A 55095-nucleotide genomic window follows, 5' to 3' on the forward strand; every position below is an offset into this window, starting at 1 on the left:
CAACCCGGTGCGGTCTGTACGTTCTGGGCAGTCTGAGTGGTCATCAGCGGGCCTCCCCCAACTCGATCGGCACGCCCACGAGCGAGCCGTATTCGGTCCACGAACCGTCGTAGTTCTTCACGTTCGCCTGGTCGAGCAGCTCGTGCAGGACGAACCAGGTGTGCGCGGAACGCTCGCCGATGCGGCAGTAGGCGATCGTGTCCTTGTCGAAGTTGACCCCCGCCTCGCCGTAGAGCGTGCGCAGGTCGTCGTCGGTCTTGAACGTGCCGTCGTCGTTGGCCGCCTTGGACCACGGGATGCTGCGAGCGGTGGGCACGTGGCCCGCGCGCTGCGCCTGCTCCTGCGGCAGGTGGGCCGGGGCGAGCAGCTTGCCGGTGAACTCGTCGGGAGAGCGGACGTCGACCAGGTTGAGCTTGCCGATCGCGGCGACCACGTCGTCGCGGAAGGCGCGGATGGACGTGTCCTGCTCCTGGGCCACGTAGGAGGTCTTGGCGCGCTGCGGCACGTCCTTGACCAGCTCGCGCGAGTCGAGCTCCCACTTCTTACGCCCACCGTCGAGCAGCTTGACGTTGTCGTGGCCGTAGAGCTTGAAGTACCAGTAGGCGTAGGCGGCGAACCAGTTGTTGTTTCCGCCATAGAGCACGATGGTGTCGTCGTTGGAGATGCCGCGCTCGGACAGCAGTGTCTCGAAGCCGGTCTTGTCCACGAAGTCACGGCGGACCGGGTCCTGAAGGTCCTTCTGCCAATCGACCTTCACGGCGCCACGGATGTGGCCCTTGTCATAGGCGCTGGCGTCTTCGTCAACCTCGACGAGAACGACGCCGGGGGTGTCGAGGTTGGCCTCGACCCATTCGGCATCCACCAGGACGGCGGAGCGGCTCATTGGGGAACCTCCAATTTGGCGGCGGGCAGTAGTCGGCGAATCAGCAGGTACGTTTCGCAGCCGAGGCAGAATCCGAAGGCTGCGTTGAGGAAGGCGGCGAGGAGTGCCGCGGCCGTGGCCACGAGGGCGAGCGGCGTGATCCCGGTGAGGTATCCGACCAGACCCACGACCGCGAAGCCGAGCCCGACACCCTGCGCGAAGCGGGGTGGGCGGGCGTCCTCCGTCTCCCTGGGAGCGCTCTTGACGAGCGCCTTGAAGAGCACCACGTAAGGCGAGCGCCCTGCCACGCCGAGTGCGAACACCAGCGCCTGGGCGGCCAGCAGCACTAGGGCAGCCGTCAGCCAGGCGCTCCCCGTCACCAGGACGATGGCGAGGATCGCAGTCGTGATGGCCGCGCTGAAACGCAACGCTCTAGGGTCGGCACGCATCGAAGGATGCTCCTGAAGGGGGTCGGGTTGGGGCGGATCGGAAGTCCGCGCGAGACCGTCCTCAGGCAGCGCGACAGAGCGCGGTGGCTACGCGGCAGAAATCAACCGCGCGCCGCTTCGTCAGCAGCTCTGTCGATGGGTTCATGGCAAGGACACTACTCGCCGTCTCGGCATCTGTCACATCTCGTCCGCGTTCTGAGACGAAACGTGGGACACTGCCCCCGCCAAAGCAGCGAGGACGTCCGCTTTGCGCGGCTGGCCAGACGCCTTTTTCACGATATTTCCGGCGCTGTCGAGGATCAGGACCGTTGGCGTGCGCATGATGTCGAGCCGCCGGACGAGATCAAGCCGCGACTCGGCGTCGATCTCGACATGCGCCACCCCAGGCACGAGCCCACTGACGTCGGCCAGCACCCGCCGGGTCGCCCGGCACGGCTGGCAGAAGGCGGTCGAGAACTGTACGAGCGTCGCCCGTTCGCCCAGGTCGGCACCCAGGTCGGCGGTGGCCAGGCGGTCGTCCGCCCGAGCCGTGTCGCGCACCCTTCCGTCGCGGCGCAGTCGTACCACCCCGATCACCGAGCCGAGCGCCAGCGTCGCCAGCGCCACCCACAGTCCTGTCATCTCGTGGTGCAACCCCGGAGGGGACGCTTTACTTCCCCCTCGGGGCCGGGATCTTGACGAGCACCTTGCCGCCCGAGTCGACGACCTCGAACCTGGCGATGTCGTTCATCGGGATCCGGGTCTGGCGCGGGAAGACGGCCTTGTTCTCGTAGGTCTCCCGGCTGACCTTCCAGCTCGCGGTGGAGTCGGACACGCCGTCCTTGGCGAACACCACCAGCCGGCACGTCGTACCGATCGGCAGGCCACTGACGCGCACCGACAGTTTCGTCACGTCGCCGCCGGGGAAGGCCGTCACGCTCGCGTGATAGCCCTTGGCGGCGTTCTCGCCGGGGAACTCGCGGCCGGGCGCCGTCTGGCTCGCCGAGGGCCGCGGAGTCGGCCGCGCCTCGGACTTCTTGAGCCGCGCGTCGTTCGGCGCGGTGTCCTCTGCGGCGTACGGCGCGACCGCCTTGGACTCGACCTCCCCGGAGACGGCGGCGGGCTGGGCGGCGGACTGGGTGTGGTTCGCCTGCTGGGAGCCCATCCACACCGTGACGCCGACCGCCATCACCGCGACGGAGGCGGCCACGGTCAGCAGCGCGCGTCCCCTCCGGTGGCGCCGGGCGCGGGCGTTCAGCAGCCGGTCGAGCACCTGACGCGGGGGGCTGGAGACCAGGTCGACGTCGCGCTCCGACACCTTGCCGAGGAACGACGCGACGCCCTCCAGGTCGAGCAGCTCGGCACCGCACGCCTCGCAGGTCGCCAGGTGGGTGTCGATCTCCATCGCCTCGTCGGGGTCCAGCGCGCCGAGCGCGTGCGCGCCCAGTGCCAGCCGTACCTCCTCACACGTCATCACGGCGCCAGCCCTCGCTCCTCGAGCGCGAGCCGGAGCGCGCGCAGCGCGTAGTAGGTGCGTGACTTGACCGTGCCCGGCGGGATGCCCAGCGTGGCCGACGCCTCCTTCACCGATCTCCCCCGGTAGTAGACCTCCATCAGCACCTCACGGTGCTCGGGCCGCAGCGCGGCCAGCGCCTCGGCCACGGCCCATGACTCGACCGCCCGCTCCAGCTCGTCGTCCGCCGGCAGCACGGCGAGCGCCTCGTCGCCGGTCTCCGGCGGGCGCGCCTTGCGGGCGCGGTGCTGGTCCACGACGAGATTACGGGCGACGGTGAACAGCCAGGCACGTATCGGGCGGCCGGTGAGGGCGTCAGGATGCCGCCAAGCCCGCAGCAGCGTTTCCTGCACGACGTCCTCCGCCTGTCCCGTGTCGCCCGTGAGTCGCAGCACGTATCCGTAGAGTGGCCCAGCGTGCTCGTCGAAGAGGGTCTTGACCAGTTCCTCGTCGGCGGTGTCGGCTGCAGTCACACCCTCATCACGTACGGCGGGACCGACCGGTTCGATGTCATCCACGGAGTGGCACGTCAGACGCTTCGGCCGCGATCTCCAACCCGTCGGCCACGCTCTTCACTCCGGTCACCTTCACATCGAACGGGAGCTTCCCCTTGAACGGGATCGGGAAGGTCACGAACTTCGCGAGCGCGTCGGGCACACCTTGGATCTTCTCCGCCTGGAGCTTGATGCCGCCGTCGGTCACCTGGACACGCATCTCCGCGTTGAACTTCACCTTGTTCACCCCTACCGTCACCTCACCCGACGCGACGAGCCGCTGGCCGTTCCCGGAGATCTTGACGCCCTGCGGTGCGTACTTGTCGATCGTCGCCCTGGTCAGAGTGCCGTGGACGGTCAGGCGCCCGGCCCGGACGTTGGCTCTGTTCTGGAGCACGTCGGCCAGCGGGGCGGTCACGTCATAGGCGACGCCTTGCAGGTCCTTCACCGGAACTCCCCCGTAGGTGAGAGTGCCGAGATTGAACCGTACCTCTGGATAGCGGCCGGAGACCGCCTGTGTGAGAAATGGGATGCCCTCGATGGTCACCGTCGGCTGGGAGTCGAGGTCGGCCGCGGCGGCGATCCTGTTGGCCAGGTCGCGCTGCACTCCGGTGACCGCCACCCGGTCGACGACAGCGAGGAGAACGACCAGCACGATCAGGAAAACGATCAGTTTGCGCATCGGACATCCTGTCTCGCGGGGGATCATGAGCTTATCGACTGGAATGCCTCATGCCCTGGCCGAGCGCTCGATCACCCCCCGGCGAAGGGCGGCAGCACCTCGACCGTCGCTCCGTCGCCGAGGATCACCTCCTCGTGTGCCCGTTTGCCCACCGGCGAGCCGTCGACCAGGAACGACGAGCGGCTGACCACGCGAGCCAGTTCGGCACGATTTTGTGTGATTTTCGTCATGAGTTCACCAAGTGTGACCGCGTCGAACGGCTCCTCGGCGACTCCGGCCGCCTCTTTCGCGGCGGCCCAATAACGTACCTTTCCCGTGGCCATGGCCACCTCACATTCTTCTCGGCTCCATTGTGCGACCGCGTTAACGTCGGCGTTGCAGGGTTTGCGCTGTTCATCTGGTGGACGCGCAATGGACGCAAGCTTCGCGTGAGATATCCTCGCTTACAGGACCTGGGCGATGAAGCCCCCGGGTCCTTGTGTGTTTGAGGAGGCCGATATGAGCAACCTGCTCCTGCTGACCAACGCCCTCGAGCCATCGGCCGAGGTGCTGCCGGCCCTGGGGTTGCTGCTCCACTCGGTCCGCGTCTCGCCCGCCGAGGCGTCCGCGCTGATCGACACGCCGCCCGCCGACGCCGTTCTGGTCGACGCCCGAAAGGAGTTGGTGCAGGCCAAAAGCCTGTGCCGGCTGATCCGCACGACGGGGATCGACTGCCCGCTGCTGGTGGTCGTCACCGAGGGTGGGCTGGCGGCCATGACCGCCGAGTGGGGGGTCGACGACGTGCTGCTGGAGAGCGCGGGGCCGGCCGAGGTGGAGGCGCGGCTGCGGATGGCCGTCGGCCGTACGACTCAGGCCGAGGATGTTCCGGACGAGATTCGCAGTGGTGATCTGTCCATTGATGAGGCGACATATACGGCGCGGCTGCGGGGGCGGGTGCTCGACCTGACGTTCAAGGAGTTCGAGCTGCTGAAATACCTCGCGCAGCATCCGGGCCGCGTGTTCACCCGCGCCCAGCTGCTGCAGGAGGTGTGGGGTTACGACTACTTCGGGGGCACCCGGACCGTCGACGTGCACGTCCGGCGGCTGCGCGCGAAGCTGGGCACCGAGTACGAGTCGCTGATCGGCACGGTCCGCAACGTGGGCTACCGCTTCGTCCCCGACCGCACCGACCCGGCCCACGTCTGATCCCGCACAGTTGACATGTGACGGCCCCAAGGTTCCACTGATGTGACAGGGCGGCCCTCGGCCGTCGTGTCGCTGTCATGTCGTGTGGGCTGTTTCGGTCGTGGACACCGCCGTCCCGAGAGGGGTGGTGTCGGGGTGGGGATCTTCCGGTCGCTGGTCGAAGAAGGCGCGCGGCCCCGAATCTTTCGGCGTAACGAGAGCATTTGTTCTGCATTTCGGCCGAGCAACCGAGTATTTGTGATCGATTATGGCTATGCGCGGGAGTATTTAGCGGGCGGCGAGCGCGACGGCATTCACGATCTGCGGGCCGACGGCGATCTCGTCGGGGAATTGGCGTTCTGGAGTCCGGGCGAACGGGTGCGGATCGACGCGCTGACCGAGGTACGCGCCTGGTCCATCGACGTACGGACATTGCGCGAGCACGCCGCGGCCAATACGGCGGTGGCCATGGCCCTGGTGCAGGAACTGTTCGCCAGAGACGTCGCCGCTCGCCGCCACGAGGCGCTGGCCCGGGCGCCCGTCGCCGCGCGGCTGGCCGTGTGGCTGCTGCACCTGGACGAGCGTTACGGGCTCGCCGGCGAGTCGGCGCCGCCCCTGTCCATGGAGACGCTGGCCGACCTGGTGGGCAGCGCGCCCGATGTGGTGCAGCGGCAGCTCACCCGATGGGTACGGCAGGGCTGGCTGGTCAGGCCCGGCTACCGGCGGCTGCGGATCGCCGACGCGGCGGCGTTGCGGGGCGTCGCCGGGGCCTGGGAGCACTTGTCCGCTCCCTGGGAGGGGCGGGTCACACCGTTCCTGACCCGGCCGGGTGCGCCGGCCGGGCCGCTGCCCGCCGGGGAGGTGCCCCGGCCCGCTCAGCTGCCCGCCGACGTGTCCGACTTCACCGGGCGGCAGCAGAGCCTCGATCTGCTCACCTCGTGGCTGGACCGGACGCGCCGCCCGAACACGATGGTCGTACAGGGGCTTCCCGGCGTGGGGAAGACGGCGCTCGTGACGCGCTGGGCGCACCAGCAGGCGGCCCGCTTCCCCGACGGGCAGATCGTGATCGACCTGCGCGGGCAGTCCCCCAGTCAGCCACCCATGACCCCGGCCGAGGCACTCGGGCAGATCCTGCGCTCGCTCGGCGTCGGCGAGCACATGCCCGCCGCCGACGAGGCCGAGTTGATGCTGCTCTATCGCAGCCGGCTGGCGGGGCGGAAGCTGCTGCTCATCCTGGACAACGCCGCCGACCCGGCCCAGGTACGGGCGCTGCTGCCCGGCAGCAAGGACTGCGCGGTGCTGGTGACCAGCAGGACCAGGATGGCCCCGCTGCGCGCGACCGGCCACGCCGACCTGATGGACCTGTCCGTCCTCGATCCGGGCAACGCCGTCGCGCTGCTGGTCGCGGTGCTCGGCGAGGAGTCGCCTCGGGCCGCCGACCGCGACGCGCTGGCCGAGCTGGCCAGGGTCTGCTCCTACCATCCGTTCGCGCTGCGCATCTCGGCGGCCAAGCTCGCCGAGGACCCCGGGCTGAGCGTCGAGTCGCGCGTACACGAGCTGCGCGGGCCCGACCAGCGGCAACCGCTGTCCGGCGATCCGGAGGACGCCTTCCGGTCCGCGCTCGACCTGGCCTACGAGTCGCTGTCTCCGCCGCAGCGGCGCGCGTTCCGGCACGTCGGGCTGCTGCCCGGCCGGGACTTCACGCCCGAGGTGCTGGCCGCCGCGCTCGGCGGCTCCGTCAGCGAAGCGGTGATCGCGGTCGAGGGGCTGCACCGGGCGTACCTGGTGGAGCCGATGGCCGAGACCCGCTATCGCGTGCACGACCTGGTCAAGCGGCTGGCCAGGGAGCTGGGCCGGCACGCGGAGGCGGGCGTGCGCGAGGCCAGGGTCCGGCTGCTCGACCACTACCTGGGCATGGCGACCGATCCGGGCACGCCGCGCGCGTGGTTCGAGGCCGAGCGCCGTTCGCTGGTCTCGGTCGTACGGCTGGCGGAGGAGACCGGCGCGCACCACGCCGCCTGGCGGCTGGCCGAGGCGGTGTTCGAGCCGTTCAGGCGGCTGCGCTACTACCAGAACGACCTGGAGATCCAGCAGATCGGGCTCGACTCGGCGGCGCGGATCGGCGACCGGCGGGCGATCGCGCTGATGCGCAGCCATCTCGGCTCGATCTACCGCGACATCGGCCCCTCCACGCAGGCCGCCCGCCACATCGGCGAGGCGCTGTCCGACTTCACCTCGCTCGGTGACCGCGAGGGCCGGGCCCGCGCCCTGAACGACCTGGCCGAGGTACACGGCATCGCCGGCAACAGCGGCGCCGCGCTCAAGTGCGCGGACGAGGCCCTGGAGCTCTACCAGGAGATCGGCGACCTGGCCGGGGTCGCCGACTGCCTGCACTCGCTGTCGCGGCTGCACCTGTCCCAGGAACGGCACGAGCTCGCGCTGCACCACGCCGGGCAGGCGCTGGAGGTACGCGAGCAGCTCGGCGACCCGCACGGCACCGCGCAGAGCCTGATCATCCTGGCCCGCGTACAGCACCACCTGGGCGAGCCGAACGCGGCCCTGTCGGAGGGGCTGGAGGCGCTGGCGATCTGCCACGACCTGGGCGACGAGCACAGCGAGGCCGAGACGCTGCTCTGTCTGGCCGAGATCTACGACTCGCTCCGGCTGCCGGACGACGCGCAGCGCGACGCCGAGCGGGCCCTGGCCGGGTACACGGCCACCGGCGACCAGCACGGCTGCGGCCGGGCCCTGTGCACGCTGGGGCGCATCGCGCGCAACGGCTCCCGATACGACGAGGCCCTCGAACACTACGAGCAAGCACTTGCCGTACAGCGGGAGCTCCATCACGAGCAGGGACGGGCGGAGACGCTCGGCGACATCGGGCTGGTGCACTGGCGGCTGGCCGACTACCTGCGCGCCGACGACTACCTCAACCAGGCGCTCGCGATCAGCCGGGAGATCCACGACCTGCCGGTCGAGGCACGGATGCTCAACCGGCTGGCGCGGGTACGGCGGCGTCAGGGGTTGCCGCAGGTGGGGTTCGTGCACGCGCTGGAGGCGCTGGACCTGGTCCAGGGCATGGGCAACCGCCGGGCCGAGGCCGACGTCCAGGAGACGCTGGCCTACACGTACCTGTCGCTCGACCGGCACCAGGACGCGCTGCGCGCCGCCAAGGCGTCGCTGGCGATCAGGGAGGAGCTGCGCGACAACAAGGCCAGCTCGCTGCTGTCGATCGCGCAGGCCATGCTCGTCGCGGGCAAGCCGGCCGCCGCGCTCGGGTACGCCAGGGAGACGGTCGAGTTGCAGAACGAGAGCGGCACCAGGGACCGCTGGGCGGCGGCGCTCACCACGCTGGCCATGATCCTGCTGGACCTGGACCGGCCCGTGGAGGCGCTGACGTTCGCGTCGCAGGCCAGGGACGTGCATATCGTCTCCGGCACCCGGCGCGACCTGGGCTGCGCGCTGCGGGCCATCGGCCTGATCGCCCACCGGGTCGGGGACCGCGCGGAAGCCGTGGCCCACCTGAGGGAGGCGGTACGCATCCTGGAAGAGGTGGGCGACGTCTTCGAGCTCAAGAAGGCCACCGCAGAACTCCGCCAAATGTCGTAAATTTCGCGACCTGAGGTCGCAGATCTTGACCGGCTCCCTGCCGTTAGCTGGTGCTACCAGCTACTCCAACGGAGGTGAACCGGATGCTCAGAAACCAGCCGCGTCGAGACCTGCGCTGGCTCAGTCGGGACCTGCACTGGCTCAAGCGACAAGGACGTAAAGACCGGCGGATCACGCTCTCCGTGCTCGCCGGAGTGCTCGCCGCCTGGATCCGCCAACTCTCCCCCACCGACCCGATGCCCGGATCGGGCCCCCTGCTGGCCATCTCGCTGGGGCTGGTGACCGCGTCGGGGGCGGCCTGGCTGGTGTCGGCGGGCTTCCTCGCCATCACGGCTCGGCCGCGGCGGGAGCCGGCCGAGGCGTTGCGGTGGGTGTCGCATATCGCGCGGGCCAAGGAGTGGGCGTTCTGCTCGCTCAGCGCCTATGTGGCGTGGCACCTGCTGCAGTTCGTCACCGCACTGTTGGTGAGGTAACCGCCAGGGGTATTGGGCCGCTCGGCCGGGGGCCGCGCGCTGGCGCCCACCGCAGAGTGCGGCCGACTCCAACGCGTCGAGCCCCACCTCAGAGTGCGGCCGACTCCAACGCGTCGAGCCCCACCTCAGAGTGCGGCCGACTCCAACGCGTCGAGCCGCACTCCGGTCCCTGTGAGGACGGCCTGGACGATCTCGGCCACGGTGAGCTCCGCGAGGCCGATCGGCAGGTCGGCCCGCTCGTCGCACCACCCGACGATCGCCTCGGCCGTCGTCACGGACACGGGCTCGGCGAAGTGGACGAGGCTGACGTACCAGCGATCACGCACCCGGCCACGCTCGAAGTCGCGCACCCCACGAGCGGCCAGCCCGTGCGCGAACCGCTTCTGGAGGGTGACCAGCGCGTCGTCGACCGGATAACCGCAGGCGAGCACCCCGCCCGCATGGGGACTCACGCCCCGCAGCAGCACCCGGACCGGTGGCAACCCCTCGGCGGCCTCCCGCAGGGCGTCGGCCCAGGCAAGCCGTAGCGGATCGTCCACAGGGATGACGGACCGGTAGGGCTCCAGGGAACGCAGCGTGAGGTGCAGGCAGTCCGCGCCGTGTGCCCAGTGTCCGGGTCCGGCGACCGTACCCACGTCCTGGGCCAGCTCAGCGAGCCGTTCGAGCACCGGACCGACGGGCCGCAGGATCGCGGCGGCTCCCCAGCGAGCGGCCCCCTCCACCATCGGCCGGTCGTGGGTGGCCCGCCCTGACAGAAGGGCGTCGCGGCCGGCGGCGAAGAAGGTGGTGAAGTCGGACATCCGGGCAGTATGCCAGGGTCCCTGGTATGCAGTGATCTGTGGATGTGCGTGCGTGGTGTGAGCGGTGGCTCGGCTCGACGCCGGTCCGTGAGCTGTTCCGTACAGGTCACCTGTCCGTGGTGCTGGGCGTCGAGTTGGCGGATGGCCGCGCCGTGGTGCTCAAGCGGCGTCCTGCCTCGGCTCGTCTCCAGGGATGTGTGGAGGTGCAGCGGCACCTGTCCCGCGCGGGCTTCCCATGCCCTTCTCCACTCACGGACGCCGCGCCACTCGTCCCCCGCACGGCCACCGCTGAGACCCCGGCCCCGTCCGGCCATTGGACGGTCACCGCCGAGACCTATCTCCCCGGCGGGGCGCAATTGGACCGGGATGCCGATCGGTCCCGGCTGTTCGCGGAGGCTCTGGCGCGGTTCATACGCCTGGCGCCCTCCCCTGACGCCGTCCCCTCCGTCGCCCCGGCGCCGCCGTGGGTCGGCTGGGCGCATGGGTCGGCGAGCGTCTGGCCGTGGCCGGACGACATGGACGTCGATCTCAACACCCGTCCCGGTCCCGCCTGGCTGGACGACCTCGGTCGCCGCGTCCGCGACCGCCTGCTGGCCGTACGGCACGCACCGGTGATCGGCCACGGAGACTGGGAGTCGCAGAATCTCCGCTGGCAGGGCCGCCAACTGCACGCCGTGCACGACTGGGACAGCGTGGTGTCCCTGCCCGAGCCCGCCATAGCGGGAGCGGCGGCGGCCGTGTTCACGGAGACGGGCGAGCCGTTCGAGGCCGCGACGATCGAGGAGACGGACCGCTTCCTGGAGGCGTACGCAGAAGGACTCGGCTGGGGGGCGGAGGAGCACGAGGTCGCCTGGGCGGCGGGGTTGTGGGTGAGGGCGTTCAACGCCAAGAAGGCCTCTGTGACGGCAGACGGGTCGCGAGTCCTGGACCGGTTAGCGCACGAGGCGGAGCCGCGCCTGCAACGCGCGGGCATCTGACCTCGGCGGGCGCGTCTCAGCCAGCGGGCGTGGGGCGGGCGGTGAGTTGGGCTTCGAGGCCGTCGAGGATGGTCTTGAGGCCGATTTCAAAGCTCTGGTCGGGGGGTGCGGCGGAGTCGGCGTCCTCCCATGCTTCGATGCGGGCGCGCAGGCGCGGAAAGCGCATCGCGATCTCGCCCGCCTGGGTCATGGCCTCCCGCATCTGCGCCTCCTCGTCGCCGCCATTACGGCGTAGCCGCGCCCTCCAGGCCGCATCGGCCACCTCGCTGAGCGCCGTGCCGAGCACGTAGGTGAGGACCGTCTGGCTCGCGTTGTCCGCCTCCACACCGACGAACCCGGCTGTTTCGAAGACTGCGAGGCAATGGTCGTCGCGGCGCGCCTTGCCAGGGCCGTACATGAGATGGGTGCTCATGGCCGTCACGAGCCACGGGTGCCTGGTGATCATCCCGCGGGTGTCGTGGGCCATGGTCGTGGCCGCCGTCCGCCAGCCGACCTCACCGGGGTCGGGGAGCTCGACCTCGCCCCACACCTCGTCGCCGGCGAGCACGACGAGATTCTCCTTGCTCTTGACGTGCCAGTAGACCGCCGTCGCGGCGGAACCGAGCCGGGTGCCCAGGCGCCGCATGCTCAGGCCCTCCACGCCCTCGGCATCGAGGATCTCGATGGCGGCCCGGACGATCTGCTCACGGGTCAGTGTGTCACGCGGCATGTTCCCAGGATAGGGGAGGTCTTGCACACTGTTCGAGTGCTACTTGCACAGTGTTCAAGTACGGCTCTACGCTCCTTCTTGTACATCGTTCAAGTTGGGAGTGAAAAGATGACTGATCCAGTCCCGCCCGGTAGGGCTCCCGTCCAGGAGAGGCGCCGTCCGCGCAGCGTCGTCCTCGCGGCGGCGCTGCAATTACTGGCCGCCGTGCCGTTCCTGGTCGGCTCCGCCGTCGTTCTCTTCTATGGCGCGGGCGCTCAGGCGGCGGCCGAGGCCGAGGTCTCGCGGCAGGGCCTTCCCCCCGCCGTCCTGGCCGACCATGGCATCAGCTTCGGGTCGAACCTCGCGGATCTACCACTCGCCCTCGGGATCGCCGTGATCCTGGTGACTCTGGCCCTGCTCAACCTGAGAGGGAACCGGCCCGGCCGGCTGCTGTCCTGGGTTCTGCAGCCGATCCTCTTCGTCGCCGGCAGCGTGATCGTGCCCAGCCAGGTGTTCACCGCTCAGGTCCTCGAATCCTCTTTCAAGAACTCCGGCGACCCGGTGCTTGAGCGGATCGACGTGCCCGCCATGGTCGACGCGGCCGCGCACGTCATGCCCGGCGGGCTCCTTTACGTGAACATCGGCAAGCTCGCCCTGACGACCCTGGGCTCACTGCTGATCGTCACCCTGCTCGCGACTTCCTCGGCGAGAGCATATTTTCGCAGGTAGAAGCCCTATTTGGCGTCGGGCAGCAGGTGCGGGGCCTCCATCTTGACCGCCTCCAGCAGCTGGTCCTTCGACGGGTTCACCATCGTCTTCCCGGCTACTGTCACGGTCGGCACGGTCTCGTTCCCGTTCGCCACCGAGCGGACGAACGCCGCCGCCTCAGGGTCCTGCCAGATGTTCACCTCGGCGTGCCACAACCGCGTGAAGCGCAGACGCGTGCGCAGCCTCATGCAGTACTTGCAGCCGGGCCGCCAGTAGAGGACCACGCCCGTGTGATCCGCCAGCGCGTGCGACGTCGCCCGGTCTCGGCGGGGCAGGTTCCCGATGATCATCCACGCCGCATAGAGGACGAGGTAGGAGATCGCGATCACGGTAGCCGCACTGGAGATCACGGAGAACATATAGGAAGTATCTCAAGGACTCCCCGAGTCCGGCGATGACAGTGGCGGGCGGGACGCTGACAGAGATCTGGCAGTACGGACCGGCATGGTCGCCCCATGACCGAGAAGACGAACGTACTCATCGTCGGCGGCGGCCCGACCGGGCTCACTCTCGCCGTGGATCTGGCCAGGCGCGGCGTCGACTGCCGCATCGTGGAGCAGGCACCGGAGCCCTTGGGCGGCTCCAAGGGCAAGGGGCTGCAGCCCCGTACGCAGGAGGTCTTCGATGATATGGGGGTGATCGACCGGGTTCTGGCGACTACGACGCTCTATCCGCCGCTTCGGGCACGGATCGGCAGGGTGCCGGTGTACCAGGGCCGCATGCACAAGCTCGTCACCCCCACCGACGCGGTGCCGTACCCCATGGTGATGATGCACCCGCAGTGGCGTACCGAGGCGGTGCTGCGCGAGCGGCTCACCGAGCTGGGCGGAAAGGTGGAGCAGGGCACCGGGCTGACCGGTTTCGAGCAGGACGCGCGCGGAGTGACGGCCAGGCTGAGCACGGGGGCGACCCTGCGGGCGGACTACCTGGTCGCGGCGGACGGCGGCAAGAGCTTCGTACGCAAGGCGCTCGGCATCGGTTTCGCCGGGGAGACCCGCGAGGAGGAGCGGATGGCCCTCGGCGACGTACGGGTCGAGGGGCTCGGCCGGGACCGCATCCATGTCTGGTACCGGCCGGGAAAGGGAATGGTGGTGCTCTTCCCGATGGCCGGCACCGACACCTTCCAGATGCTCGCCCCGCTGAAGCCGGGTGTCGTGCCGGACCAGACGCTCGCCGGCTTCCAGCGGATCTTCGGCGAACGGTCGATGCTGAGCGGGGTTCGGATCACCGAGCTGCTGTGGTCGTCCCTGTACCGGGTGAACATCCGCCTGGCCGACAGCTACCGGAACGGCCGGATCTTCCTCGCCGGGGACGCCGCCCACGTGCACTCGCCGGCCGGCGGACAGGGGCTCAACACCGGCGTACAGGACGCCTACAACCTGGGCTGGAAGCTCGCCCGGGTGCTGGCCGACGCGCCGGAATCGCTGCTCGACACGTACGAGGAGGAGCGGCGGCCCGTCGCCGCCCGCGTACTCGGCCTCAGCACCGACCTGCTCGACAAGAAGACCCACAAACGCGACGAGGAGACCCACCAGCTGATGGTGAGCTATCGGGGCGGCTCGCTGGCCCGGCGGGGCGGGGACCGCGTGCCGGACGGTCGGGTGCGGCTGGCCGACGGGTCTCAGGTCCGGATGTTCGACCTGTTGCGGGGCACGCACTTCACGCTGCTGTCGCCCGATCCGGCCCCGCGCGTGGTCGGCGGGCCGGAGGTGCGGGCTTACGAGCCGGCAGAGCCGTACGGTGCCGAGCGCCACACGCTGGTCCGACCGGATGGATATGTCGGGATCTCGACCTCGTCGGCGGAGGAACTCGCCGCTTATCTGGCCATGGTGTGACTCAGCCTTGTCGTGATCAGCGCGACGAGGCGCTTGGCGGCCGGCTGGCCCAGCAGGATGCCGGAGAGCACCAGGACCAGCCCGCAGACCTGTTGCGCGGTGAGCGTCTCGCCGGCGATCGCGGTGCCGAGCAGTACGCCGGTCACCGGGTTGAGCAGCCCGATCAGGCCCACCGTCGCGGCGCTCAGGTGCCGCAGCCCCGCGAACCAGGCGGCGAAGGCCAGCGCGGTCGCGACGACCGTGACATAGCCGAAGCCGAGCAGCGCCGGGCCGTCCAGCGACGGCGGCGCGCCCTCCACGGCGACGGCGACGGGTAGCACGGCGATCCCTCCGGCGATGAGCTGCCAGGAGGTCAGCGAGAAGACGTCTACCTGCGCGCTCCACCGTTTGGCCAGCACATAGCCGGCCGACGACATGACCATGGCCAGGACGGAGGCCAGCACGCCGGAGGCGTCGACCGACGCCGTGCCGTCGAGCAGCAGCAGGCAGACGCCCGCGATCCCGATCCCGGCCCCGGTCACGTGCGCCACCCTCGGGCGCTCGGCGAGCGCCGCCCAGGCGAACAGCATCATCATCACCGGGGAGGTCGCCATGATCGTCGATGCCATGCTCGTCGGCAGCTTCTGGGCGGCCAGGTAGACCAGCGCGAAGAACGCCCCCATGTTGAGCGTGCCGAGCACCAGCGAACGCCACCACCACGCCCCCCGGGGGGAGCTTCCGAGCGAGAAGCAGGAGGAGTAACCCGGCCGGCAGTGCCCGGATCACCGCCCCGTACAACGGATGATCGGGCGGCAGGAATCGGTGGGTGACCAGATACGTGGAGCCCCAGGCGATCGGCGCGAGCGCGGTCACGGCCGCCCACCGAAAAGTACCTTCCATGGAAGCAATATAGCTTCCATGGAAGCTATATTGGAATCGTGACGAACGACTTCGACCACGTCGCCCGCATCCAGCAGGCGTGGGCCCGCGAGCGGCCGGACCTGGACGTGAGCCCGCTGGGCGTGATCGGACGGCTGCACCGCCTCGCCGGTCACCTGACCGAGCGGCTGTGCGTCGTGTATCGCCAATACGGGCTGGGCGAGGGAGACTTCGACGTACTCGCCGCCCTACGGCGCGCCGGAGCGCCTTACGAACGCGCGCCCGGCCAGCTGGCCGCGCACACCATGGTCACCACGGGCGCCATGACCAAGCGCGTCGACCGGCTCGAACACGCCGGCCTGGTCACCCGCCGGCGCAGCGCGAGCGACGGGCGCGGGCGGGTCGTCGCGCTCACGCGAGCCGGCCGGCAACTGTTCGACCAGGCGTTCACCGAGCACGTGGCGAACGAGCGCCGCCTGCTCGACGGCCTGACGCCCGAGCAGGCGGCCCAACTGGAGTCGCTGCTCACCACCTGGCTCGCCTGCTTCGAGGCGCCGCGGCCCGCGAAGCTCGATGATCGAGGCCGGTTCCTACCCTGATCTCACCTGACCGGCCGATACGCGCGACCAGCCGCCTCGATGTGCGCCTTGGCCGCGCGCCGGGCGGTCTCCGGGTCTCCGGCACGGATTCCGGCGACGATGGCGCGGTGCTGTTCGGTGATCGCACCGGCCCAGTGGGGGTCATCCAGGTTCGCCACGGTGGTGACCGCGATTCGGTCCCACACCCGGTGCAGGGCGTCTTCGAGGAAAGCGTTGCCCGCCGCGGCTCCGATGGCGCGGTGCAAGGCCAGGTTGGCCTGCGCGGAAGCGCGCGCGTCCTGCGCCTTCACCGCGATCTCGACCTGGTCCACGGCTCGATCGAGGGCGTCGACCTCTACGGGGGCGAGCTCGCCCTGCGCCTGCCGCTTGGCCGCCAACTCCGCGGCCAGCGCCTCGAGATCGGCGCGCAGGACGAACAGCTGCTCCGCCTCTCTTGAGGTCAGCGCCGCGACGGCGACCCCTCGCGCCGCCGGGATGACCAGCCCTTCGGCCAGCAACCTGCCGATCGCCTCGCGTACCGGCGTCCGGCTGACCCCCAGGTCCGCGGCCAAAGCGGTCTCGGTGAGCCGCTGACCAGGCGCGAATTCGCCATCTGAGAATCTGTGGCGCAGTGCGACGTACACCGCGTGGGCGCTGCCGGGCTGGGAGTCCGAGGAGATCGCCATTCGCTCAGTATACGCTGCATGCAAATCATCCTGTGAACGTCGAGTGAATCCTTGACATGCATTGCATGCAGTGGATACTTAGTACCCAGACATTCGAGACAAGGAGCGCCGTGCTGGACCCCCTGCGATTGACCGTTCTCGCCGTTGCGGGCTTCCTGGCCGGTGCCGTGAACGGGGTCGCCGGCGGCGGCTCGTTGATCTCGTTTCCCACACTGCTGGCCATGGGCTACTCGCCCGTGGCGGCCAACGTCACCAGCGCGCTGGCCACCCTGCCTGGGTATGTGGGCGGGCTGGTCGGATACCGTGACGAACTGGGCACGGTCGGCCCGAAGGTCCGGCAACTCGCCGCGGTGAGCGTCGCCGGCGCGGCGTGCGGATCGGCGATCCTGCTCTGCGCGCCGGCTGAGCAGTTCCGATCCATCGTCCCGGTTCTGGTCCTCGTGTCGGTCATCGCCCTGGCCTTGCAGGGCATGGTGGCGGGACGTCTCGGCAAAGCGAGAGCCGCCGGCGGTGGGCGCGGGCTGCTGATCGGCCAGTTCGCGGTCTCGATGTACGGCGGCTACTTCGCCGCGGGGCTCGGCGTGATGATGCTCGCCGTCCTCGGCGCCTTCGTGGCCGCGGACCTGCACCGGCTCAACGCCCTCAAGGGCGCCCTGTCACTGCTCGTCGGCTCGGTCTCCGCACTGTGCTTCACCGCGTTCGGGCCGGTGGAATGGATCCCGGTGGCCGTCATGTCGCTCACCGGGCTCGCCGGTGGCCGAAGCGGAGTGGTCCTCGCCCGGCGCGTGCCACCCCGATACCTTCGCTGGCTCATCGTCGGCGCCGGTCTCGTCCTGTCCGTCGCACTCTTCATAAGGTAACCATGCGTCAACGACACAACCTGCTCATCTCGGGCACGCACGTGATCTCCATGGATCCCGCCATCGGGGACATCCCATCCGCCGACATCCTCATCCGCGCCGGTCAGATCATCGACGTCGCCCCGCACGACCCGGACCGCGAGGCCGGCGACGCGCAGATCATCGACGCGGCCGGAACAGTGACCCTTCCCGGCTTCGTCGACACCCACTGGCACCTGTGGAACTCGCTCCTGCGCGGCACGGTCGGCGACCGGCCCGGAACGGACTACTTCACGGTCAAGCGTGCGCTCGCACCGCATTTCGAGCTGGACGACTTCTACTGGGCGGCCCGTCTCGGGCTGGCCGAGGCGACCAGCGGCGGCATCACCACGGTGCACAATTTCGACCACAACGTACGCGGGCCTGGCGACGCCGACGCCAACATCCAGGCGCATCTGGACTCCGGCCTGCGCGGACGCTTCTCCTACGGTCCCCCCGACTCGGCCGCCCCAAGCAGCACGAACGACCTGGACGACCTGGCCGCGCTGCGGGCGCGCTGGCCCAGAGACCGTCTCGACGGCCGGCTGGACTTCGGCGTCGCCCTGCGTGGCCCTTACCGCACCCCTCCGGAGGTGTACGAGCGCGAGTGGGCGGCGGCGCGGTCACTCGGCATGCCGATCACCATGCACTGCGATCGATGCCTGCGTGAGGAGGGCTGCCGTAGCTGTGGCCTGGCCCGCCTCGAAGAGCTCGGCCTCCTGGGTGAGGACGTGCAGATCGTCCACGCCGTCCATGCCAGCGAGCAGGACATCCACGCGCTGGCCCGTACGCGGACCCGGGTGTCGCTGAGCCCGATGACGGAGATGCGGACCATGGGGTTCCCGTTGCTCACGGAACTCCTCGAAGCCGGCGTGCGGGTTTCACTCTCCCTGGACACGCTCGCCATGCCGACCAGCGCCGACATACTCGGGCACCTGCGCACCATCATGTCGGTCGAAACCGCACGTACCGGCTCCGGCACGGTCACGCCGCGCAAGCTGCTCCAGTTCGCGACGATCGACGGCGCCAAGGATCTCGGACTGCAGGAGCAGGTCGGCTCGGTCACCCCCGGCAAGCGCGCCGACCTCGTGATCCTGCGCTCGTCCGACATCAACCTGGTCCCGTCCGGCGACCCGGTCGAGGCGCTGGTCTACACGGGCCAGGTCGACAACATCGACACCGTCATCGCCGATGGCCGGATTCTCAAGCGACACGGACGGCTTGAGCCTGCCGACGACGCGGACAACCCCGTCCTCGTGGCCGCGACCCGCCGCGACGCATTGCTGCGCAGGGCCGCGGCGGCCGGCGACTGGCCGGTCCAGCCCATCTCGGATCCCCCAACGGCTGCGGATGAAGGAAGACCATGATGAGCGCCACCCCCCACCCCATCCTGCCCGCGCCAAGGGAAACCCTGGCTCCCAGAGCCGCGGTCGCGATGTTCGGCCTGCTGCTGCTGGCCTACGCCGTCAACGCCATGGACCGCATGGTCTTTCCGATCCTGCTCGTCGAGGTGCGTGGCGAGTACGGCTTCAGTCTCGAGGCGGCCGGGTTGCAGGCCACCGTGTTCGCCATCGGGATGGGGCTGGCGGGCCTGCCCGCCGGACGGCTCCAGCGAACGCTCGGCCGCAAACGGACGATCGTGGCCGGCACCGTCGTGTTCTCGCTCGCGACCGCCCTGACCACGGTGTCGATCGGGTTCACGGACATGGTGCTGTGGCGCGTGCTGTCCGGAGTCGGTGAGGCGCTGCAACTCGCGTTGATCATCGCCGTGGCTTCGAGCGCGTTCCCGGCCCGTCGCGGCGTGGCCATCGGCAGCGTCAACGTGGCCTTCGCCGCCGGGTCGGTCATCGGCCCGTCACTCGGCAGCGGCCTGCTCGAGAGTCACGGCACCTGGCGAGCGCCGATGCTCGTGTTCGCCGTCATCGGAATCGCCCTCGCGCTGGCCATCGTGGTGCTGGTGTCGCCACGATTCACGGAGGTCGACTCGTCGGCGAGCCGGTCCCCGCACATCGGTGGCGCGGACACGCTCCTCTCGCGCAACCCGCTCGTACTCGCCGTCATCGTCGCGCTCTTCGGTCTCGCCGATTTCGCGTTCATCGGCCTTTACGCCAGCTATCTCCGTGAGCGACTGGACTTCACCCCCGGCGGGGCCGGGTTCGTCATCGGGCTGTCCGGGCTGGCGGCGTTCGCCTCACCGCTCGGCGGCCATCTGGTCGACCGGTGGAGTCCGCGGATCGTGCTGCCGGCGCTCAACCTCGGTGTCGCGGCGTCCGGATGCGCCCTGTTCCTCGGGCCCGGCTCAACGTCCTGGCAGGCGACCTTCTCGTTCCTGTTCGGGCTCTTCGCGAGCAGCGGCGTGTACGTGGCCGCGGCCGGCTACCTCATCAAGTCCGTCAACAGCGAGAACGTCAGCCGCGCGGCCGGACTGTTCGTCACCTGTATCTATGTCGCCGCCGGCGTCGCCGGTCTGCTGTTCAGCCGCCTGGTCTCGGCCACCGACTGGATCACGGCGGGCATGGTGCAAATCGTCGGCTTCTCGGTGCTCGGCGCCGTCCTCGCTCTCACCCTGCACCCGCACCTGTTCAGCAGAACCACTACGACTCAGGATCACTGACCCATGACCGCACCCGTGCTCTGGCAACTCGCCCAGACCGCCCTGCCCGTCGCCGGAAGGCCGGAGTCCTTCCCCGTCCGTCGCGTCTACTGTGTCGGGCGCAACTATCTCGACCACATCCAGGAGATGCGGGAGGGCAGCGAACGCGACGACCCGTTCTTCTTCCAGAAGCCGCCGGACGCTGTCGTACCCGACGGCTCCGCCATCCCCTACCCGCCGCAAACGGAGGATCTTCAGTTCGAAGGGGAATTGGTCGTCGCCATCGGCGCGGCCGGGTCCGGCCTCAGTCCGCAGGACGCGCCGGGGCACATCTTCGGCCTCGCCGCCGGCATCGACCTGACCCGGCGCGACCGGCAGCGTGACTGCCGCGATATGGCCCGTCCCTGGGAGGCCGGCAAGTCCTTCGACCACTCAGCCCCCTGCGGCGACATCCTGCCCGTCGAGCAGGCCGTCTCGACCCTGTCCGGGGAACTGCGGCTGAGCGTCAACGACCGCCAGCGGCAGCACACCAGCCTGGGCCTGATGATCTGGAACGTTCCGGAGATCATCAGCCAGCTGTCCCACTCCTACCGCCTGATGCCCGGCGACCTGATCTACACCGGAACTCCCGCCGGTGTCGCCGCCGTACGCCCCGGTGACCAGATTCGCGTCGAGATCACCGGCCTGCCCGCCCTGACCGTGACCATCAGCGAAGGAGACGCCCATGCGGCCCAGTGAACGGCTCGAGTACGACCCCATCGAAGGCCGCTCCGCACTCACCTTGCCCGATGGCAAGCGCATGGTGGTCTGGGTCATCGTCAACGTCGAGACCTGGTCCGACACCGATCCCATGCCCCGGACCGTCCTGACCCCTCCGGCCGGGGGCATCCCGGCACCGGACGTACCCAACTGGGCCTGGCACGAGTACGGCAACCGGGTCGGCTTCTGGCGCATGCTCCGGTCGCTGGACCGCCAAGGCGTACGAGCGTCCTTGGCGATCAACGGCCAGTCCGTCGAGGACTACCCGCAGATCGCGCAGGCGGCGCTAGAGCGTGGATGGGAGTTTCTCGGTCACGGCTTCACCCAGAAGAACATGCAGAAGGTAGAGGACGAGCGCGCGGACATCCGGGCCACCACCTGGGCGATCGAATCCATGACCGGCGCCCGGCCACGGGGCTGGCTGGGCCCCGGACTGACCGAGACCTGGGAGACGCCGGACATCCTGGTCGAGGAGGGATATGAGTACGTATGCGACTGGGTGCTGGACGACCAACCCGTGGAACTGGCCACCCGGACCTCGCCCATCGTCAACATTCCCTACACCCAGGAGTGCAACGACGTCGCGATGATGCTGATCCAGCACCATCCGGCTCGTGAGTACTTCCAGCGGGCGGTCGACCAGTTCGACCAGCTGTACAAGGACTCTGCCGAGTCCGCCCGGGTCATGGCCCTGGTCGTGCACCCGTACATTATGGGCGTACCGCACCGCCTGAGGTACTTCGAGCAGGCCCTGCAGCACATCCGCGCCCACCGGGACGTCGAGTTCTGGACCGGTGGGCAGATTCTCGACTGGTACCGCCAAACCCGCGCCACCCCACGGCCATCACCGGAGCGCGAGTCCTTGGTCGCGCGCTAGCAAGCCTCATTGTCAGAGGCCGAAGGCGCCACCTTGGACGAGGATGAGCAGGCCGATCCCGATCAGGACGATGGGCAGGAGAATGTGCCCCCATCGGCTGAGCGCCTTGGCGATGACAGGCCGGGTGGCGAAGAACCTGCCCGCCAGGCACCAGACGGCGACCAGAACGAGGAAGACGACGGCGTAGACGCTCATGCCACCGATGCCGGCGGTGGCGAAGACAGGGACGTAGACGCCGATGTTGTCGCCGCCGTTGGCGAAGGTGACCGCGGCGACCTCCAACGCCTTGGGTCCACCCGTCGCGGCCTGCTCACCGTCGGCGTCCTCGCCGTTGACGTGGTCGCGCCACGCCTGCCAGCCGGCCTTGAGGCCCAAGGCCAGCGGCAGCAGGCCGAGGTACGGGATGACGGGCTCGGGCAGGAAGGTAGCGCCGAAAGCGGCGGCGATGGCGACGACGAGGAGGGCGGCGAACCCGAGGTATTGCCCCAGGATGATCCGCGAGGTGGCGCCGCGGTGCCCGGCCCCCTGGGCGAAGAACAGCGCCAGGATCACGATGTCGTCGATGTTGGTGACGGCGAACAGACCTGCGGCTTGCCCGAAGATGCCGACGTTCACGAGGGGCGTGGTTCCTCTCCAAGAGGCGGGGGTACCTGAGGAACGTATCGGGCTTGATCTCAGGCCGCCTGCTCAGCGTCTACCGTGAAGCCCGCGAGTATGCCGCCGCCGGGAGTCCTCACGTGAGCCGATCCAGCAAGGTCCTCTACATCATCGTGTGCGCCGCGGGCGTCGCCGCCGACGTCGGCCGCCTGGTCACCTACGCCCAGGACGAGGGCTGGACGGTCCAGATAGTCGCCACCCCGTCCGCCCTGGACTTCATCGACGTTCCCGAACTGGAGCGGCAGACCGGACGGCCCGTCCGCAGCCAGTACCGCAAGCCGCACGAGCCGAAACCCCCCAGGGCCGACGCGATCATCGTGGCTCCCGCCAGCTACAACACCATCAACAAGTTCGCCCAGGGCATCGCCGACACCTACGCTCTCGGCCTCCTCGCCGAGGCGCCCGGCCTGGGCATTCCCGTCGTCGTCCTGCCCTTCGTCAGCAGCGCTTTAGCCTCCCGCGACCCTTTTCTCCGAAGCGTCGAAAGCCTGCGCGCCGAAGGCGTTCCCGTCCTCCTCGGCCCTGGCCAATTCGAGCCACCTCCCGCTGAAGCCGGAGGGGAGAATCTGGACACCTATCCCTGGGCATTGGCGCTCAAGGAGATCGGGCGGCTCTATCCCCGCAAATGATGTGGAGGCTGTCCACCACGGCGGCGTCACCCGAAAGATGTAGTCCGATCTCCTCAACGCGCAGGAAGCCTCCGACCTGGCTCTTCATTAGCGTTTTCCGAGAACGGGGGCGCCGCGTCCCTCATGATCGAAAGAGATCCACATGGCCCCCGCCCGCAAGACATTCCTCACCGGTCTGGCCGTCTTCGCCGCCGGGTTGGCGCTGTGGTTGTTCGGGCTCGACACCGAGATCTTCGTGTTCACACCGACGAAGGTCGGGCTGGTTCTGATGGTCCTCGGCGGCCTGGAAGCTCTGTACGGGCTGTACAAGATCGTACGCGGCGACGGCGCGGAGCCGCGCTGACGCTGTGACCGGGCGACGGCGGCCGTGGCGTCACTATGTAACCTGCCAATGATCAGCCAGGAAACCTCTTCCAGGCGCGTCGCCCCTGCTGAGCGAGATGCCGTCCTGGCTAGAACAGGACCCTCATTACGCAATACGGGGGTTTCGATGCTGAGACGTCAGACGAGACAGGCGGCAGGGGATCGGTGCAGGCCACCCTCTGGCAGACGAGATCGGCCGGTGCGGCCGTCCCGGGTCTGGGTGTTGGCGGCGGGGGTTGTCGTCGCAGCGGGGTTGGCGGTGCCAATGGCCGAATCCGCGCCAGCCACCGCCGACCCACGACTGACCGGATCCGCGCCAGCCCCCGCCGACCCACAGCTGGCCAAGTCCACGCTGGCAACCACAGACCCGCAACTGACCGCGCCCGCGCCGACGACCACGGACCCGCAGCTTCAGGACTTCCTCTACGTGGCCAACAGCGGTTCGGACAACGTGTCGCTGGTCGACACGTTCTACAAGACCGTCACGCCCGTCGGTGTCGGCAGAGCTCCCGGCCAGGTGGCGATCAACCTGGCCGGTACCCGCCTCTACGTCACCAACAGCACCTCGGCCAACGTGTCGGTGGTGGACACCGAGACCAAGGCCGTCACCACGATCGACGTCGGTCGTTCGCCGAGTGGTGTGGCGATCAACCCGGACGGCACCCGCGTCTACGTCGCCAACAGCGGCTCGGACAACCTGTCAGTGATCGACACCACCGCCACCCCGCCCTCCGTCACCACGATCACCGTCGGTCGTTTTCCGACCGGTGTGGCGATCAACCCGGACGGCACCCGCGTCTACGTCACCAACTACGGGTCGAGCAGCGTATCGGTCATCGACACCGCCACCAGCAATGTCACCACCATAGGCGTCAAGCCCTGGCCCAAGAGCGTGGCTGTCACGCCCGGCGGCACCCGTGCCTACGTGACGCACTATGGGGCGGCCAACCCCAACCTCGTGTCGGTGATCGACACCACCTCCAACAAGGTCACTGACACCATCCGCGCGGGCGACCATCCGATCGCGGTGGCGATCAACCCCGCGGGCACCTTCGCCTACGTCGCCAACAACTTCTCGGGCAACGTGTCGGTGATCGACATCGCTACCAACAAGGAGACCACCACCATCCAGGTCGGTGAGTCACCGAGTGGTGTGGCGATCAACACCGCGGGCACGCGCGCCTTCGTCACCAACAACCGGTCGGACACCGTGTCAGTGATCGACACCGCCGCCAAGGAGCAAGTCACCACCATCAACATCGGTCGGTTTCCGATAGGTGTGGCCGTTCTCGAGAGACCTGTGGACCGGACCGCCATCGTCTCCCTGGGTGACAGCTACATCTCCGGCGAGGCCGGCCGCTGGAAGGGCAACGCGGTCCCGGCGAGCAACCGGGGTGACCGCTGGGGGACCGACCGCGCCGCCTACAACTGCAATGACAGCGGCCGGCGGTGCAGTCACGACGGGCGGCGTGTCTACGGTGAGTCCTACGACAACGGCTGCAACCGCTCGGACTCGGCCGAGATCCAGAGCGCGGCCGTCAACGTGCTGCGCCGGATCAACCTCGCCTGCTCCGGCGCCAGAACCGTCAACGTGATCGGGGCCGACGCGGGCGGAAAATCCTTCAAGGGCGAGCCTCCCCAGGCCGACCAGCTCCGCCAGGCCGCCAAGCGGTACAAGGTCGAGTTGGTGGTCCTGTCCATCGGCGGCAACGACCTCGGCTTCGCCTCGGTCCTTGAGAAATGCGTCAAGAGATGGCAGAAGCAGCACGGGATCGAGCACTGCCACGTGGACCAGGAGCCTGTCTTCCGTGAAGGCCTGGCACAGACGAAGCCCAAGGTCGAGCAGGCCGTCAGGGAAATCAAGCGGGCCATGACCGATGCCCACTACGCCGATGGCTCCTACCGGCTCGTCCTGCAGTCCTACCCGTCCCCCGTTCCGCTGGGCGACCAGAACCGCTACCACGAGTTCAGCGACTCGCGCTTCAACGTGGGCGGCTGCCCGATGTTCAACGACGACTCCGACTGGGCTCGTAACACCGTCATTCCCGCGATCTCCGACATGCTCAAGGACGTCGCCCGCACCCAGAACGTGGAATTCCTCGACCTGCGCAACCTGTTCGACGGCCACGAGGTCTGTGCCAAGCGCGCGCAGCAAGCCACCGCCGCCAACTCTCTTGAGAACCCGCTACCCGGCGACATCAGCGAATGGACCCGTTTTCTTGTCGTCCTGGAATCCCAGGGCCAGAGTCAGGAATCGATTCACCCCAATTACTACGGCCAGCGGGCCCTCGGCACCTGCCTGACCAAACTTCGGGACCACACGGGAACCGAGAAGAACCACGTCTGCACCGGCACCCCAGGCCGCGCCCCGGAGGACGTGAGCCTCACCAGTAGCAACTGGTGAGCGGGGCGGGCGGGATCGACACAGCCGATCCCGCCCGGCTCGCCTTCCGGACGGCGAACGCCGGTGGAGGCAGGCTCTCGCTGTCTGCACAATGGTCGCCATGGACGAGAACATCCAGGACGAAGCATGGTGGAAGCGGCAAGCCGCCGCACAAGGGGAATGGTGGCGGAAACGGGCGGCAGCGCATCAGGAGGAGACTCTCCGGCAGAACAACCTGATGTACGGCGGCTTGATCGCCATCGGAGTCGTCTTGGTGCAGCCGTTCCTGACCCCGGGAAGCGCTGCCCTCGATCTGTCCGCCCAGATCTGTGTGGTCGCCTTCTCCTTGGCCATCCCCCTCTTGTCCGCTCTTATCGTGTTGAACCGGCATGAGACCTATCGTCGGCGTTCGACCAGCTCCGTTTTCGTGCTGGTGGCGCAGCAGGCCGCGCTCGGGCTCGGGTACGTCGGGGTGGTCGCCGGTTTCTGGCACATCATGACGATCGCCGGGATCGCGCTCCTGGTCGGCACGGCCTTGGGCTTGGCCGTGCATTCCGCGGGTTATGTGCAGGTAGAGGAAGAAGACGCCAAAGCAACACCAGGTGCGGAGCAACCACCCAAGGGCCATGATGACTACATGAGCGAAGTACTGCGATATACCGCTTTCACCACCACTCCCGCCGGCGGCAACCCCGCCGGAGTGGTCTTGGACGCCCGGGCGTTGTCAGACGCGGATATGCTCGCCATTGCCGCCGAACTCGGCTACTCCGAGACGGCCTTCCTGCACCCCACGGACGAGCGCCAGTACCGGATCCAGTACTTCAGCCCTCTGGCCGAGGTCGCCTTCTGCGGCCACGCGACGATCGCCGCCTCGGTCGCGCTCGGCGAGCGGATCGGCCCCGGAACCGTGAACCTCACCACCCAGGCGGGCCCGGTCCCGGTGGACATCACCGCGGATCCGACCGGCGGGATCACCGCCACCCTGACCAGTCCGCCGACCTCCACCCGCCAGGCCTCCGAAGAGGAGGTGCAGCCCGTGCTCGCCGCACTGGGCTGGTCGGCCGACGACCTGGACCCCGCCTTCCCGGCGCACGTCGCGAACGCCGGCAACGACCATCTCGTCCTGGCCGCGGCCAGCCGGGGCCGCCTGGCCGATCTCGACTACGACTTCGAGGCCCTGGGCAAGATCATGGCCGACTTGGGATGGACCACCGTCCACCTCTTCTGGCCCGAATCCCCCACCGTCTACCACGCCCGCGACCCGTTCCCACCTGGCGGCGTCGTCGAGGACCCGGCCACCGGCGCCGCGGCCGCCGCCTTCACCGGCTACCTGCGTACGCTGGGACGCCTCGAAGACGGCACCGTTCTCACCATTCACCAGGGCGTCGACATGGGGCGGCCCAGCCTCCTGACCTGTAGCACCATTCCCGGCGACTCTCGCGTCAAGGTCTCCGGCGCGGCGGTGCCCATCCAGTAGCGGTCGTCCCGAGTTCCCGGCGCAGCCGGGCCGGGTCGACCTCGGTCACGGCTGTCTTCCCGTCCAGCTCCCAGCCCTTCCCGTACGCCGTGGCGAATGCCTCCTCGCCCAGCGCGGCCCGCCCTCGGCGGGTGAGCTCGCGAACCTGCTGGTCGGTGCGGTCGTGCGTGCCGCGCAGCCGGGAGGCGACGCCGAGCAGGACGGCCGACTCGTGATGCCGCCCGTGCGCCTGGGCGAGCGCGGCCGCGTTCACCGCCCCCAGCGCCAGGATCGGCAGGTCCCGGGCGTCCAGCGCCGCCGCGTACGCCTTCGCCAGCATCTTCTCCGCCCCGGCCAGGTCGCCCAGCTCCAGGCAGAGCGCGGCCCATACGCTGCCGGCCAGCGCCCGCGCGTGGTCACCGGGGAACGTGGTGTCGCCGTGCAGGGCCCGTTCGGCGGCGTCGAGCAGGTCCCGCGCCCGGTCCAGGTCGCCGCGCCGCACCCGGAAGTCGGCCTCCCACGCGTCGACCAGGGCAGACAGCTCCGGCGAAGCCGCGCGCGACGCCAGCTCCCGGGCCGAGCCGATCATCGCGATCGTCGAGTCGGTGTCGCCGCGCCGCAGGTGCAGGTCGATCCAGCGCAGGTGGAGAAACACCTCGTCGCTGAGGCTGAGCGAGCCGAACTCGCCGGCCAGCGACTGCGCCTCGCGCAGGTCGGCCAGCGCGCCGTCGAGGTCGTCGTCGTACTGCCGCTGCTGGGCGCGCATCGGCAGCACGGTGGCCTGGCCCCAGCGGTCGCCGGCCTGCCGGAAGCAGGCCAGGGCCGCCTCCACGTCGGCGCGCATGTTGTCGAACTGGCCCGCGTTCTCGGCGAACTGGGCGCGGAACATGCGGGCCAGCCCGGACAGCCACACGTCGTCGCCGTCGGCCAGGCGCGCGATCTTCGCGTACACGGTCTCCTCCTCCTGGAGGAACGCGAGCGTGAGCGCGGTGAGCGCGCCGCACGGCCCCGGCAGCTCGGGGTAGGCGAGCAGCCGGTCGGCCAGCTCGCGCAGCCGCGCCTGGTCGTCGGCGACCTCCTCGGCGGTCAGCCCCGGCCGGGTGCCGGCCCGGTTGATCAGGTGGATCGCGTGGGCGCAGTCGCGGCCGGGCGTCGGCTCGCCGCCGCCCGGCACCGCCAGCGCCTCACCCAGCCAGTAGGTCGCGTCGGGGTGCCGGCCGAACATCTGCCAGTACCAGGTCAGGTTCAGGGCGAGAGCGACCGCGCCGGTGGCGTCGCCGGTGTCGCACCGCTGACGCAGGGCGGCCAGCGCGTTGTCGTACTCGGCGCTGATGACTCGGATGGCCATCAGCTGGCCGGGCCCGCGCAGCCGCGGGTCGTACCGGGCCATCAGCTCGGCGAAGTGGCCGGCGGCCAGGTCGCGGACGGTGCCGAGGTCGCCCGTCTCGGCCAGGCGGGCGGTGCCGTACTCGCGCAGCGTCTCCAGCATGCGGTAGCGGCCCGGGTCGGGCGCGAGCTGCAGCAGCGACCGGTCGACCAGGCCCGCGAGCAGCTCGGGGATCTCGGCGGCCGGCACCGAGGTGCCGGCGCACAGCGCGGTGGCCGAGGCCGGCGTGACGCCCCCGGGCAGGATCGAGACGCGTTCGGCGACCGTACGCTCGTGCTCGCTCAGCAGCTGCCAGCTCCAGGCGATGACCGCGCGCAGCGTGCGGTGCCGGGGCAGCGCGGTACGGCTGCCGGTGGTGAGCAGCCGGAACCGGTCGGACAGCCCGTCGGCCAGCTCGGGCAGCGACAGCGTCCGTAGCCGGGCGGCGGCCAGCTCCAGCGCCAGCGGCATCCCGTCCAGGCCGCGGACCACCCGCCGGACCTCGGGCAGCGTCGTGTCGTCCACGTCGAAGCCCGGGCGTACGGCCGCGGCCCGCTCGGTGAACAGGCGTACCGCCGCCGCCCGCCGGGCCTGCTCGACGCCGTCGTCCGGGCCGGGCAGCGCGAGCGGGCCGAGCGGCACCAGCGCCTCGCCGTCGACCGCGAGAGGTTCGCGGCTGGTGGCGAGTACGCGCAGCTCAGGGCAGCGGGACAGCAGCGCCGCGACCAGGTGGGCCACGGCGTCGACCAGGTGCTCGCAGTTGTCGACCAGCAACAGGATCTCCTGGGCGCCGAGCCGGTCGGCGAGTACGTCCAGCTCGTCGCCCTCGACCCGCGTCCGGGCCTCGAACATCGCGCCGCCGCGCAGCCCGATCCCGGCGAGCACGGCCGCGCCGACCTTGGCCGGCTCGGTGACCGAGGCGAGGTCGATCAGCCAGGCGCCGTCGCGGTAGTCGTGGTGGTGGCGGCGGGCGGCCTCGACGGCGAGGCGCGTCTTGCCGGCGCCACCGGGACCGAGCACGGTGACCAGGCGGCCGGTGGCGAGCAGCGTGTCGATCCGGGCGAGGTCGTCGTCACGCCCGATGAAGCTGGTCAGCGGCGCGGGCAGGTTACTCAGCCTGGTCTGCGGCGCGGGCGGGTCACTCAGCCTGGTCTGCGGCGGGGGCAGGTCACTCGGCCCGGTCCGGTTACTCGGCCTCGTTCGCGGCGCGGGCAGGTTACTCGGCCCGGTCTGCGCGGCGTCGGCGGCCGGGGCGGGCCGCTCGGCGCGCAGCAGGCGCAGGTGGCGTTCGTGCAGGGCGGTGCCCGGGTCGGTGCCGAGGGCGTCGGCCAGGGCTTCGCGGACCCGCTCGTACAAGGCCAGAGCGTCGGCCTGGCGACCCTGGGCGGCGAGCGCGTCCATGAGCAGCGCGGCCGCCCGCTCGTGGACGGGGTGCGCGGCGAGCAGGGCGGTCAGGCGGGCGGCGGCCGCGGCCGCGCTGCCCAGGGACAGCTCGGCGTCGGCGAGGTCGGCGACGGCCTCGATCGAGGCGTGAGCCAGCCAGGTCCCGACGGTGGGCGCGACCGCGGCGACGACCGCGGGCTCGGCTCCGGGACGGTCGCCCCACAGCGCCACGGCCTCGCCGAGCACGGCCGCCGCGCCATCGGGGTCGCCGGCGCGCAGGCGGTCACGACCGGCGGCGGCGAGCCGCTCGAACCGCAGCGCGTCCACGTCGGCCGCGTCCACGTCCAGCCGGTAGCCGCCCGCGACCTGCGCGACGTCGCCGGCCGAGCCGATGGACCGGCGCAGCCGCGAGACGAGGGCCTGCAAGGCATGGGCGGGGTCGGCCGGGGGGTCGTCGGCCCAGATCGCGTCGATCAGGACGCCCTGCTCGACCGGGCGCCCGCCGGCCAGCGCCAGCCGTACGACCAGGCCCTGCGACCGCGCGCCGGGAACGGGCAGGGCGGCGTCACCGCGAGACACCTGAAAGGCGCCGAGCAGCGTGACGCGAAGCCTCGCATCCCCGTCCATCTTCCGAATCTTCGCGTGCGTGCCGTCGAGTGTCCAAATCAGGACTTGTTCCCCATGTGAGCGCCGTGTGCGCCCCGTGTGAGCGGCCCGCGTCAGTCTTCTCATGCCTCGGAGTGGGGCGCGCGGAGGGGCCGCGCGAACACTCTGGAATAGCGTTCCAATAATTTCCGGAAAGGGGGGCTTTCGTGCACGATGTAGTGATCGTGGGCGCCGGCCCGGTCGGCCTGTTCCTTGCCTGCGAGCTTGGTCTCGCGGGCTGCTCTGTCCTGGTGCTTGAGCGGGAGCCGGAGCCCGGCTCCCCGTGGAAGGCGGACCCGCTCGGGATGCGGGGCCTGTCCGCCGCGTCGGTGGAGGCGTTCTATCGCCGGGGGATGCTGCACCCGCTGTTGACGGCGTCGGGCGTCCATGGCCTCGACCCGGACGAGCCGACTCGCCCGCGTGGCGTGGGCCACTTCGCCGGCATGATGCTCGATCCGGCCAAGGTCGACGTCGCCGCCCTGCCGTTCCGGCTGCCCAGTCCGGCGATGGACGGCGTGATGACGAACCTCGAAGCGGTCGAGGCGGTGCTGTCCGAGCGGGCGGCCAAGCTCGGCGTGGAGGTCAGGCGCGGTGTCACGGTCTCCGCCATCGCGCAGAACGATGAGAGCGTGGTCGCGCGAGCCGGCGAGCACGAGTACGCGGCGCGCTGGCTCGTCGGCTGCGACGGCGGACGCAGCGCGGTGCGCGGGCTCGCGGGCTTCGACTTCGTCGGCACCGAGCCGCAGTTCACCGGCTATGTCGTGCTCGCCACCATCGCCGATCCCGAGAAGCTGCGCCCCGGATTCAACCTGACGCCGACCGGCATGTACCTCCGGACGCCCGCGGAAGGGTACATCGGCATGCTGGACTTCGACGGCGGCGCGTTCGATCGCTCGCGGCAGCCGACTCGCGACCATCTCCAGGCGGTTCTGCATCGTGTGTCCGGCACCGACGTGACGCTGAGCGACGTCCATCTCGCCTCAAGCTTCACCGATCGGGCGATGCAGACGACGACGTACCGACAGGGACGCGTCCTGCTCGCGGGCGACGCCGCACACATCCACTCTCCCCTTGGGGCGCAGGGACTCAACCTCGGCATCGGCGACGCCCTGAACCTGGGGTGGAAGCTCGCGGCGACCGTGCAGGGGTACGCGCCGGACGGGCTGCTCGACACCTACACCCGCGAGCGCCATCCGATCGGCGCCTGGGTGCTCGACTGGACGCGCGCCCAGGCGGCGGTCATGCGGCCGGAGCCGCATGCCCAGGCGATCCAAGGAGTGGTCCGCGACCTGCTCGGGACCCGTGACGGAACGACCTACGTGTACGAGAGGACATCGGGATCGTCGCTCCGTTACGACCTCGGCGGCGAGCAGCGGTCGCTGGTCGGCCGCAATGCCCCGGACCTCCGTCTTGAGGACGGCACTCGCCTCGGCGAACTGATGCGGGACGGAGGAGGCGTCGCGCTCGATTTCAGCACCGACCGGCGCCTGCGCGATTCAGCGATGGGCTGGGAAAGCCGGATGCGGTATGTAACCGGTCCGGCGAGAAACGACCTCGGATTCGGGGCCCTGCTTGTCCGGCCCGACGGCATAGTCGCCTGGGCCGGTGATCGCTCCCCTGATCGTGACGCGTTCGAGCGGGCCGCCGGTCATTGGTTCGGTGGCCCGGCGATTTAACGCCGCGCCGTCCCGAAATGAAATTCCTCTCCTCAACCGAGATTCAGGAGCACACATGACGATCACCCTCCGACCGGGAAGCACCGTGATGTTCACCGGCGATTCGGTCACCGACTGCCAACGGCTGGAGAGCGAGGACGGCCTCGGCTTCGGCTATCCCCTGCGCGTCGCGGGCGAGTGGGGACTGCGGCACCCGGACCGGCCCGTGACCTGGCTGAACTCCGCGATCGCCGGCAACAAGGTGATGGACCTCGAAGCCCGCTGGCAGGCGGACGTGCTCGACGCGCGCCCGGACGTGGTGTCGATCCTCGTCGGCGGCAACGACGTGGCCTGGCACACGTACGACCCGGACGGCTACGTGATCTCCACGGAGGAGTACGCGGCAGGCTACGACCGCCTGCTCGCGCCCCTCGCCGAGGCCGGCGTCGAGCTGATCCTCATCGAGACGTCCCTCCTGCCGATCAGCGGCCTTGTCGAGGTCGGCGACGCGCACATCGGCGAGAAGGAGCGGAAGGAGTGGCGGGCCGACCTGGACCCGAAGAACCAGGTCGTCCGCGAACTCGCCCGCAAGTACGGCGCGCACCTGCTCGCCGCCGACGGCATGTTCGCCGAGCTCGCCGCGACGACCGGGCCGGAGTACTGGGCCGCGGACGGCGCGCACCCGACGCCGGCCGGTCACGCCGCACTCGCGGCGGCCTGGCTGCGCCTGGTCGCGTGACCGGGCCTCGCCGGCGGTAATTCGCGTATCACCGCCCGATCTTTATCTCCGCGCGACCGCGGAGATAAAGATCGGGCTTACCTTTGCATAGTGATCGGTGATCTGCTCGACATCGTGTTGGTCGCCCTGGTGATCGCCTTCGGCTTCTCCGGATATCGCCAAGGGTTCGTCGTCGGGGCGGCGAGCTTCATCGGTTTCATCGGCGGATGTGTGTTCGGGATTAATCTCGCGCCGCCCATCGCGGGCGCGGTTGTGGACGGAGACGTCCCGCAGTTATTGCTGGCCCTGGTAATCGTGCTCCTGGCCGCGATGATCGGCCAGTTCATCACATCTACCGTGGGGGCGGTATTGCGTTCCCATCTGCGGGACGAACCTGCCCGGCAGCTGGACGCGGTGGGCGGAATGCTGGTCGCCGCCTTTTCGGTGCTGGTCATCGCCTGGCTGGTCGGAAGCCTGCTGGTATCCACCTCGCTGGTGCCGGTCGTGGAACAGATTCGTGGCTCGCTGCTCTTGGCCACGGTTGATCAGGCGGTCCCGGACGCGGCGCGCGACTGGCAGAAACCGTTCAAGCAGTTCATCGACCGGTCCGGCTTCCCGCCGGTGCTGGACGTGATCGCCGGCCAGCCGCTCATCGACGTTCCACCGCCGAGCGCGGCAGTGCTGAAGAGCCCCGCGTGGCAGCAGTCGCGGGCCGGGATCGTGCAGGTGCAGGGGACTGCGAGCTCGTGCCGTAAGCGCATCACCGGCTCCGGATTCGTGTACGCGCCCGATCACATCATGACCAACGCGCACGTGGTCGCGGGGGTGGACGCGGAGTTGCAGATCATCGATCACGAGCAGCGTCCTCGCCCAGCGGTGGTGGTTCTGTACGACCCGCGACGGGACGTGGCGGTCCTGCACGTACCGAACCTCGGACTGCCGCACCTGACCTTCGACGGCGAGGCGGACAAGGGCGAGGACGCCATCATCGCGGGCTACCCTCAGGGCCGCGGGTTCACTCCGCAGCCGGCCCGGGTCGCGGCGCGGCAGAGCGCCGCCATCCCCGACATCTACCGTGGGCCCGAGGTGACGCGGGAGGTGTACCTCATTCGGGGCAAGGTCGAGCACGGCGACTCGGGCGGTCCCCTGCTGGCCACCGACGGTCGGGTGCTGGGCGTGGCCTTCGCCGCCGTCACCAGCCAGGAGGACATCGGTTACGTGCTGACCGCCAGCGAAGTCGCCGCCGACGCCCGCGAGGCCGCGACCGCCACCAAGCCCGTCAGCACTCAGGTCTGCGACTGATCCTTTCTCTGTCGACCCGCAGCTCAGCTCACTGCCAGACATCGTTGGCGAGCGCCGGTCAGGCGACGACCGCGAGGAGGGTCGTCATGGCTGCGGTGAGCTCGGGGTCGCCGTCTTGCCGGGAGCGGTCACGGGCCTGCTCGACGGTGATGCCCCGGGTGGCGAGTCGCCAGAAGGTGTCTTGATCCATCGTGACGCGGGCCTTCGGCTCGGGCCCCGGTGCCGTCATGCGCCACCGGCCCTCCTGCCAGGCCGCGCTCCACCGTCCGCCCACGGCCCCGAGCACCTCCAATTCGGCCACCGTCCCCTCGGGCCGGTCGTGCTCCCGCAGACTCTGCGGCAGCGCACGCGCGAAAACCTCCAGCACCGGGGCCATGAGTGCGGGCTCGGTGGCCCCCGGCCGGGCGACGGCGTCGCGGATCTGCTGCTGATGCACCCAGAACTCGGTGTATTCGCGCCCGATGTCCAGCCAGGCGGGACTGGCGACGTCCGTGGCGGCCCACGACACGTTCAGGTCGGCGAGCGACTCAAGATCACGGGAGGCCCAGAGGGCGTCGAGTCGATCCCCCAGGTGCTCCAGCAACTCGATCAGCAGCTCAGAACTGATCTGGCGGGTCGCCTGGACGAACTCGCCATTGACCCTCGCCAGATAGCCGGGCAGTGACTCATCGTCGGCGAAGCGCGCCCCGGCATGCCCGTCGCGGCTTCCCGACAAACGCCGCAGATAGTCGTTGAGGACATGACCTGCGATGTCGTGCACGTCCCACCCCGGGCAGACCGTCGGCCTGGCCCAGTCCTGCGGGCTCAGGTCGCGCAGAAGTTCGAGCAGGGCACGCCGCTCGCCTGGGAACAGCGGGCGCACGTCGATCATCGAACCAAAAATCGTCATGCGGCCCGAGCCTAACGGAGACGGCACCTACGGTCCCACGCCATTTCCGTGATCCCCGAGCCTCCAGCGCTGCGCGCCTCACCTGCCCAAGCATTCAGCGCTCGGGCCTCATAGGCCCGAGCGCCGAGTCAGAATGAGGCGGAAGCGGCCGCGTCGCCGGATCTCAGGGCCGCCTCGACGATGCAGAGCGCCTCGGTCTCGTCGATGCCTACGCTCGCCACGACGGCCGCGTAGTCGGCGGCCGCCTGGCGGGCCCGTTCGCGGGCCTCCTCCCCCGCCGCCGACACGAACGACCCCGCCCGCCCCCGGGTCTCGATCAGCCCGGCCTCCTCAAGCTCCCGGTAGGCCCGGCCGACCGTGTTGACGGCCAGGCCGAGGTCGGCCGCGAGCCGGCGGATGGTCGGTAGCCGGGAGCCCACGGCCAGCGTACGGTCGTGGATCTGCCGGGCGAGCTGGGCCCGCAACTGCTCGAACGGCGGCACCGGCGAGCCCGCGTCGATGACGATCATCCGACGCCGACCACGTGCCGAGCTGTGTCCGCGCACGACGGCGTCCTGGCATGGGCGGCGATCATGGCGGCCAGACCCAGCACCATGAAGCCGATGGAGGCGGCGCTCCACCAGCCGGGCGCGGATCCGGACAGCAACACCATCGGCAACCCCAGCAGCACGCTCGGCGCGTTGCCGTCGCGCGCGTCCTCGATGCGCATGATGACGTCGGCCGTCAGCGACACCTCGTCCTCGGCCACGACCGGCCGGGCCAGCAGCTCGCGCAGTTGCAGGGCCACGCCGAGGCCGGCTCCGGCCACGGCGACCAGCAGCACGACAGCCGTGTACCGGACTCTGCCGTCATCGACGGCCAGTGCGCTCACCCCCAGCGCGATGGCACCGGCGAAGGTGCCAGCCACCAGGACGGCGTACCTCCTTCCCAGGAGGGTCCGCCAGCCGAGCTGCACCGGATGGGCCACTCGCCGCGCCAGCGTCGCCCCTGCCTGCCGATCGACCCGCCGTACCCAGGCGTGAAGCAGCGTCCGGGCCAGCACCAGCCCGATGATCAACACGCTCAGAGCCAGCAGCAGCGTCGGCCGCTCCGGCCAAGGTCCGCCGGATGCGGCCGTGGCCATCAGGTCAGTGGCCTGTGCCAGCGCGGCCAGGATGTACAGCGCGGCCAGCAGGACACTGCCTAGGAGCCGCGCCCGCCCCCGTACCGCCAGTCGCGTGATCAGCAACGGTGTCGGTGGGCCGTCACCGAGGCCGTGCCGCCGCAGCCAGGTCTCCGCGTATCGGACCTCCGCCGGCCGCGACCCGGCGCTCGGCATGGAACTGTTCGCCATACCGTCTCCTTTGTCGCAAGGTTTGTATCAACATGTTGCGTCATGGCTTGCGACAAAGTCAACACCAGGCCATCGCCCGCGCCGGACGCCGCTGCGATTACTTTGGGTGCGTGGAGCGGCACGCAAAGTGCTGGCCGACCATCGCCGCCGCGCTCGAACGAATCCCATGACGTTTGACAAATTCACCGCTATATGTTCTCTCGATTTGCCCTCAGAGCGCCTTTATTTAATTTGTCAAATCGGCTCGATAAAGGCTTGGGTATACGAAATGAAGGACTAACGTAAACGCATGGAATTTCGTCGTCTCGGCCGTAGCGGCCTCTCCGTCAGCGCGGTCTCCTACGGGCATTGGCTCGCGCACGACGCCCCGGACCAGGAAGAACGTGCGCGGGCGTGCGTCACGGCGGCGCTGGACGCGGGCATCACCACGTTCATCACCGCGGACGCGTACGCGAACACCGCGGCCGAGTCGGTGCTCGGCCGCGCGCTGAAAGGACAGCGACGAGAAAGCCTGGAGATATCCACGAAGGTGTTCTGGCCCACTGGGCCGGGCGGGCCCAATGACAAAGGTCTTGGCCGCAAGCACGTCATGGAGTCGGCACGCGCGTCGCTGCGGCGGCTGGGCACCGATTATCTGGATGTGTACCAGGCGCATCGATTCGACCGCACGGTGCCGCTGGAGGAGACCATGCTGGCGTTCGCCGACCTGGTCCGGCAGGGCCATGTGCTCTATGTCGGCGTCTCCGAATGGACGGCCGAGCAGATCACGAGGGGCGCCGCGCTCGCCCGGGAGCTGCACGTGCCGTTGGTCTCCAACGAGGCGCAGTACAGCGCGTTGTGGCGGGTGATCGAGGCCGAGGTCATGCCGGCGTGCGAGCGAGAAGGGCTCGGTCAGCTCGCCTGGTCCCCCATCGCGCAGGGCGTACTGACGGGCAAGTATCGGCCGGGCCGGCAGGCGCCCGCCGGGTCTCGCGGCGCGGACCTGAGCGGTGCGGGCGGTTTCATCCAGCCCTTCCTGCGTGAGGACGTGCTGGAACGGGTGCAGCGGCTGCGTCCCCTGGCCGATGAGGCCGAGCTGTCCCTGGGGCAGCTCGCGCTGGCCTGGGTGTTGCGGCGCCCCAATGTGGCTTCGGCGATCATCGGTGCGTCGCGGCCCGAGCAGGTGAGGGAGAACGTCGAAGCGGCCGGGGTCCGGCTCGACGCCGATCTTCTGGGGCGCATCGATCAGGTGCTCGACGGCGTCGTCGAAACGAACCCGGCGCTGACGACGAGCCCATGAAGAGATGACCGGAGTGCGTCAGCGTGACCTGTTCGCCTTGACGTACTCGGTGCCGAGGACATTCAGCAGAGCCAGGGCTTCGGCGCCAGGGGATCCTGAGGGCGCGCTGTAGAGGACGAGGTGCTGGTCGCGGTCCGTGAGCGCGAGCGAGTCGCAGTCAACGGCGACCTCCCCGACGACCGGGTGCCGGAAGGTCTTCGTGAGCGTTGGCGCGGCCTGCACGTCGTGCCGCTCCCAGAGCCGGGCGAACTCGGGGCTGCCAGCGCGGAGCTCGTCGACCAGTTCGGTCACCGTAGGGTCGGACGGGTAGCGGGCGAGGGTGGCTCGCAGCCCCATGACGACGTGGTGCCGGAACTCCGCGGCGTCGGAGACCCCGTACAACGTCTCATCGGCGCGCTTAGGGCCGAGGAATGCCCGCCGCGCGAGATTGCGGTCCCGTGGGGCGAGCTCGGCGAAGTCCTCCATGAGCGCGGCCGCGAGGTCGTTCCACGCGAGCACCTCGAACGCGGCCGAAGTCACGAACGCGGCCGTCTGCGGCAACCGCTCGAGAAGCGTGAGGATGCTCGGGCGTACGTCGCGCCGGTGCAGTCCGGTACGGCTCGGCGCGGTCCCCGCGAGGACGTGGAGGTGGTCGGACTCGGCGTCCGTGAGCCGCAGCGCGTCCGCGATCCCGGCGAGGACCTCGCCCGACGGTCGCGGTGCCCTGCCCTGTTCGAGCCGGACGTAGTACTCCGTGGAGATGTGCGCGAGGACCGCGACCTCCTCGCGGCGAAGTCCCGGCGTCCGGCGTCGCGGGCCCGAGGCCAGGCCGAGGTCCTGCGGCCGGAGCCGTTCGCGACGGCTGCGGAGGAACGCCCCGAGTTCCTGTTTGTCCATATGCCCAGTGTGCACGCTGCGCGGCGATCGATCCTGGTACCGTCTGTGCCTGCATCCGGCCTGGTGACCGGCCTGACACTGTCGTCATGACGAACACCACTCACATCGCACCCATCGGCCTGCTCACCGGCAAGGTCGTGTTCATCACCGGCGCCAGCCGCGGCATCGGGGCGGCCGCGGCCCGGCTCTTCGCCGCCGAGGGGGCCGCCGTCGTACTCGCCGCCCGCGGCACCGACGCCCTGCTACAGATCGTCACCGAGATCCGCGCCGAGGGCGGCGTCGCCGACGCCGTCACCCTGGACCTCGCCGACCGTACGAGCATCCAGGCGGCCCTCGATCGCGTCGAGGAGCTGCACGGACGGCTCGACGGCGCGTTCAACAACGGCGCGGTGATCCAGCAGCCCGGTCCGCTCGATACCACGAGCGATGAGGACATAGAGCAGCAGTTCGCGGTGAACTTCCGGGCGCACTGGACCGCCATGACGGCTGAGGCCGCACTCATGCGACGCGACGGTGGCGGGGCGATCGTCAACACCTCGAGCATCGGCAGCCGCCGCGCGAACCCCGTACTCCCCGCGTACGGCGCCATGAAGCGCGCGCTCAACAGCATCACCGAGTCCGCCGCGGTGAGCTGGGCCCGTGATGGCATCCGGGTGAACGGCATCACCCCCGGCGGCACCGCCACGGAGATGATCGACGCGTGGGAGGCGGCGACCCCCGGCATCGTCGAGCAGCTGAAGTCATCGATCCCGCTCGGACGGATGGCCGAGCCCCGCGAAGTCGCCGAAGTGGCGGCGTGGCTGCTCAGCGACCGGGCATCGATGGTGACCGGCGCGATCGTGCCGGTGGATGGCGGCGCCGGCGCCTGAAAGGGATAACCCCGTGCCTGCCGCTTCGATACCCGATTTCGGAGCCTTTGCCGGTCCCGTTCTTAGAGCTTGCGTGCTAAAAGGGAGTTCGCCCGTGATCTAGGAAAGGGGCGTTCGTAGGGATCGGATCCGTGAAGTGGCCTGGACGTGTTGCACTCATCGACACAGTCGAGGATCCGGCGGAACTCGCGCGGCTGCTCCACGAATCGGCGCGGCAGGTCGTTCCCGAGTTCGCAGCCGAATGGCGGCCTACTCGGCTTCCGCTTCTAAAGATTTGACCTCGAGTTCGGTTGAGGTTGCATGCTGAGATCGACATCAGCTGAACAGGGGAGAGTGTTGTGCGTGCGGTGTGGCTGAAGGAGTTCGGCGGGCCCGAGGTGCTCGTACCTGGAGACGCCCCCGATCCGGTCCCGGGGCCGGGGCAGGTGTTGATCGACGTCGCCTACGCCAACATCACCTTTGTGGAGACCCAGTTCCGGTCGGGTGGCCCGTCGCCGTTCAAGCCGGAGCTTCCGATGATTCCGGGCAACGGCGTCGGGGGCATTGTCACGGCGGTCGGCGAGGGCGTCGACTCCGGCCTGGTCAGCCGTCGGGTGGTGACCTCCACGGGGGGCTCCGGCGGTTATGCCGAACGGGCCGCGGCGGATGCCTCCGGGCTCTTTCCCGTTCCCGACGACCTGGAATTGGACGACGCGGTCGCAATCTTGGCCGACGGGCGTACCGCGACCATGATGATCCGGGCGACCGCGCCACAGCCCGGGGAACGGGTTCTGGTCGAGGCGGCGGCCGGCGGCGTGGGCTCGCTCCTCGTGCAGCTCGCCAAGTCGGCGGGCGCCACCGTCGTCGGAGCGGCCGGGGGCTCGCGCAAGACCGGTGTGGCCCGTGATCTGGGCGCCGACGAGGTGGTCGACTACACGGCTCCGGGCTGGACCGACGAGGTCGACCCCGTCGACGTCGTTTTCGACGGGGTCGGTGGCGATATCGCTCGGGCCGCCTTCGAACTGCTCGGCCAGGGCGGGCGGATGGTCAGCTTCGGGCTGGCGAGCGGAGAGTGGGCCGGCATCGAGGCGGAGGCCGCTGTTGCTCGCGGCATCACGCTCGTCCAGGCGAAGCCCACTCCGGAGATGATGCGCGAGTACACCGAGAGCGCCCTCGCCGAGGCCGTGGGCGGACGGCTGCGGCCGCTGATCGGGCAGCGCTTCCCCCTCGACCAGGCCGCCGCCGCGCACGCCGCCATCGAGTCGCGCGCCAGCGTCGGCAAGACCCTGCTCGAGGTGCGCTGATGCTCAAGGTCGGCGTGAACCTGCCGTCGTTCGGCGTGGATGAGACCGCCGGGGTGCGCGAGCATGCCCGGCACGCCGAGGAGCTCGGCCTGGAGTCGATCTGGGTCGGCGACCATCTGATCCCGGTGCGGCCGTTCCTCGACAGCACCATAGTGCTGGCCACGGCCGCCGCCGTCACCGAGCGCGTCAAGATCGGCTTCGGGGTGATGGTCTTGGCGCTACGCCCAGCCGCCTGGGCCGCCAAGCAGATCGCCAGCCTGCAGCATCTGTCCGGCGGTCGGGTGCTGCTCGGCGTCGGCTCGGGCGGCAGCGTGCACGGCGACGCAGCCTGGCGGGCCGTCGGTATCTCCTACGCCGAACGCGCGCAGCGCACCGACGCCGCCCTGGAGATCCTGCCGAGCCTGGTCGAGGGCAAGCCCACGAACGTGAACGGCGAGGTGATCACTCTCTCTCCGGGCGCGACAATGCCGCCCGTCCTCATCGGCGCCGGCCCCATGCGCCGAGCCGCCCGTTTCGCCGACGAATGGTATCCGGCGTTCTCCACGCCGGCTGAGATCGCCGAACAGACCCGCCAACTGGCCGGCCTCGCCGCCGAATACGGCCGCCCGGCGCCGCGCGTCACGATCGGCCTCAGCGTCGGTCTCGGCGACCTGCCCGCGTCGGTGATCGACGCTCAGGCCCGGTCGCTGATGGAGTACGGGATGACCGAGGAGGAGGCCCGTGGTGGCCTGGTCACCGGCCCACCCGCCGCGGCCGCCGAACGGCTGGCCGCTCTCGCCGAGGTCGGCGTGCACCGCGTCATCGCGATGCCGTTCCCCGCCGACCGCCTCCGCCAGAGCGAGCTGCTGGCCGAGACCAACCGCCTCCTCAACCCCTGAAGATCCGGACCTGCCGCTCGGGTCCGTGCCACCAGCCTCAAGGTAGAGCGTTTCCGCAGGCCACAGCGAGTGACAGCCGCGGTGCCCGACGTCGGGTTTCGGCCCGGGCGGTCGGGGATGAGTTCGGCGCTCTCCGCCTCGATAACGACAGTGGGGATGTTCTCTCAGGTAGCCGTGTTTGCGGATGACTTATGCCAAGCCATCCGCAAACTTCCGGCTACCCACAGCTACTTTGCGCACTAAGCCACAAACCGTGGCTTTTCGATCCGTTCAGCATCCACCGCGAAGCCCGCGAGCATGCCGCCTCACTGGGAGTTCCCGCGTGACCCGATCCGGCAAGGTCCTCTGACATCATCGAGTGTGCCGCAGGAGCCGCAGCGGCCATCGAGGAGCCCGGCCCGGTAGCCAGCAGGTCAACCACACGGCCGACTCAGACATGCTGGACACCTGACATGCGGTGGCCTGCCATCCGTTACCGCTCTTGGAGCGGTTAGCTGGGCGCGCGAAGGATCGCGGAGGCCATCACCTGCCGCCCCGCTTCCAGGTGGTGTGACGGCAGGAGCAGTACCGCCGGGGTGGCCGATCCTGCAGGCGAGCTTCAGCCCCCCAGATCGACCAGACCGGCAGACAGGGGCGAGAGTTGAACCCCGTCTCACCCGCCAGCTTGCTGCCAGGGGAACGGAGCGAGGTCCGGCTCGACCCAGCCGGTCCTGGCCGGGTCGCTTGCCAGCGTCGAGGACCGATAGAAGCGGGCGAGCAGCTTCTTGTCGAGTAACGCGGGGTTCTGGTCGGCGAACGCGTCGAAGTCGGCGGCGTCCGACTGCCCGGCGTGGTGGCCCACCAGTTCGATCCAGGCCCGGCTGACGGTGGCGTTGTACTTCTGCGGTGCGCCCGCGTAGCGGGCGGTGCGCTGGATGCCGTCGCTGATCAGGTCGACCGCCGCAGTGGTGCCGTAGCGCCGGACGGTCAGCCAAGTCAGCTGGACGTGCTGGCGGTGCCCGAACCGCTCGGCGGTCGCCATCACCTCCCCCATCAACTCGGCGAACGGCGAGGACTCCTCGTCCGTGCCGTTCGCGCCGTGGCCAGCGTGCAGATGCCGTCGCAGGCGCTCCGCTGGGCCGGTCAGAGTCTTGAGCAGCCCGTGGAGATGTGCCGCGTGGCCGGAGTACGGGCCGTGGTCGTGTGTGGTCATGACCCCTCCTTGACCAGCGCGTCCAGAACGGCATAGAAGCCGGCGACCGCTTCGGCGGGCAGGCCCTCCAGCGCGCGGTTCTCGACGTCGGTCAGGGTCTGGGTAATGACGGCGGCCGCCGCGCGGCCGGAGTCGGTCAATTCGATGAGCACCGAGCGGCGGTCGCCGGCGCGCGTGCCGCGGGTGATGTGACCGCGGCGTTCCAGCCGGTCCAGCACGCTGGTCAGCGTCGTGGGGCGGGCCCCGACCGCGGCCCCCAACTGGGAGACGGTGCGGCCATGACCGTCGGCGAGGTTGGCCAGTGCGTTGATCTCGGAGGCGGTCAGGTCGAGGTCGACGAGTTCAGTGGCGATCAGGTGCAAGGTGGCGTGGGTAGCGCGCTGCAAGGCCAGCAGCGCCGACCGGCCCGGTGATACGGATTCGGACTTCATGCTTTCGGATATTACGATATCGGTATAGTTTGCTGCAAGGCGCCACCATCGTCACGGTGCCGCTCAGCACCCCGAAGATCAATTCAATGGAGACCGTGAAGTCCACATCGTCAGGGTGAATGGCACATCCGGCGCCCTACGTCGTCATCTTGAGTGGCAACCAACAGGTGTCTGCTGAGGCGCTGGAGGCTGAGCTGACGTCTCTGCTGAGGCAGACGGGACCGCGTCCCGGCCTAGAATCTTGGTGCATGGCCGTTATTCACCAGACCACCATGACTCCCGGAAAACTGGAACTCCTGTCGGCGTGGCTTCCCTCCCAGCCCTGGTACCAGGGCGGACCGCCGGCTCTGGTCAAGTGCGGCGGCTTCCGGCTCGACGATCCGGCCGGTGAGGTCGGCATCGAGTTCATGCTGGTGGCCGACAGCTCCGGCGACAGCCCTGCGGTCTACCACGTGCCGCTCACCTACCGGGGCTCCCCGCTGACCGGGGCCGACCACGCCCTCGTCGGCACGGCAGAGCATGGGGTCCTTGGCCACCGGTGGGTCTACGACGGAATCGGTGACCCCGTGCTGACCGCCCAGTTGCTCGCGTTCCTCCGCGGTTCGGCCGTGGCACAGGCGCAGAATGCCGACGACACCCCCGACCCGTCGGTCATCGCCCACCTCGACGGCGTCGACCTCACCTCTGCCGCGCAAGCCTTCTCCGGCACTGATCTGGCCGCCGAGCCGGGACTCACCGTCCGTATCGTCCGCGCACTCCAGCCAGCCGAAGGTTGCGGCTGTGCGACGACCGGAGCCCGTGGATGCGTCACGGCCGGGTGGCGCTCCCCCGATGGCGCCGAACAGCGTGGCCCCCTCTTCACCGTCCTGAGGTAGGACTCGACCCGCCCGACGAGCCCCACCAACAACGCTCACACCCTTGTACGTTTACCGTACTCAGCTCTGCATTTCACGGAGTACACCGAGATCGTGGACGCTCCCGTCTGGTCCTTTTGGTGGGACTGACCGCAGCGCCGCGACGCATCAAACGGCACCCCAAGAATCATCAACCAGCCCTGGCTGACAGCTCGGTGCTCGGCCCACCGATGACTTTCGGGCGGCATTGGTGTCTAAGCACCAGCGACGCCGCGGCCACGCGAGCGGTGCGGCCCGGAACACGCACGTCCCCCGAGCAAGCACGGTCCCCAGACGACCCGAGACCACGGAGATCTGATCATGCGGAAGCTGATAGCGACAGTGTTCAACTACTCCGTCGACGGCCTTCTCGCCGACGAGGGCACCGAGTTTTGGAAGTTCTGCTTCGACCTGCCCGAAAACCGTCAGCCCGATGACCCGGCGCACCTCGACTTTCTCCAGAGCTCATATGCGCACATCATGGGCCGCACCGCCTACGAGGGCATCTCCGAGGCGATGACAACGTCCACTGACCACCCGTTCGCCGGCATCCTGAACGCCGGACGCAAGGTCGTCTTCTCCCGGTCCCTGAAGACGGCCGACTGGGCCAACACCACCATCGCCGCTGGTGACACGGCAGAAGAGATCGACAAGCTCAGGATGGGCGGCGACGGTCACATCGTGGTCTGGGGCGGCGTCAGCCTCTGGCGGTCGCTCATGCGGCTCGACCTGATCGACGAGCTCCAGTTGAGCTTGTTCCCCTACGTCGCGGGTGAGGGCACTCGGCTGTTCGACGGCGTCCCCAAGTCCTACCAGCTCGACCTGGTCTCCAGCACCGCCTCCAGCAACGGGATCGTAGAGCTGCGGTATCGGCGACACCGCTGATCCAGCGGCCGACATACACACGAGCGGCAGTAGGGCAAGCGCCGCTACCTGCCCGAGGAGTCCATGGCCCAGCTCAAGCCAACCAGCGATACTGGCGGCATCGCCACGATCGACAACGGCGAGTAGATACCGGGAATCAGCCTCAAGGCCCTCCGCTCCGCGAGGCGTTGCCTCCGGGCGCTGCTACCTCTCACCGACATTCCGGGCCCGATCCGCCCCAAAGTGCTGTCCAAACTGACCGGCAAACGCTGCTGATAGCACTCTTCAGGCAACAACTCGCCCGCGCAGGCAACCGGGGCTTCAGAGGCGTCACGCCAGCAACCACCTCCGGCTGATGTTCGGGAAATCCCGACTCTCCGCCTTCAACGGAGTTAGGATTTTTCCCGAACGCCGAAGGACTGGAGAGCACCAATGGAGGCGAGGCCACAGCCTCAGAACGAGGTTGAAGTTTTGCGAGCCGGGATGGCTGTGCTAAGCGACCGGCTGCCGGCCGGGTGGGACATCCAACCACTGAGCCGCAAACTACCCGATGCTCGCTTCGACGCTCTCTGGAAGGTGACAGCACCGGACGGAACCTCGGTCGTGCTGGTCGTGGAAGCCAAGCGCCTGGTGGAGAGACGTGACACCGCTACGCTGCTCCAGCAGTTGAATGCCGCGGCGGATGAGCATCCAGGCAGCCGCGGGGTTGTCGTCTCCCGATACCTGTCGCCGCCCGTGCGTAAGCGGCTCTCGGAGGCTGGCCTGTCCTACATAGACGCGACAGGGAACATCACCCTGAACGTCTCTCAGCCCGGTCTATACGTTGCAGATCGAGGGGCCGACCATGATCCGTGGCGCGGTCCTGGAAGACCGCGCGGAACGTTGAAGGGTGCTCCCGCGGCGAAGATCGTACGTGCGCTGCTGGACCACGAAAGATCATGGGCGATCCGTGAGCTGATCGACGTCGCTGACGTATCTACTGGGTCGACCTACCGGGTGATCGAGTTTCTCGAGAGCGAGAACCTGGCAACACGGACCAGCTCGGGTGCAGTCGTAGTTCCCGACTGGGTCGCACTGCTGAGGCGTTGGAGCGAAGACTACGGGTTCGTACGAAGCAGCCGCGTCACACGGTGGATAGCACCGAGAGGCCTACCTAACCTCATGCGGCGGGTGGCTGATAATCCCACCCAGTACGCCGTGACCGGGACTTTGGCCGCAGCCAACTGGGCCCCCTATGCTCCAGCCCGCTCCGCCATGATCTACACGACGGACGCTGAGCACACCGCGCAACTCTGGGATCTTCGCCCTGCTGACGCCGGAGCGAATGTGATGTTGGCCGAGCCGGAAAGCGACGTCGTCTTCGTTCGTACCCTTACCGACGCTTCCGCTCTCACGATCGCAGCACCACCCCAAGTCGCCGTCGATTTGATGACGGGCCCTGGACGCAGCCCCTCTGAAGCCGAAGAACTCGTTGAATGGATGGCGCGACATGAATCCTCCTGGCGTAAGGAGTAGCGACATCCTCGTCCGATCTCGGTCCGCGCTTCTCGATGCATTGGCCGCGTTGGATGCCCATCGCGACGCTGTGATCGTGATCGGAGCACAGGCCGTCTACCTGCGCACTGCAGGAAGTCCTGTCGCACTCGCCGAGACGACGAAGGACAGCGATCTCGCACTCGACCCGAGGGTCCTGGAGGATGATCCGCTTCTGGAGCAATCCATGGGCCGCGCGGGGTTCTACCGGGACCCCGTTGGCGGACAACCCGGAGCGTGGCTGAACCTCGCGGGCATTCCCGTCGATCTGATGGTGCCCGAGGCTCTCGCAGGAGCAGGTACGAGGAACACGCGGGGCGCCCGCATCCCACCGCATGATCGCCGTGCCACCCGGCGCGCTCGAGGTCTCGAAGCAGCTGTCATCGACAACACGGTCATGGGCGTGACGGCCCTTGACCCGGCCGATAGCCGCGTATATCGAGTCAGAGTCGCCGGGCCCGCAGCCTTGCTGGTGGCCAAGCTCCATAAGATCGCCGAACGGATTTCGGCCCCCCACCGGCTGAATGACAAGGACGCACACGACATGTACCGCATCCTTATCGACGTCGACACCGCTGAACTGGCCACCACGTTTAGGCTCCTGGCTCGTGACCCCATCAGCCGCGAGGTCACCGAGCAGGCGGTCGAACATCTGGCGACACTGTTCGCGGCAGGACCGGACGCGCTCGGCTCAACGATGGCCGGACGCGCGGAAGAGGGAATTGGCGAGCCCGAGACGGTTGCTTTGGCGACATCTCTGCTGGCTGCTGATCTCATGCAGGCCTTGGAACGTGCCTGAGCCCTCCGACAACTCCGCAGAGGGCTCGACCTCAACTTCGAGGCCTGGCCCTCCGCGCTGACGAGGTCAGATTCCGCCTAAGAGACTGAGTTACTCACCTGCCGACACGATGCCCACGGGGCAGGAGATGCTGGCGCCGCCGATTTCACAGTACCTACAGATATTGCGGGTGCTACTACTCACCAACAAAATCACCGTTTCAACTGGCCAACCCAGCGAAGCGTGATTGGAAGGCGGTCCGAGCGCAGCGAGGCCCTTCAGGAGGCGGGCGTCAGCCCGCCTGGGAGGACGTCCGGAGCGTAGCGGAGGGCCTTTGTGGGCGGGTGGGCATGAGACGGCCAACCACCGAATCGGGTGACGGGTGGGAAAAGAACGCCCGGAGCGAAGCGAAGGCCCTTTTGAGCCTAGGCCGAGTCTCGGACGATCAGGCTGGTGGGTAGGGCGATCGAGTCGACTCGCTCCGCGCCGTCAATGAGTGCCAGCAGCAGCCGTACCGTCTCCCTGGCCACATCCCCCAGCGGCTGCCGCACCGTCGTCAGCGGCGGATGGGTGGAGATCGCCACCGACGAGTCGTCGAAGCCGCCCACCGCCACGTCCTCAGGCACCCGCCGCCCCGCCGCCCGCAGCGTGTGCAGGGCCCCCGAAGCCATCACGTCCGAGGCCGCGAAGACCGCGTCCAGGTCGGGTACGCGTTCCAGCAGCCGGGCCATGGCCGCCTCGCCGCTGGCGTGGGTCCAGTCGCCGTGTTCGATCAGTTTCTTGGACGCCTTCCGGCCGAGGACGTCGGCGAAGCCTTCGAGGCGCTGGATGCCGCCCGGCGTGTCCATCGGGCCGGTGATCATGGCGATCTTCTTGCGGCCGCGTGAGACCAGGTATTCGGCCATCTGGCGGGCTCCGCCCCGTTCGTCGCAGGCCGCGTACGGGATCACCGTCTCCCTGCCGATGACGGCGCCGCAGGAGACCACCGGAATCTCGGCACCGTGGAGCGTGTCGACCAGGGGGTCGCCGGCGTGGGTGGACAGGAGGAAGACGCCGTCGGCGTGGCCGCCCCGTACGTAGCGGAGGACCTGTTCGCGCTCCCTGTCGTCGCCGGCGATCATCATGACCAGCGACAGGTCGCGTTCGCCGAGGCGGCGGATCGCGGTGCGGATGGTGGTGGTGTAGTTGGGGTCCTCGAAGGGGGGTTCGGACAGGACCATGACGACCGATCCGGCGCGCTGTCTGACCAGGTTGCGGGCGTTGCGGTTGACGACGTAGCCGGTCTCGGCGATGGCGCGTTCGATGGCGATCCGGGCCGCGGGGCTCACATAACGGTCGCCGTTCAGGACCCGCGAGACGGTGCCGCGTGAGATCCCGGCCGCCGCGGCCACGTCATGGATGGTCGGCCTTTTCACGGGTTCAGCATCTCACGGCCCAAGGCCGACAAACTGTGAACGTGCACACACCTTTTTGGGCCGTTTAACGACCACGTAACGAAGGGTTGACAGGGAAGATGGCCAGACCCACGCTGTGAACGTTCACAGACGCCCTCCGTGCTCAGGTTGAGGTGCCCATGCACATGAACAGGCTTGCCGCTGTCGCCGCGGCCGTCACCCTCGTGGCCGGCTGCTCCAGCGGTGGTGCTCAGCAGAGCGCCGCCCCGTCGAGCTCCACCGCACAGAAGGCCCAGAAGGTCGCCCTGACCTACTGGAACTGGGTGCCCGGCATGGACAAGGTCGTCGCGGTCTGGAACAAGGCGCATCCCGACATCCAGGTCACCTCCAGCACCCAGGCGGGCGGGGACGACTCGGCCACCAAGTTCCTCACCGCCGCCAAGGCCGGGAACCCGCCGGATCTCGTCCAGGCGGAGTACCAGGCGCTGCCGTCGTTCGTGGCGGCCGAGGCGGTGGCGGACATCAAGACGGCGGCGGATCCGGTGAAGGCGCAGTTCAGCGAGGGCATCTGGGGGCTGGTCACGCTCGGCACCGACGCGGTCTACGGCATCCCGCAGGACAGCGGCCCGATGCTGCTCTACTACCGCGAAGACCTGTTCAAGAAGTACGGCATAGCCGTACCGAAGACCTGGCAGGAGTACGCCGACGCGGCCAGGACCGTGCACGCGAAGGACCCGAAGGTGTACCTCGGCACGTTCTCCAGCAAAGACCCGGGCTCCTTCGCGGGCCTGGCCCAGCAGGCGGGCGGGCAGTGGTGGTCGATCAGCGGCGAGGCGTGGAAGGTCGCCATCAACGACGAGCCCAGCAAGAAGCTCGCCGACTACTGGGGCGGCCTGGTCAAAGAGGGCGTCATCGACAACATGCCCTACTTCACCCCCGAGTGGAACAAGGCTCTGAACGACGGCAAGCTCCTGACCTGGCCGTCGGCCATCTGGGCGCCCGGCCCGCTGTCGACCAACGCGCCCAAGTCCAAGGGCAAGTGGGCGATCGCGCAGCTGCCGCAGTGGAACGCCGGCGAGAACTTCAGCGGCTTCTGGGGCGGCTCGGCCGTCTCCGTGTCAGCGGGTTCCAAGAACAAGGAGGCCGCCGCCACCTTCGCCACGTGGCTCAACAGCGATCCTGAAGCGCTCGCCCTGCTGGTGAAGGAGGGCTCCGTCTATCCCGCCGCGACCAAGGGCGCCGACCTGCTCTCCGAGCCGCCCGCGTACTTCTCCAACATCCCCGACTTCTGGAAGCAGGCGGCCGGGTTCGGCGCGGGAGCGCGCGGCTTCACCTTCGGCCCGAACGTCAACGTGGCCTACAACGCCTTCAAGGACGCCTTCGACAAGGCCGCGCTGAACAAGACCTCCTTCAGCGGCGCTCTCCAGAGCGTCCAGGACGCCACGGTCGCGGACATGACCAAGTCCGGCTTCAAGCTCGCCCAATGACCACAAGGAAAAGCTGGGCGCCGTACCTGTTCCTGACCCCGGCCGTCACCCTGTTCGCCCTGTTCCTGGCCCTGCCGATCGGCTACACCGTCTACCTCAGCCTGCGCCGGACCAAGGTGTCGGGGCTCGGGCTCGGCAAGGGGTCGAAGCGGGAGATCTTCGTGGGCCTCGACAACTACGCCGCCGCCATCGGCGACGGCGAGTTGTGGACCGGCTGGCTGCGGGTGCTCGGCTACGGCCTGCTGGTCCTGGTCGTGATGCTGGGGCTGGCGCTGGTGTTCGCGCTGATGCTGGACGCGGCCAGGGTACGGCTGGCGCGCTTCTCCCGGATCGCGATCTTCCTGCCGTTCGCGGTGCCGGGCGTGGCCGCCAGCCTGATGTGGGGCTTCCTCTACTTGCCGAGCGTCAGCCCGATCAGCGAGCTGTTCGGGGTCGCGCCGCTGAGCCAGAGCGCGGTCGTGTACTCGATGGCCAACGTGGCGGTCTGGGGCGGCACGGGCTTCAACATGCTGGTGCTCTACACGAACCTGCGGGCTGTGCCCCAAGACCTCTATCAGGCGGCGCGCATCGACGGCGCGTCCGAGCTGCAGATCGCGCTGCGGGTCAAGATCCCGATCCTGGCTCCGGCGATCATCCTGGTCACCGTCTTCTCGGTCATCGCCACGATCCAGGTGTTCACCGAGCCCACCGCGCTCCGGCCGCTCACGAACACGATCAGCTCGACCTGGAGTCCCCTGATGAAGATCTACCGGGACGCCTTCGTGACCGGTGACCTGTATTCGGCGGCGGCCACGGCCGTAGTGATCGCCGGAATCTCGCTGGTGCTGTCGTTCGGGTTCCTGCGCGTGGTGAAGAACCGCGCGTTCGGGGAGACCTGATGGCCCGCTCCACTTCTGCGTACGGACCGCTCGGGCTGGTCCCGACCGGCGTTCTGCTGGTCGGCGCGGTGTACTGCCTGTTCCCTGTGAGCTGGGTGGTGATCGCCGCCACGAAGACGTCCGGCGAGCTGTTCTCGACCTCGACGTTCTCCCCCGGCACCGGGTTCTTCCAGAACCTGGCCGATCTCGCCGCCTATCGGGACGGGGTGTTCTGGCTGTGGATGCTCAACACCCTGCTGTACGCGGGGGGCGGGGCGCTGCTGTCGACCGCCGTGTCCGCGGTGTCGGGCTACACGCTGGCCAAGTATCGCTTCGCCGGCCGGAACCTGATCTTCAACATCCTGATCGGCGGCATCCTGGTGCCCGCGGTGGTGCTGGCGATCCCGCAATATCTGCTGTTCGCCAAGGTCGGGCTGGCGGACACGTACTGGTCGGTTCTGCTGCCGCAGATCCTGCATCCGTACAGCATCTATCTGGCCCGCGTGTACGCCGGCGCTGCCATTCCCGACTCGCTGCTCGAAGCCGGGCGCATCGACGGGGCCTCGCACTGGACGCTGCTGACCCGGGTGGCGTTGCCGCTGATGGGGCCGGGGATGGTGACCATCTTCCTGTTTCAGTTCGTGGCGATCTGGAATAACTTCCTGCTGCCGTTCATCATGCTCGGCGACGACGGCAAGTTCCCGCTGACGGTCGGGCTCTACACGATGCTGGCCGCCGGGGCCAACCATCCGAGTCTCTACAACCTCATCCTCACCGGGACGTTTCTGGCACTCATTCCGCTGATCGCGCTCTTTCTCACGATGCAGCGGTTCTGGCGCACCGACCTCAGCAGCGGCGCCGTCAAGGCATGAAAAACGGGGGGACTTACATGATCGAGGGCATCGCGTTCGGCGGGGACTACAACCCGGAACAGTGGCCGCTGGAGGTGCAGGAGGAGGACGTACGGCTGATGCGGCAAGCCGGGGTGAACCTGGTCAGCCTGGGCATCTTCGCGTGGGTGCTGATGGAGCCCGCCGAGGGCGTGTACGAGTTCGGCTGGCTCGACACCATCATCGACCGCCTGCACAGCGCGGGCATCTCGGTGAACCTGGGCACCCCGACCACGGTGCCGCCCGCCTGGTTCGCCAGAAAGTATCCCGACGCCTCCCCCATGACCCGCGAGGGCCTGCGCGTCGGCGCGGGCGCGCGCGAGACCGCCTGCTCCAGCCACCCGGCGTTCCGCGCGGCCAGCGCGCGACTGGCCGAGCGGCTGGTGGCCCGCTACGGCGAGCATCCCGCCGTGGTGATGTGGCATGTGCACAACGAGTACGGGGCGCCGCTCGGCGAGTGCTACTGCGAGTCGAGCGTGGCCGCCTGGCGCGACTGGCTCCGGCACCGGTACGAGAGCCTCGACGCGCTCAACACCTCCTGGGGCACCGCCTTCTGGGGCCAGCACTACGGCGAATGGGAAGAGATCGACGCGCCCCGGTGGAGTCATACCGTGGTCAACCCGGCGCAGCGCCTCGACTACGCCCGTTTCGCCAACGAGGAGCACCTGTCGCACTACCGGCTGCAGCGCGACATCCTGCGCCGGAGCGGCAAACCGGTCACCACCAACTTCGCGGGCACGGTCAACTGCAAGTCGATGGACCTGTGGCGATGGGCCCCCGAGCTGGACGTCATCGCCAACGACCACTACCTGAACGGCGAGCAGCCCGACAACCACATCCAGCTCGCCATGTCGGCCGACCTGAGCCGCTCCCTGGCCGGCGGCGGGCCGTGGCTGCTCATGGAGCACTCGACGAGCGCGATCAGCTGGCAGCCGCGCGGCATCGCCAAGCGGCCCGGTGAGATGCGCCGCAACAGCCTCGCCCACGTCGCCAGGGGCTCGGACTCGGTGCTGTTCTTCCAGTGGCGGGCCTCGCGGTACGGCGCCGAGAAGTGGCACTCGGCGATGATCCCGCACGCGGGGACCGACTCGCAGATCTGGCGCGACGTCGTCTCGCTCGGCGCCGACGTGCGCCGGCTGGCCCCGGTCAAGGGCGAGCGGGTCACGAGCGAGGTGGCGATGGTCTGGGACTGGGAGTCGTACTGGGCGCTGGAGCTGGAGTGGCGGCCCTCGGGCGACCTGCGCTTCCGCGAACGCGTGGACGCCTTCTACGAGGCGCTCTGGCGGGAGCACGTCACGGTGGACTTCGTCCACCCTTCCGCCGATATTTCGGGATACAGGCTGGTTGTTGTGCCGAGCTCGTACCTGCTCGCCGAAGGCTCGGCCAAGAACCTGCAGCGCTATGTCGAGGCGGGCGGCCACCTGCTCGTCTCGTACTTCTCCGGCATCGTCGACGAGAACGACACCGTCCACGCGGGCGCCTACCCCGGCGCGCTGCGCGAGGTGCTCGGGCTGTCGGTCGAGGAGTTCCACCCGCTGCGCGAGCTGGAGACCGTGACGCTCACCGGCGGCGCCACCGGCCGGATCTGGTCCGAGCGGGTCCGCCTCGAACGCGCGGCGGCTGTGCGGCACTTCACCGACGGCCCCGACGCCGGGCATCCCGCCATGACCGCCAACGCGTTCGGCGGCGGCACGGCGAGCTACCTGGCCGCCGCGCTCGGCGGCGACGACCTGCGCGCCCTGCTGGGCGAGGTGCTCGACCGCGCGGGCGTCTCCCGGCCGCGCGACCTGCCCGACACCCTGGAGCTGGTACGGCGCGGCGCCTGCGTCTTCCTCATCAACCACGGCGACGCGCCTGTCACAGTGCCCGGCCTGACCGGCACGGACCTGCTGACCGGCGGCCCGTTCACGGGCGAGGTCCCCGCAGGCGGGGTGGCGGTCGTGCGGTGAGGACTCTAGGCGCCGCGCCACGTCGCGCGGCGGGTCGTTCGGTGGCGATCGGGCGCTGAGGACCGTCCGCCGGGCGCCAGGTTGATCAAAGTCGGCCCCGCCGAGGTTGATCAGCATTAGAGTCCTGGCGTGATCGCCCCCTCCCCGTCCTTCAGCCGGACGACTTCGCCGAGCGGTACGACCGTCGCGTTGGTCTCCGTCCTCGCCGTCGTCATCTGGCTGGCGGGCTTCGTCGCCTGGATGGCCGTGTCGCTCCTCGGGGACAAGGCGTGCGAACTCGGCGCGCTGACCTATGACCAGACCGCGGAATGCGACGCGGCCAGCACGTGGGGCACGATCACCCTCTCGACCTGGCTGCTCGCGCCGATCGGCTGCGCGGTGCTGCTCGCCCTGCTCACGGCCATTCCCGAGCGGCACACGGGCGCTCGCCAGGCCGCCCTGTACGCCGTGCCGCTCGTGCCACTGCTGGTGATCGCGGAAGCGGCGTTCGCGTACACCCTGTGATCAACCCTCTCTTCTGGCCTTCGCCCGGCGCTTGCCCTCGTGCATCGCCTGGACGCGGGCGATCGGGATCGTGTGCCCCTCCTCGACCAGGTCCGCGGGCAGCCGCTGCGGCTCCGGCATGAGCTCCGCCCAGGGATCGCCGTCGGCGAGCAGCCGCGCGGCGGTGTGGACGGTGAAGTCGGACGGCACGACCCGGTCAAGGTCCTCCCACGCCACCGGGAACGAGACCGGCGTACCCGGACGAATGCGCGGGCTGTAGGCGGCCGCCACCGTCGCCCCACCCGCCCGGGTCGAGTCGAGGAACACCTTGCCCTCGCGGTCCTCACGGATGAACGCCGTGGTGGCCAGCGCCGGGTCGACGCGCTCGGCGCGCGCGGCGAGGGCTCGGGTGGCCGCGGCCAGGTCGTCCATCGCGGTCCCCTCCACCACGGGCACGAAGACGTGCAGCCCCTTCGCCCCGCTGGTCTTCACCGCTCCGGCCAGCCCCGTGTCGTCGAGGGCCTGGCGTACCAGCCGGGCGGCCTGGACGACCTGCGGGAACGCGTCCCCTTCCGGCGGGTCGAGGTCGAGCACGAGATGGGTGGGATGCTCGCCGCGGAACAGCGCCGGGTGGTATTCGACCGCCCGCTGGTTGGCGAACCAGAGCAGGGTCCTGCGGTCGTCGCACAGGGCGTAGGACACCTGCCGGTGTGACGCCTCGGCCCAGACGGAGATCGTACGGATCCAGTCGGGGGCGTACTTGGGCACGTTCTTCTGCATGAACGGCGCCTGGCCGGGCCGTACGCGGATCACCGACAGCGCGCGGTCCCGCAGGACCGGGATGATGCGGTCGCGTAC

56 protein-coding genes (2 of these 56 running past the window's edge) are annotated in these 55095 nt (G+C 69.2%); 32 read left to right on the forward strand and 24 right to left on the reverse strand.

The annotated features are described in order from the left end of the window. The 9 genes from ACQP2T_RS56710 to ACQP2T_RS56750 all read right to left on the reverse strand — a co-directional run. Nucleotides 1–44, reverse strand: partial view of a DUF1416 domain-containing protein gene (locus ACQP2T_RS56710; protein ID WP_433513000.1) — the start only. Its footprint begins 283 nt before the window's first position; 44 of the gene's 327 nt are visible here — the first part of the coding sequence; the start codon lies at nucleotides 42–44; the stop codon falls past the left edge of the window. Continuing rightward, nucleotides 44–883: a sulfurtransferase gene (locus ACQP2T_RS56715; RefSeq protein ID WP_433513001.1), complete on the reverse strand. Its 840-nt coding sequence runs from the start codon at nucleotides 881–883 to the stop codon at nucleotides 44–46. The genes ACQP2T_RS56710 and ACQP2T_RS56715 overlap by 1 nt, the downstream gene beginning before the upstream one ends. Beyond that, a complete protein-coding gene (locus ACQP2T_RS56720; protein WP_433513002.1) occupies nucleotides 880–1311 on the reverse strand; it encodes a DUF4395 domain-containing protein in 432 nt (143 codons plus the stop codon). Before ACQP2T_RS56720 ends, ACQP2T_RS56715 begins: the two co-directional genes overlap by 4 nt. A 61-nt stretch (nucleotides 1312–1372) precedes the next feature. Continuing rightward, nucleotides 1373–1456: a putative leader peptide gene (locus tag ACQP2T_RS56725; RefSeq protein ID WP_350668905.1), complete on the reverse strand. Its 84-nt coding sequence runs from the start codon at nucleotides 1454–1456 to the stop codon at nucleotides 1373–1375. Between the two features lie 32 nt (nucleotides 1457–1488). Then, entirely contained in the window at nucleotides 1489–1932 is a 444-nt protein-coding gene (locus ACQP2T_RS56730; RefSeq protein ID WP_357958167.1) for a TlpA family protein disulfide reductase, read from the reverse strand. Nucleotides 1933–1960: 28 nt separating this feature from the next. Further along, complete coding sequence (locus ACQP2T_RS56735) at nucleotides 1961–2764, reverse strand: anti-sigma factor family protein (RefSeq protein ID WP_433519969.1); 804 nt, start codon at nucleotides 2762–2764, stop codon at nucleotides 1961–1963. Next, a complete protein-coding gene (locus ACQP2T_RS56740; protein WP_433519970.1) occupies nucleotides 2764–3312 on the reverse strand; it encodes a sigma-70 family RNA polymerase sigma factor in 549 nt (182 codons plus the stop codon). The genes ACQP2T_RS56735 and ACQP2T_RS56740 overlap by 1 nt, the downstream gene beginning before the upstream one ends. Before the next feature lies 1 nt (nucleotide 3313). Then, entirely contained in the window at nucleotides 3314–3979 is a 666-nt protein-coding gene (locus ACQP2T_RS56745) for an LmeA family phospholipid-binding protein (RefSeq protein WP_433513003.1), read from the reverse strand. A 71-nt stretch (nucleotides 3980–4050) separates the two neighbouring features. Next, entirely contained in the window at nucleotides 4051–4302 is a 252-nt protein-coding gene (locus ACQP2T_RS56750; protein ID WP_433519971.1) for a MoaD/ThiS family protein, read from the reverse strand. A 175-nt stretch (nucleotides 4303–4477) separates the two neighbouring features. On the opposite strand from ACQP2T_RS56750, the gene ACQP2T_RS56755 reads away from it, so the two are divergent. From ACQP2T_RS56755 to ACQP2T_RS56765, 3 genes are all read left to right on the forward strand, one after another. Beyond that, a complete protein-coding gene (locus ACQP2T_RS56755; protein WP_357958170.1) occupies nucleotides 4478–5164 on the forward strand; it encodes a response regulator transcription factor in 687 nt (228 codons plus the stop codon). 237 nt (nucleotides 5165–5401) lie between these two features. Next, nucleotides 5402–8752, forward strand: coding sequence for a tetratricopeptide repeat protein (locus ACQP2T_RS56760; protein WP_433513004.1), 3351 nt, complete (start codon nucleotides 5402–5404; stop codon nucleotides 8750–8752). 83 nt (nucleotides 8753–8835) lie between these two features. Beyond that, complete coding sequence (locus tag ACQP2T_RS56765; protein WP_433513005.1) at nucleotides 8836–9225, forward strand: hypothetical protein; 390 nt, start codon at nucleotides 8836–8838, stop codon at nucleotides 9223–9225. Nucleotides 9226–9350: 125 nt separating this feature from the next. On the opposite strand, the gene ACQP2T_RS56770 is transcribed toward ACQP2T_RS56765, so the two are convergent. Then, nucleotides 9351–10025 carry a 2'-5' RNA ligase family protein gene (locus tag ACQP2T_RS56770; protein ID WP_433513006.1) on the reverse strand — a complete coding sequence of 225 codons (675 nt, stop codon included), beginning with the start codon at nucleotides 10023–10025 and terminating at the stop codon, nucleotides 9351–9353. A 38-nt stretch (nucleotides 10026–10063) separates the two neighbouring features. Here ACQP2T_RS56770 and ACQP2T_RS56775 point away from each other — a divergent pair, with 38 nt between their 5' ends. Next, nucleotides 10064–11002: a hypothetical protein gene (locus ACQP2T_RS56775; protein ID WP_433513007.1), complete on the forward strand. Its 939-nt coding sequence runs from the start codon at nucleotides 10064–10066 to the stop codon at nucleotides 11000–11002. Between the two features lie 16 nt (nucleotides 11003–11018). Here the strand turns inward: ACQP2T_RS56775 and ACQP2T_RS56780 are convergent, their stop codons facing one another. Beyond that, nucleotides 11019–11711, reverse strand: a complete 693-nt coding sequence (locus tag ACQP2T_RS56780; protein ID WP_433513008.1) for a TetR/AcrR family transcriptional regulator — start codon at nucleotides 11709–11711, stop codon at nucleotides 11019–11021. A 108-nt stretch (nucleotides 11712–11819) separates the two neighbouring features. Between ACQP2T_RS56780 and ACQP2T_RS56785 the strand changes: the two genes are divergently transcribed. Then, entirely contained in the window at nucleotides 11820–12419 is a 600-nt protein-coding gene (locus ACQP2T_RS56785) for a hypothetical protein (RefSeq protein ID WP_433513009.1), read from the forward strand. 5 nt (nucleotides 12420–12424) lie between these two features. On the opposite strand, the gene ACQP2T_RS56790 is transcribed toward ACQP2T_RS56785, so the two are convergent. Then, nucleotides 12425–12817, reverse strand: a complete 393-nt coding sequence (locus tag ACQP2T_RS56790) for a glutaredoxin domain-containing protein (protein WP_433513010.1) — start codon at nucleotides 12815–12817, stop codon at nucleotides 12425–12427. 96 nt (nucleotides 12818–12913) lie between these two features. On the opposite strand from ACQP2T_RS56790, the gene ACQP2T_RS56795 reads away from it, so the two are divergent. Beyond that, nucleotides 12914–14293 carry an FAD-dependent monooxygenase gene (locus ACQP2T_RS56795; RefSeq protein WP_433513011.1) on the forward strand — a complete coding sequence of 460 codons (1380 nt, stop codon included), beginning with the start codon at nucleotides 12914–12916 and terminating at the stop codon, nucleotides 14291–14293. On the opposite strand, the gene ACQP2T_RS56800 is transcribed toward ACQP2T_RS56795, so the two are convergent. Further along, complete coding sequence (locus ACQP2T_RS56800; RefSeq protein ID WP_433513012.1) at nucleotides 14275–14973, reverse strand: DMT family transporter; 699 nt, start codon at nucleotides 14971–14973, stop codon at nucleotides 14275–14277. The two genes, ACQP2T_RS56795 and ACQP2T_RS56800, sit on opposite strands and share 19 nt — an antisense overlap. A 237-nt stretch (nucleotides 14974–15210) precedes the next feature. On the opposite strand from ACQP2T_RS56800, the gene ACQP2T_RS56805 reads away from it, so the two are divergent. Next, the gene (locus tag ACQP2T_RS56805) at nucleotides 15211–15750 is read left to right on the forward strand and encodes a MarR family winged helix-turn-helix transcriptional regulator (RefSeq protein ID WP_433513013.1); all 540 of its coding nucleotides are present in this window, start codon (nucleotides 15211–15213) and stop codon (nucleotides 15748–15750) included. Between the two features lie 2 nt (nucleotides 15751–15752). On the opposite strand, the gene ACQP2T_RS56810 is transcribed toward ACQP2T_RS56805, so the two are convergent. Further along, a complete protein-coding gene (locus tag ACQP2T_RS56810) occupies nucleotides 15753–16415 on the reverse strand; it encodes a GntR family transcriptional regulator (RefSeq protein ID WP_433513014.1) in 663 nt (220 codons plus the stop codon). Nucleotides 16416–16525: 110 nt separating this feature from the next. Between ACQP2T_RS56810 and ACQP2T_RS56815 the strand changes: the two genes are divergently transcribed. Genes ACQP2T_RS56815 through ACQP2T_RS56835 form a run of 5 tightly spaced genes read left to right on the forward strand, consistent with a single transcriptional unit; the run spans nucleotide 16526 to nucleotide 21522 of the window. After that, entirely contained in the window at nucleotides 16526–17275 is a 750-nt protein-coding gene (locus ACQP2T_RS56815) for a sulfite exporter TauE/SafE family protein (protein ID WP_433513015.1), read from the forward strand. A gap of 2 nt (nucleotides 17276–17277) precedes the next feature. Continuing rightward, the gene (locus tag ACQP2T_RS56820) at nucleotides 17278–18660 is read left to right on the forward strand and encodes an amidohydrolase family protein (protein WP_433513016.1); all 1383 of its coding nucleotides are present in this window, start codon (nucleotides 17278–17280) and stop codon (nucleotides 18658–18660) included. Beyond that, nucleotides 18657–19907: an MFS transporter gene (locus ACQP2T_RS56825; RefSeq protein WP_433513017.1), complete on the forward strand. Its 1251-nt coding sequence runs from the start codon at nucleotides 18657–18659 to the stop codon at nucleotides 19905–19907. The genes ACQP2T_RS56820 and ACQP2T_RS56825 overlap by 4 nt, the downstream gene beginning before the upstream one ends. Before the next feature lie 3 nt (nucleotides 19908–19910). Then, nucleotides 19911–20624 (forward strand): fumarylacetoacetate hydrolase family protein, encoded by a 714-nt coding sequence (locus ACQP2T_RS56830; protein ID WP_433513018.1) that lies wholly within the window; start codon nucleotides 19911–19913, stop codon nucleotides 20622–20624. After that, nucleotides 20611–21522 (forward strand): polysaccharide deacetylase family protein, encoded by a 912-nt coding sequence (locus ACQP2T_RS56835; RefSeq protein ID WP_433513019.1) that lies wholly within the window; start codon nucleotides 20611–20613, stop codon nucleotides 21520–21522. The genes ACQP2T_RS56830 and ACQP2T_RS56835 overlap by 14 nt, the downstream gene beginning before the upstream one ends. 12 nt (nucleotides 21523–21534) lie before the next feature. On the opposite strand, the gene ACQP2T_RS56840 is transcribed toward ACQP2T_RS56835, so the two are convergent. Continuing rightward, a complete protein-coding gene (locus ACQP2T_RS56840) occupies nucleotides 21535–22137 on the reverse strand; it encodes a cadmium resistance transporter (RefSeq protein ID WP_433513020.1) in 603 nt (200 codons plus the stop codon). A 122-nt stretch (nucleotides 22138–22259) separates the two neighbouring features. Here ACQP2T_RS56840 and ACQP2T_RS56845 point away from each other — a divergent pair, with 122 nt between their 5' ends. From ACQP2T_RS56845 to ACQP2T_RS56860, 4 genes are all read left to right on the forward strand, one after another. Continuing rightward, on the forward strand, nucleotides 22260–22808 hold the full coding sequence (locus tag ACQP2T_RS56845; RefSeq protein WP_433513021.1) for a flavoprotein: 549 nt from the start codon (nucleotides 22260–22262) through the stop codon (nucleotides 22806–22808). A gap of 142 nt (nucleotides 22809–22950) precedes the next feature. Then, nucleotides 22951–23151: a DUF5708 family protein gene (locus tag ACQP2T_RS56850; RefSeq protein ID WP_433513022.1), complete on the forward strand. Its 201-nt coding sequence runs from the start codon at nucleotides 22951–22953 to the stop codon at nucleotides 23149–23151. A 285-nt stretch (nucleotides 23152–23436) separates the two neighbouring features. Continuing rightward, nucleotides 23437–25575, forward strand: coding sequence for a beta-propeller fold lactonase family protein (locus ACQP2T_RS56855; protein WP_433513023.1), 2139 nt, complete (start codon nucleotides 23437–23439; stop codon nucleotides 25573–25575). A gap of 100 nt (nucleotides 25576–25675) precedes the next feature. After that, nucleotides 25676–27031 carry a PhzF family phenazine biosynthesis protein gene (locus tag ACQP2T_RS56860; protein WP_433513024.1) on the forward strand — a complete coding sequence of 452 codons (1356 nt, stop codon included), beginning with the start codon at nucleotides 25676–25678 and terminating at the stop codon, nucleotides 27029–27031. Here the strand turns inward: ACQP2T_RS56860 and ACQP2T_RS56865 are convergent. Next, entirely contained in the window at nucleotides 26997–30386 is a 3390-nt protein-coding gene (locus ACQP2T_RS56865) for an AfsR/SARP family transcriptional regulator (protein ID WP_433513025.1), read from the reverse strand. The genes ACQP2T_RS56860 and ACQP2T_RS56865 overlap by 35 nt on opposite strands. Nucleotides 30387–30571: 185 nt before the next feature. On the opposite strand from ACQP2T_RS56865, the gene ACQP2T_RS56870 reads away from it, so the two are divergent. The 3 genes from ACQP2T_RS56870 to ACQP2T_RS56880 all read left to right on the forward strand — a co-directional run bounded on the left by ACQP2T_RS56870 (nucleotide 30572) and on the right by ACQP2T_RS56880 (nucleotide 34079). Continuing rightward, entirely contained in the window at nucleotides 30572–32080 is a 1509-nt protein-coding gene (locus tag ACQP2T_RS56870) for an FAD-dependent oxidoreductase (RefSeq protein ID WP_433513026.1), read from the forward strand. Nucleotides 32081–32135: 55 nt separating this feature from the next. Then, complete coding sequence (locus tag ACQP2T_RS56875) at nucleotides 32136–32798, forward strand: GDSL-type esterase/lipase family protein (protein ID WP_433513027.1); 663 nt, start codon at nucleotides 32136–32138, stop codon at nucleotides 32796–32798. 90 nt (nucleotides 32799–32888) lie between these two features. Next, entirely contained in the window at nucleotides 32889–34079 is a 1191-nt protein-coding gene (locus ACQP2T_RS56880) for a MarP family serine protease (protein WP_433513028.1), read from the forward strand. A gap of 58 nt (nucleotides 34080–34137) precedes the next feature. On the opposite strand, the gene ACQP2T_RS56885 is transcribed toward ACQP2T_RS56880, so the two are convergent. The 3 genes from ACQP2T_RS56885 to ACQP2T_RS56895 all read right to left on the reverse strand — a co-directional run bounded on the left by ACQP2T_RS56885 (nucleotide 34138) and on the right by ACQP2T_RS56895 (nucleotide 36301). Further along, entirely contained in the window at nucleotides 34138–34968 is an 831-nt protein-coding gene (locus ACQP2T_RS56885; protein WP_433513029.1) for a maleylpyruvate isomerase family mycothiol-dependent enzyme, read from the reverse strand. A 128-nt stretch (nucleotides 34969–35096) separates the two neighbouring features. Beyond that, the gene (locus ACQP2T_RS56890) at nucleotides 35097–35477 is read right to left on the reverse strand and encodes a GntR family transcriptional regulator (RefSeq protein ID WP_357958213.1); all 381 of its coding nucleotides are present in this window, start codon (nucleotides 35475–35477) and stop codon (nucleotides 35097–35099) included. Beyond that, a complete protein-coding gene (locus tag ACQP2T_RS56895; RefSeq protein ID WP_433513030.1) occupies nucleotides 35474–36301 on the reverse strand; it encodes a hypothetical protein in 828 nt (275 codons plus the stop codon). Before ACQP2T_RS56895 ends, ACQP2T_RS56890 begins: the two co-directional genes overlap by 4 nt. A 289-nt stretch (nucleotides 36302–36590) precedes the next feature. Between ACQP2T_RS56895 and ACQP2T_RS56900 the strand changes: the two genes are divergently transcribed. Further along, on the forward strand, nucleotides 36591–37580 hold the full coding sequence (locus ACQP2T_RS56900; protein ID WP_433513031.1) for an aldo/keto reductase family protein: 990 nt from the start codon (nucleotides 36591–36593) through the stop codon (nucleotides 37578–37580). Nucleotides 37581–37598: 18 nt separating this feature from the next. Here ACQP2T_RS56900 and ACQP2T_RS56905 read toward each other — a convergent pair whose 3' ends face one another. Beyond that, a complete protein-coding gene (locus ACQP2T_RS56905) occupies nucleotides 37599–38456 on the reverse strand; it encodes a helix-turn-helix transcriptional regulator (protein WP_433513032.1) in 858 nt (285 codons plus the stop codon). Nucleotides 38457–38542: 86 nt separating this feature from the next. On the opposite strand from ACQP2T_RS56905, the gene ACQP2T_RS56910 reads away from it, so the two are divergent. From ACQP2T_RS56910 to ACQP2T_RS56920, 3 genes are all read left to right on the forward strand, one after another. Then, nucleotides 38543–39325, forward strand: coding sequence for an SDR family NAD(P)-dependent oxidoreductase (locus ACQP2T_RS56910; RefSeq protein ID WP_433513033.1), 783 nt, complete (start codon nucleotides 38543–38545; stop codon nucleotides 39323–39325). Between the two features lie 338 nt (nucleotides 39326–39663). Further along, a complete protein-coding gene (locus ACQP2T_RS56915; RefSeq protein WP_433513034.1) occupies nucleotides 39664–40608 on the forward strand; it encodes a zinc-binding dehydrogenase in 945 nt (314 codons plus the stop codon). Beyond that, the gene (locus ACQP2T_RS56920) at nucleotides 40608–41486 is read left to right on the forward strand and encodes an LLM class flavin-dependent oxidoreductase (RefSeq protein WP_433513035.1); all 879 of its coding nucleotides are present in this window, start codon (nucleotides 40608–40610) and stop codon (nucleotides 41484–41486) included. The genes ACQP2T_RS56915 and ACQP2T_RS56920 overlap by 1 nt, the downstream gene beginning before the upstream one ends. A gap of 652 nt (nucleotides 41487–42138) precedes the next feature. Here ACQP2T_RS56920 and ACQP2T_RS56925 read toward each other — a convergent pair. After that, on the reverse strand, nucleotides 42139–42678 hold the full coding sequence (locus ACQP2T_RS56925; RefSeq protein ID WP_433513036.1) for a hypothetical protein: 540 nt from the start codon (nucleotides 42676–42678) through the stop codon (nucleotides 42139–42141). Further along, nucleotides 42675–43109, reverse strand: a complete 435-nt coding sequence (locus ACQP2T_RS56930; protein ID WP_138720083.1) for a MarR family winged helix-turn-helix transcriptional regulator — start codon at nucleotides 43107–43109, stop codon at nucleotides 42675–42677. Before ACQP2T_RS56930 ends, ACQP2T_RS56925 begins: the two co-directional genes overlap by 4 nt. Nucleotides 43110–43357: 248 nt before the next feature. Between ACQP2T_RS56930 and ACQP2T_RS56935 the strand changes: the two genes are divergently transcribed. The 4 genes from ACQP2T_RS56935 to ACQP2T_RS56950 all read left to right on the forward strand — a co-directional run bounded on the left by ACQP2T_RS56935 (nucleotide 43358) and on the right by ACQP2T_RS56950 (nucleotide 47198). Next, nucleotides 43358–43984 (forward strand): maltokinase N-terminal cap-like domain-containing protein, encoded by a 627-nt coding sequence (locus ACQP2T_RS56935; protein WP_433513037.1) that lies wholly within the window; start codon nucleotides 43358–43360, stop codon nucleotides 43982–43984. 339 nt (nucleotides 43985–44323) lie between these two features. Further along, on the forward strand, nucleotides 44324–44887 hold the full coding sequence (locus tag ACQP2T_RS56940; protein ID WP_433513038.1) for a dihydrofolate reductase family protein: 564 nt from the start codon (nucleotides 44324–44326) through the stop codon (nucleotides 44885–44887). Between the two features lie 462 nt (nucleotides 44888–45349). Next, nucleotides 45350–46381, forward strand: coding sequence for a hypothetical protein (locus ACQP2T_RS56945; protein ID WP_433513039.1), 1032 nt, complete (start codon nucleotides 45350–45352; stop codon nucleotides 46379–46381). Further along, on the forward strand, nucleotides 46356–47198 hold the full coding sequence (locus ACQP2T_RS56950; protein WP_433513040.1) for a hypothetical protein: 843 nt from the start codon (nucleotides 46356–46358) through the stop codon (nucleotides 47196–47198). The genes ACQP2T_RS56945 and ACQP2T_RS56950 overlap by 26 nt, the downstream gene beginning before the upstream one ends. 404 nt (nucleotides 47199–47602) lie before the next feature. Here ACQP2T_RS56950 and ACQP2T_RS56955 read toward each other — a convergent pair whose 3' ends face one another. After that, entirely contained in the window at nucleotides 47603–48592 is a 990-nt protein-coding gene (locus ACQP2T_RS56955) for a LacI family DNA-binding transcriptional regulator (protein WP_433513041.1), read from the reverse strand. A gap of 164 nt (nucleotides 48593–48756) precedes the next feature. Here ACQP2T_RS56955 and ACQP2T_RS56960 point away from each other — a divergent pair, with 164 nt between their 5' ends. The 5 genes from ACQP2T_RS56960 (at nucleotide 48757) to ACQP2T_RS56980 (ending at nucleotide 54258) form a co-directional block, all read left to right on the forward strand. After that, nucleotides 48757–50058, forward strand: coding sequence for an ABC transporter substrate-binding protein (locus ACQP2T_RS56960; RefSeq protein ID WP_433513042.1), 1302 nt, complete (start codon nucleotides 48757–48759; stop codon nucleotides 50056–50058). After that, nucleotides 50055–50936 carry a carbohydrate ABC transporter permease gene (locus ACQP2T_RS56965; RefSeq protein WP_433513043.1) on the forward strand — a complete coding sequence of 294 codons (882 nt, stop codon included), beginning with the start codon at nucleotides 50055–50057 and terminating at the stop codon, nucleotides 50934–50936. Before ACQP2T_RS56960 ends, ACQP2T_RS56965 begins: the two co-directional genes overlap by 4 nt. Beyond that, nucleotides 50936–51787 (forward strand): carbohydrate ABC transporter permease, encoded by an 852-nt coding sequence (locus ACQP2T_RS56970; protein WP_433513044.1) that lies wholly within the window; start codon nucleotides 50936–50938, stop codon nucleotides 51785–51787. The genes ACQP2T_RS56965 and ACQP2T_RS56970 overlap by 1 nt, the downstream gene beginning before the upstream one ends. Nucleotides 51788–51804: 17 nt before the next feature. After that, nucleotides 51805–53754, forward strand: a complete 1950-nt coding sequence (locus ACQP2T_RS56975) for a beta-galactosidase (protein ID WP_433513045.1) — start codon at nucleotides 51805–51807, stop codon at nucleotides 53752–53754. A gap of 129 nt (nucleotides 53755–53883) precedes the next feature. Then, entirely contained in the window at nucleotides 53884–54258 is a 375-nt protein-coding gene (locus tag ACQP2T_RS56980) for a hypothetical protein (protein WP_433513046.1), read from the forward strand. On the opposite strand, the gene ACQP2T_RS56985 is transcribed toward ACQP2T_RS56980, so the two are convergent. Next, nucleotides 54259–55095, reverse strand: partial view of a DNA polymerase domain-containing protein gene (locus tag ACQP2T_RS56985; RefSeq protein ID WP_433513047.1) — the 3' portion only. Its footprint extends 108 nt past the window's final position; the window shows 837 of its 945 coding nt (coding positions 109–945); its start codon lies off the right edge, out of view — the gene reads right to left on this strand; its stop codon occupies nucleotides 54259–54261.

The sequence above is a fragment of the Nonomuraea sp. CA-143628 genome (assembly GCF_050942315.1).
Classification (GTDB): Bacteria; Actinomycetota; Actinomycetes; order Streptosporangiales; family Streptosporangiaceae; genus Nonomuraea.

Excerpts from the sequence above, each read along its gene's own strand:
- ACQP2T_RS56715 (WP_433513001.1), bottom strand. The coding sequence starts at position 883 with ATGAGCCGCTCCGCCGTCCTGGTGGATGCCGAATGGGTCGAGGCCAAC.
- ACQP2T_RS56720 (WP_433513002.1), bottom strand. The coding sequence starts at position 1,311 with ATGCGTGCCGACCCTAGAGCGTTGCGTTTCAGCGCGGCCATCACGACT.
- ACQP2T_RS56725 (WP_350668905.1), bottom strand. The coding sequence starts at position 1,456 with ATGAACCCATCGACAGAGCTGCTGACGAAGCGGCGCGCGGTTGATTTC.
- ACQP2T_RS56730 (WP_357958167.1), bottom strand. The coding sequence starts at position 1,932 with ATGACAGGACTGTGGGTGGCGCTGGCGACGCTGGCGCTCGGCTCGGTG.
- ACQP2T_RS56735 (WP_433519969.1), bottom strand. The coding sequence starts at position 2,764 with ATGACGTGTGAGGAGGTACGGCTGGCACTGGGCGCGCACGCGCTCGGC.
- ACQP2T_RS56745 (WP_433513003.1), bottom strand. The coding sequence starts at position 3,979 with ATGCGCAAACTGATCGTTTTCCTGATCGTGCTGGTCGTTCTCCTCGCT.
- ACQP2T_RS56750 (WP_433519971.1), bottom strand. The coding sequence starts at position 4,302 with ATGGCCACGGGAAAGGTACGTTATTGGGCCGCCGCGAAAGAGGCGGCC.
- ACQP2T_RS56755 (WP_357958170.1), top strand. The coding sequence starts at position 4,478 with ATGAGCAACCTGCTCCTGCTGACCAACGCCCTCGAGCCATCGGCCGAG.
- ACQP2T_RS56765 (WP_433513005.1), top strand. The coding sequence starts at position 8,836 with ATGCTCAGAAACCAGCCGCGTCGAGACCTGCGCTGGCTCAGTCGGGAC.
- ACQP2T_RS56770 (WP_433513006.1), bottom strand. The coding sequence starts at position 10,025 with ATGTCCGACTTCACCACCTTCTTCGCCGCCGGCCGCGACGCCCTTCTG.
- ACQP2T_RS56780 (WP_433513008.1), bottom strand. The coding sequence starts at position 11,711 with ATGCCGCGTGACACACTGACCCGTGAGCAGATCGTCCGGGCCGCCATC.
- ACQP2T_RS56785 (WP_433513009.1), top strand. The coding sequence starts at position 11,820 with ATGACTGATCCAGTCCCGCCCGGTAGGGCTCCCGTCCAGGAGAGGCGC.
- ACQP2T_RS56790 (WP_433513010.1), bottom strand. The coding sequence starts at position 12,817 with ATGTTCTCCGTGATCTCCAGTGCGGCTACCGTGATCGCGATCTCCTAC.
- ACQP2T_RS56795 (WP_433513011.1), top strand. The coding sequence starts at position 12,914 with ATGACCGAGAAGACGAACGTACTCATCGTCGGCGGCGGCCCGACCGGG.
- ACQP2T_RS56810 (WP_433513014.1), bottom strand. The coding sequence starts at position 16,415 with ATGGCGATCTCCTCGGACTCCCAGCCCGGCAGCGCCCACGCGGTGTAC.
- ACQP2T_RS56820 (WP_433513016.1), top strand. The coding sequence starts at position 17,278 with ATGCGTCAACGACACAACCTGCTCATCTCGGGCACGCACGTGATCTCC.
- ACQP2T_RS56825 (WP_433513017.1), top strand. The coding sequence starts at position 18,657 with ATGATGAGCGCCACCCCCCACCCCATCCTGCCCGCGCCAAGGGAAACC.
- ACQP2T_RS56830 (WP_433513018.1), top strand. The coding sequence starts at position 19,911 with ATGACCGCACCCGTGCTCTGGCAACTCGCCCAGACCGCCCTGCCCGTC.
- ACQP2T_RS56835 (WP_433513019.1), top strand. The coding sequence starts at position 20,611 with ATGCGGCCCAGTGAACGGCTCGAGTACGACCCCATCGAAGGCCGCTCC.
- ACQP2T_RS56850 (WP_433513022.1), top strand. The coding sequence starts at position 22,951 with ATGGCCCCCGCCCGCAAGACATTCCTCACCGGTCTGGCCGTCTTCGCC.
- ACQP2T_RS56855 (WP_433513023.1), top strand. The coding sequence starts at position 23,437 with ATGGCCGAATCCGCGCCAGCCACCGCCGACCCACGACTGACCGGATCC.
- ACQP2T_RS56860 (WP_433513024.1), top strand. The coding sequence starts at position 25,676 with ATGGACGAGAACATCCAGGACGAAGCATGGTGGAAGCGGCAAGCCGCC.
- ACQP2T_RS56865 (WP_433513025.1), bottom strand. The coding sequence starts at position 30,386 with ATGGACGGGGATGCGAGGCTTCGCGTCACGCTGCTCGGCGCCTTTCAG.
- ACQP2T_RS56875 (WP_433513027.1), top strand. The coding sequence starts at position 32,136 with ATGACGATCACCCTCCGACCGGGAAGCACCGTGATGTTCACCGGCGAT.
- ACQP2T_RS56885 (WP_433513029.1), bottom strand. The coding sequence starts at position 34,968 with ATGACGATTTTTGGTTCGATGATCGACGTGCGCCCGCTGTTCCCAGGC.
- ACQP2T_RS56890 (WP_357958213.1), bottom strand. The coding sequence starts at position 35,477 with ATGATCGTCATCGACGCGGGCTCGCCGGTGCCGCCGTTCGAGCAGTTG.
- ACQP2T_RS56895 (WP_433513030.1), bottom strand. The coding sequence starts at position 36,301 with ATGGCGAACAGTTCCATGCCGAGCGCCGGGTCGCGGCCGGCGGAGGTC.
- ACQP2T_RS56900 (WP_433513031.1), top strand. The coding sequence starts at position 36,591 with ATGGAATTTCGTCGTCTCGGCCGTAGCGGCCTCTCCGTCAGCGCGGTC.
- ACQP2T_RS56905 (WP_433513032.1), bottom strand. The coding sequence starts at position 38,456 with ATGGACAAACAGGAACTCGGGGCGTTCCTCCGCAGCCGTCGCGAACGG.
- ACQP2T_RS56910 (WP_433513033.1), top strand. The coding sequence starts at position 38,543 with ATGACGAACACCACTCACATCGCACCCATCGGCCTGCTCACCGGCAAG.
- ACQP2T_RS56920 (WP_433513035.1), top strand. The coding sequence starts at position 40,608 with ATGCTCAAGGTCGGCGTGAACCTGCCGTCGTTCGGCGTGGATGAGACC.
- ACQP2T_RS56925 (WP_433513036.1), bottom strand. The coding sequence starts at position 42,678 with ATGACCACACACGACCACGGCCCGTACTCCGGCCACGCGGCACATCTC.
- ACQP2T_RS56930 (WP_138720083.1), bottom strand. The coding sequence starts at position 43,109 with ATGAAGTCCGAATCCGTATCACCGGGCCGGTCGGCGCTGCTGGCCTTG.
- ACQP2T_RS56935 (WP_433513037.1), top strand. The coding sequence starts at position 43,358 with ATGGCCGTTATTCACCAGACCACCATGACTCCCGGAAAACTGGAACTC.
- ACQP2T_RS56940 (WP_433513038.1), top strand. The coding sequence starts at position 44,324 with ATGCGGAAGCTGATAGCGACAGTGTTCAACTACTCCGTCGACGGCCTT.
- ACQP2T_RS56945 (WP_433513039.1), top strand. The coding sequence starts at position 45,350 with ATGGCTGTGCTAAGCGACCGGCTGCCGGCCGGGTGGGACATCCAACCA.
- ACQP2T_RS56950 (WP_433513040.1), top strand. The coding sequence starts at position 46,356 with ATGAATCCTCCTGGCGTAAGGAGTAGCGACATCCTCGTCCGATCTCGG.
- ACQP2T_RS56960 (WP_433513042.1), top strand. The coding sequence starts at position 48,757 with ATGAACAGGCTTGCCGCTGTCGCCGCGGCCGTCACCCTCGTGGCCGGC.
- ACQP2T_RS56965 (WP_433513043.1), top strand. The coding sequence starts at position 50,055 with ATGACCACAAGGAAAAGCTGGGCGCCGTACCTGTTCCTGACCCCGGCC.
- ACQP2T_RS56970 (WP_433513044.1), top strand. The coding sequence starts at position 50,936 with ATGGCCCGCTCCACTTCTGCGTACGGACCGCTCGGGCTGGTCCCGACC.
- ACQP2T_RS56975 (WP_433513045.1), top strand. The coding sequence starts at position 51,805 with ATGATCGAGGGCATCGCGTTCGGCGGGGACTACAACCCGGAACAGTGG.